This is a genomic window from Streptomyces sp. 8N706, from assembly GCF_052245415.1.
In the GTDB taxonomy this organism is placed as follows: domain Bacteria; phylum Actinomycetota; class Actinomycetes; order Streptomycetales; family Streptomycetaceae; genus Streptomyces.
The window spans coordinates 1-57671 of record NZ_JBQQBW010000023.1 but is presented as its reverse complement, the minus strand read 5'-3'; the positions used below and the strand labels follow the sequence as shown (position 1 = coordinate 57671).

49 protein-coding genes and 4 pseudogenes (1 of these 53 running past the window's edge) are annotated in these 57671 nt (G+C 68.4%); 30 read left to right on the top strand and 23 right to left on the bottom strand.

Annotation, left to right across the window (positions count from 1 at the left end; translation table 11 throughout):
- The 3 genes in view from ACTWQE_RS11760 to ACTWQE_RS11750 are tightly spaced (each overlapping or abutting the next) and all read left to right on the top strand, a layout consistent with a single transcriptional unit that may run on beyond the window.
- Nucleotides 1-972, top strand: partial view of a hypothetical protein gene (locus tag ACTWQE_RS11760; RefSeq protein ID WP_443328830.1) — the 3' portion only. The gene continues 444 nt to the left of window position 1, outside the view; only the last 972 of its 1416 coding nucleotides appear in the window; its start codon lies beyond the left edge, outside the window; the stop codon is at nt 970-972.
- On the top strand, nt 969-2789 hold the full coding sequence (locus ACTWQE_RS11755) for an IucA/IucC family protein (RefSeq protein ID WP_443328829.1): 1821 nt from the start codon (nt 969-971) through the stop codon (nt 2787-2789). The genes ACTWQE_RS11760 and ACTWQE_RS11755 overlap by 4 nt, the downstream gene beginning before the upstream one ends.
- Nucleotides 2786-4144, top strand: coding sequence for a glutamine synthetase family protein (locus ACTWQE_RS11750; protein WP_443328828.1), 1359 nt, complete (start codon nt 2786-2788; stop codon nt 4142-4144). The genes ACTWQE_RS11755 and ACTWQE_RS11750 overlap by 4 nt, the downstream gene beginning before the upstream one ends.
- An 83-nt stretch (nt 4145-4227) precedes the next feature.
- On the opposite strand, the gene ACTWQE_RS11745 is transcribed toward ACTWQE_RS11750, so the two are convergent.
- The 9 genes and pseudogenes from ACTWQE_RS11745 to ACTWQE_RS11705 all read right to left on the bottom strand — a co-directional run bounded on the left by ACTWQE_RS11745 (nt 4228) and on the right by ACTWQE_RS11705 (nt 12463).
- Entirely contained in the window at nt 4228-5184 is a 957-nt protein-coding gene (locus tag ACTWQE_RS11745; protein ID WP_443328827.1) for an ABC transporter substrate-binding protein, read from the bottom strand.
- A gap of 202 nt (nt 5185-5386) precedes the next feature.
- Nucleotides 5387-6238 (bottom strand): ABC transporter ATP-binding protein, encoded by an 852-nt coding sequence (locus ACTWQE_RS11740; RefSeq protein WP_443328826.1) that lies wholly within the window; start codon nt 6236-6238, stop codon nt 5387-5389.
- Nucleotides 6235-7323, bottom strand: coding sequence for a FecCD family ABC transporter permease (locus ACTWQE_RS11735; RefSeq protein ID WP_443328825.1), 1089 nt, complete (start codon nt 7321-7323; stop codon nt 6235-6237). The genes ACTWQE_RS11740 and ACTWQE_RS11735 overlap by 4 nt, the downstream gene beginning before the upstream one ends.
- Nucleotides 7320-8348 carry a FecCD family ABC transporter permease gene (locus ACTWQE_RS11730; protein ID WP_443328849.1) on the bottom strand — a complete coding sequence of 343 codons (1029 nt, stop codon included), beginning with the start codon at nt 8346-8348 and terminating at the stop codon, nt 7320-7322. The genes ACTWQE_RS11735 and ACTWQE_RS11730 overlap by 4 nt, the downstream gene beginning before the upstream one ends.
- A gap of 530 nt (nt 8349-8878) precedes the next feature.
- Nucleotides 8879-9079 carry a hypothetical protein gene (locus ACTWQE_RS11725; protein WP_443328824.1) on the bottom strand — a complete coding sequence of 67 codons (201 nt, stop codon included), beginning with the start codon at nt 9077-9079 and terminating at the stop codon, nt 8879-8881.
- A 44-nt stretch (nt 9080-9123) separates the two neighbouring features.
- Nucleotides 9124-10378: pseudogene (locus tag ACTWQE_RS11720) on the bottom strand (cation:proton antiporter).
- Between the two features lie 4 nt (nt 10379-10382).
- Complete coding sequence (locus tag ACTWQE_RS11715; protein WP_443328823.1) at nt 10383-10868, bottom strand: cation:proton antiporter regulatory subunit; 486 nt, start codon at nt 10866-10868, stop codon at nt 10383-10385.
- Nucleotides 10869-11409: 541 nt separating this feature from the next.
- The gene (locus ACTWQE_RS11710) at nt 11410-11832 is read right to left on the bottom strand and encodes a hypothetical protein (RefSeq protein WP_443328822.1); all 423 of its coding nucleotides are present in this window, start codon (nt 11830-11832) and stop codon (nt 11410-11412) included.
- Nucleotides 11833-11917: 85 nt separating this feature from the next.
- Complete coding sequence (locus tag ACTWQE_RS11705) at nt 11918-12463, bottom strand: DUF2231 domain-containing protein (RefSeq protein WP_443328821.1); 546 nt, start codon at nt 12461-12463, stop codon at nt 11918-11920.
- Nucleotides 12464-12591: 128 nt separating this feature from the next.
- Here ACTWQE_RS11705 and ACTWQE_RS11700 point away from each other — a divergent pair, with 128 nt between their 5' ends.
- The 7 genes from ACTWQE_RS11700 (at nt 12592) to ACTWQE_RS11670 (ending at nt 19438) form a co-directional block, all read left to right on the top strand.
- A complete protein-coding gene (locus ACTWQE_RS11700) occupies nt 12592-13407 on the top strand; it encodes a helix-turn-helix transcriptional regulator (protein WP_443328820.1) in 816 nt (271 codons plus the stop codon).
- A 35-nt stretch (nt 13408-13442) separates the two neighbouring features.
- Complete coding sequence (tal, locus tag ACTWQE_RS11695) at nt 13443-14558, top strand: transaldolase (RefSeq protein WP_443328819.1); 1116 nt, start codon at nt 13443-13445, stop codon at nt 14556-14558.
- Between the two features lie 218 nt (nt 14559-14776).
- Complete coding sequence (locus ACTWQE_RS11690; RefSeq protein ID WP_443328818.1) at nt 14777-16561, top strand: glycoside hydrolase family 15 protein; 1785 nt, start codon at nt 14777-14779, stop codon at nt 16559-16561.
- Nucleotides 16558-17040, top strand: coding sequence for a hypothetical protein (locus ACTWQE_RS11685; RefSeq protein WP_443328817.1), 483 nt, complete (start codon nt 16558-16560; stop codon nt 17038-17040). The genes ACTWQE_RS11690 and ACTWQE_RS11685 overlap by 4 nt, the downstream gene beginning before the upstream one ends.
- A gap of 243 nt (nt 17041-17283) precedes the next feature.
- Entirely contained in the window at nt 17284-17643 is a 360-nt protein-coding gene (locus ACTWQE_RS11680; RefSeq protein ID WP_443328816.1) for a DUF488 domain-containing protein, read from the top strand.
- A 192-nt stretch (nt 17644-17835) separates the two neighbouring features.
- Nucleotides 17836-18549, top strand: coding sequence for a GTP cyclohydrolase I (gene folE / locus ACTWQE_RS11675; RefSeq protein WP_443328815.1), 714 nt, complete (start codon nt 17836-17838; stop codon nt 18547-18549).
- Nucleotides 18542-19438 carry a dihydrofolate reductase family protein gene (locus ACTWQE_RS11670; RefSeq protein WP_443328814.1) on the top strand — a complete coding sequence of 299 codons (897 nt, stop codon included), beginning with the start codon at nt 18542-18544 and terminating at the stop codon, nt 19436-19438. Before folE ends, ACTWQE_RS11670 begins: the two co-directional genes overlap by 8 nt.
- 314 nt (nt 19439-19752) lie before the next feature.
- On the opposite strand, the gene ACTWQE_RS11665 is transcribed toward ACTWQE_RS11670, so the two are convergent.
- Nucleotides 19753-20238, bottom strand: coding sequence for a winged helix-turn-helix transcriptional regulator (locus ACTWQE_RS11665; protein WP_443328813.1), 486 nt, complete (start codon nt 20236-20238; stop codon nt 19753-19755).
- Nucleotides 20239-20499: 261 nt separating this feature from the next.
- On the opposite strand from ACTWQE_RS11665, the gene ACTWQE_RS11660 reads away from it, so the two are divergent.
- The 7 genes from ACTWQE_RS11660 to ACTWQE_RS11630 all read left to right on the top strand — a co-directional run bounded on the left by ACTWQE_RS11660 (nt 20500) and on the right by ACTWQE_RS11630 (nt 29401).
- A complete protein-coding gene (locus tag ACTWQE_RS11660; RefSeq protein WP_443328812.1) occupies nt 20500-22293 on the top strand; it encodes a LamG-like jellyroll fold domain-containing protein in 1794 nt (597 codons plus the stop codon).
- Nucleotides 22294-22419: 126 nt separating this feature from the next.
- Entirely contained in the window at nt 22420-24549 is a 2130-nt protein-coding gene (locus tag ACTWQE_RS11655) for a glycerophosphodiester phosphodiesterase family protein (protein ID WP_443328811.1), read from the top strand.
- Between the two features lie 100 nt (nt 24550-24649).
- Nucleotides 24650-24862, top strand: coding sequence for a DUF6188 family protein (locus ACTWQE_RS11650; protein WP_443328810.1), 213 nt, complete (start codon nt 24650-24652; stop codon nt 24860-24862).
- A complete protein-coding gene (locus ACTWQE_RS11645; protein WP_443328809.1) occupies nt 24840-25022 on the top strand; it encodes a DUF6188 family protein in 183 nt (60 codons plus the stop codon). The genes ACTWQE_RS11650 and ACTWQE_RS11645 overlap by 23 nt, the downstream gene beginning before the upstream one ends.
- Before the next feature lie 393 nt (nt 25023-25415).
- Complete coding sequence (locus ACTWQE_RS11640; RefSeq protein WP_443328808.1) at nt 25416-25811, top strand: hypothetical protein; 396 nt, start codon at nt 25416-25418, stop codon at nt 25809-25811.
- A gap of 469 nt (nt 25812-26280) precedes the next feature.
- Nucleotides 26281-28095, top strand: coding sequence for a stealth family protein (locus ACTWQE_RS11635; RefSeq protein ID WP_443328807.1), 1815 nt, complete (start codon nt 26281-26283; stop codon nt 28093-28095).
- Nucleotides 28096-28591: 496 nt separating this feature from the next.
- Nucleotides 28592-29401: a hypothetical protein gene (locus ACTWQE_RS11630; RefSeq protein ID WP_443328806.1), complete on the top strand. Its 810-nt coding sequence runs from the start codon at nt 28592-28594 to the stop codon at nt 29399-29401.
- Between the two features lie 232 nt (nt 29402-29633).
- On the opposite strand, the gene ACTWQE_RS11625 is transcribed toward ACTWQE_RS11630, so the two are convergent.
- The gene (locus ACTWQE_RS11625) at nt 29634-29783 is read right to left on the bottom strand and encodes a hypothetical protein (protein ID WP_443328805.1); all 150 of its coding nucleotides are present in this window, start codon (nt 29781-29783) and stop codon (nt 29634-29636) included.
- A 61-nt stretch (nt 29784-29844) separates the two neighbouring features.
- Between ACTWQE_RS11625 and ACTWQE_RS11620 the strand changes: the two are divergent.
- From ACTWQE_RS11620 to ACTWQE_RS11590, 7 genes and pseudogenes are all read left to right on the top strand, one after another.
- Nucleotides 29845-30294, top strand: a pseudogene (locus ACTWQE_RS11620) (FAD-dependent oxidoreductase); the annotation flags it as partial.
- 638 nt (nt 30295-30932) lie between these two features.
- Nucleotides 30933-32417: a Dyp-type peroxidase gene (locus ACTWQE_RS11615; protein ID WP_443328804.1), complete on the top strand. Its 1485-nt coding sequence runs from the start codon at nt 30933-30935 to the stop codon at nt 32415-32417.
- A gap of 347 nt (nt 32418-32764) precedes the next feature.
- A complete protein-coding gene (locus ACTWQE_RS11610; RefSeq protein ID WP_443328803.1) occupies nt 32765-33361 on the top strand; it encodes a hypothetical protein in 597 nt (198 codons plus the stop codon).
- Between the two features lie 334 nt (nt 33362-33695).
- Nucleotides 33696-34094, top strand: coding sequence for a PepSY domain-containing protein (locus ACTWQE_RS11605; RefSeq protein ID WP_443328802.1), 399 nt, complete (start codon nt 33696-33698; stop codon nt 34092-34094).
- Between the two features lie 144 nt (nt 34095-34238).
- Nucleotides 34239-35021, top strand: coding sequence for a response regulator transcription factor (locus ACTWQE_RS11600; RefSeq protein WP_443328801.1), 783 nt, complete (start codon nt 34239-34241; stop codon nt 35019-35021).
- Nucleotides 35018-36475: an ATP-binding protein gene (locus tag ACTWQE_RS11595; protein ID WP_443328800.1), complete on the top strand. Its 1458-nt coding sequence runs from the start codon at nt 35018-35020 to the stop codon at nt 36473-36475. The genes ACTWQE_RS11600 and ACTWQE_RS11595 overlap by 4 nt, the downstream gene beginning before the upstream one ends.
- Before the next feature lie 75 nt (nt 36476-36550).
- Nucleotides 36551-37003: pseudogene (locus tag ACTWQE_RS11590) on the top strand (LysR substrate-binding domain-containing protein); the annotation flags it as partial.
- Between the two features lie 46 nt (nt 37004-37049).
- Here the strand turns inward: ACTWQE_RS11590 and ACTWQE_RS11585 are convergent.
- Both ACTWQE_RS11585 and ACTWQE_RS11580 read right to left on the bottom strand, forming a co-directional pair.
- Entirely contained in the window at nt 37050-37817 is a 768-nt protein-coding gene (locus ACTWQE_RS11585) for an alpha/beta fold hydrolase (protein ID WP_443328799.1), read from the bottom strand.
- A complete protein-coding gene (locus tag ACTWQE_RS11580) occupies nt 37814-38182 on the bottom strand; it encodes a DUF1330 domain-containing protein (RefSeq protein WP_443328798.1) in 369 nt (122 codons plus the stop codon). The genes ACTWQE_RS11585 and ACTWQE_RS11580 overlap by 4 nt, the downstream gene beginning before the upstream one ends.
- An 84-nt stretch (nt 38183-38266) precedes the next feature.
- On the opposite strand from ACTWQE_RS11580, the gene ACTWQE_RS11575 reads away from it, so the two are divergent.
- Nucleotides 38267-38869 carry a TetR/AcrR family transcriptional regulator gene (locus ACTWQE_RS11575; RefSeq protein WP_443328797.1) on the top strand — a complete coding sequence of 201 codons (603 nt, stop codon included), beginning with the start codon at nt 38267-38269 and terminating at the stop codon, nt 38867-38869.
- A gap of 338 nt (nt 38870-39207) precedes the next feature.
- Here the strand turns inward: ACTWQE_RS11575 and ACTWQE_RS11570 are convergent, their stop codons facing one another.
- Entirely contained in the window at nt 39208-39618 is a 411-nt protein-coding gene (locus tag ACTWQE_RS11570) for a Fur family transcriptional regulator (RefSeq protein WP_443328796.1), read from the bottom strand.
- A gap of 182 nt (nt 39619-39800) precedes the next feature.
- Here ACTWQE_RS11570 and ACTWQE_RS11565 point away from each other — a divergent pair.
- A pseudogene (locus tag ACTWQE_RS11565) lies at nt 39801-40209 on the top strand (Fur family transcriptional regulator).
- 33 nt (nt 40210-40242) lie between these two features.
- Nucleotides 40243-42474 carry a catalase/peroxidase HPI gene (gene katG / locus ACTWQE_RS11560; RefSeq protein ID WP_443328795.1) on the top strand — a complete coding sequence of 744 codons (2232 nt, stop codon included), beginning with the start codon at nt 40243-40245 and terminating at the stop codon, nt 42472-42474.
- A 169-nt stretch (nt 42475-42643) separates the two neighbouring features.
- On the opposite strand, the gene ACTWQE_RS11555 is transcribed toward katG, so the two are convergent.
- The 5 genes from ACTWQE_RS11555 to ACTWQE_RS11535 all read right to left on the bottom strand — a co-directional run bounded on the left by ACTWQE_RS11555 (nt 42644) and on the right by ACTWQE_RS11535 (nt 49571).
- Nucleotides 42644-43816, bottom strand: coding sequence for an FAD-dependent monooxygenase (locus ACTWQE_RS11555; RefSeq protein WP_443328794.1), 1173 nt, complete (start codon nt 43814-43816; stop codon nt 42644-42646).
- Between the two features lie 78 nt (nt 43817-43894).
- Nucleotides 43895-45595, bottom strand: a complete 1701-nt coding sequence (locus ACTWQE_RS11550) for an acyl-CoA dehydrogenase family protein (protein WP_443328793.1) — start codon at nt 45593-45595, stop codon at nt 43895-43897.
- 117 nt (nt 45596-45712) lie between these two features.
- A complete protein-coding gene (locus tag ACTWQE_RS11545) occupies nt 45713-46936 on the bottom strand; it encodes an MFS transporter (RefSeq protein ID WP_443328792.1) in 1224 nt (407 codons plus the stop codon).
- A 35-nt stretch (nt 46937-46971) separates the two neighbouring features.
- Nucleotides 46972-47808 (bottom strand): thioesterase family protein, encoded by an 837-nt coding sequence (locus tag ACTWQE_RS11540; protein WP_443328791.1) that lies wholly within the window; start codon nt 47806-47808, stop codon nt 46972-46974.
- A 917-nt stretch (nt 47809-48725) separates the two neighbouring features.
- Nucleotides 48726-49571 carry a GNAT family N-acetyltransferase gene (locus ACTWQE_RS11535; protein WP_443328790.1) on the bottom strand — a complete coding sequence of 282 codons (846 nt, stop codon included), beginning with the start codon at nt 49569-49571 and terminating at the stop codon, nt 48726-48728.
- A 1175-nt stretch (nt 49572-50746) separates the two neighbouring features.
- Here ACTWQE_RS11535 and ACTWQE_RS11530 point away from each other — a divergent pair.
- Nucleotides 50747-51796, top strand: a complete 1050-nt coding sequence (locus ACTWQE_RS11530) for an LLM class flavin-dependent oxidoreductase (RefSeq protein ID WP_443328789.1) — start codon at nt 50747-50749, stop codon at nt 51794-51796.
- 421 nt (nt 51797-52217) lie between these two features.
- Here the strand turns inward: ACTWQE_RS11530 and ACTWQE_RS11525 are convergent, their stop codons facing one another.
- The 3 genes from ACTWQE_RS11525 to ACTWQE_RS11515 all read right to left on the bottom strand — a co-directional run bounded on the left by ACTWQE_RS11525 (nt 52218) and on the right by ACTWQE_RS11515 (nt 54640).
- A complete protein-coding gene (locus tag ACTWQE_RS11525; RefSeq protein ID WP_443328788.1) occupies nt 52218-52547 on the bottom strand; it encodes an SH3 domain-containing protein in 330 nt (109 codons plus the stop codon).
- 225 nt (nt 52548-52772) lie between these two features.
- Nucleotides 52773-53150, bottom strand: coding sequence for a LysR substrate-binding domain-containing protein (locus tag ACTWQE_RS11520; RefSeq protein WP_443328787.1), 378 nt, complete (start codon nt 53148-53150; stop codon nt 52773-52775).
- 770 nt (nt 53151-53920) lie between these two features.
- Nucleotides 53921-54640: a YqeB family protein gene (locus ACTWQE_RS11515; RefSeq protein WP_443328786.1), complete on the bottom strand. Its 720-nt coding sequence runs from the start codon at nt 54638-54640 to the stop codon at nt 53921-53923.
- A gap of 111 nt (nt 54641-54751) precedes the next feature.
- Here ACTWQE_RS11515 and ACTWQE_RS11510 point away from each other — a divergent pair, with 111 nt between their 5' ends.
- The gene (locus ACTWQE_RS11510) at nt 54752-55378 is read left to right on the top strand and encodes a TetR/AcrR family transcriptional regulator (protein WP_443328785.1); all 627 of its coding nucleotides are present in this window, start codon (nt 54752-54754) and stop codon (nt 55376-55378) included.
- A 384-nt stretch (nt 55379-55762) separates the two neighbouring features.
- The gene (locus ACTWQE_RS11505; protein WP_443328784.1) at nt 55763-56728 is read left to right on the top strand and encodes an SDR family NAD(P)-dependent oxidoreductase; all 966 of its coding nucleotides are present in this window, start codon (nt 55763-55765) and stop codon (nt 56726-56728) included.
- 491 nt (nt 56729-57219) lie between these two features.
- Here the strand turns inward: ACTWQE_RS11505 and ACTWQE_RS11500 are convergent.
- Nucleotides 57220-57671 (bottom strand): serine hydrolase (locus ACTWQE_RS11500; RefSeq protein WP_443328783.1); only part of this gene is annotated, 452 nt, incomplete at its 5' end.

Genomic DNA, 57671 nt, shown 5'->3' with positions numbered 1-57671 from the left:
GCCGCGGTCTGCACGCTGGTCGTCGTCTTCCATCTGTCCGTCGTCGTCTCGACGATGGTCGGCGCCGGAGTCCTCGCCCTGCCGGAACCCCGCATCGGCATCTCGGCGTTCGCGGTCCTGGACACCCTGCTGGCCGTGCTCACCTACCGGATCCTGGGCCGACGCCCGGACATGAAGACCGGCGGCTCCGCTGCCGACGGCGCATCGGAAGCGGCGCCTGCCCAGACCGGCGCGGCAGCCGCCCCCGGTGCGCGCTCTCCGAACCGTGGTTCGTGGTTCATGATGCTCGCCTACGCCGCCCTGATCGGGGTCGCGTTCGACTTCTCGGTCAATGTGGCGCGCCCCTTCTTCACCGAGTTCTCCGACAGCCTCGGCAGCGGCTCGGTCGGGTCCGCCGTGCTGTTCTTCCTGCCGAGTGTCTCCGCGCTGGCCGTGCTTCCCTTGGTACGCCGCTGCTACGACCTGCTCGGTGACCGGCTGCTGCCGCTGGCCCTGACCGTGGGGGCGACCGGGCTGGCCTGGACGTGGCTGGCCGACGCCCTGCCGGGGCTGGTCGGCAGCCGGCTGCTGTTCGGCGTCGGGCTCGGCCTCGGCCAAGTCGCCGTCGAGCTGCGGATGTTCCGTGCCACCGGAACGAAGGGCCCGGCGTTCACCGCCGTGGAGACCGCCCGCTCCGCCGGTCTTCTCGCCGCACCGCTGGCCGCCACCGCCGCGGTCTCCTACGATCTGGCGCTGCCGCTGGCAGTCGCCGCGGCGGTGCAGGTAGGCGCCGCCGCCCTGTCCATGAGGCGCACCCGAAGCGCAGCCACCCCGGCACCGGCCACGCCCGATTCCGCCGTGTCCGAGGCCGGGGCGACCAGGCCTGCCATCTCCGGGCAGGCCGGGCCGGTCCCGGCCGTCCCGGAATCCCAGGGTCCTCCGCCTGCCCTGACAGCCCCCTCCCCCGCGTACTCCGAGGAGAAGCACCGATGAACCGCACCACACGTGACGCCTGGGCCAAGGCGGGCCAACGGCTGCTCGTCAAAGCCGTAGAGGAGTTCGCCTACGAGGAACTGCTCGTCCCCGAGCCCGACCCGTCGGACGGCGCCCCGGACGCGTACCGGCTGGACCTCGCCGACGGAATCCACTGGACCTTCCAGGCAGCCCGCGGCACCTTCGGCACCTGGCGGGTCGTGCCCGGCACCCTGTGGCGGCACCCCGCGCCCACCGGCGGCACGGCCGGCCCTGAGCAGCTGATGCTCGACGCCCGCCCGGTCCTCGGCTGGGACGGGCCCACCACCGCAGAGGTGCTGCGCGAACTCACCGCCACCCGTCGGGCCGAGGCCGAGGTCATCTCCCGTGCCCTGCCCGCGGCCGAACTCGCCGATCTGGACCACCTCGACCTGGAGGCGCATCAGGACGGCCATCCGTGCATGCTGCTCAACAAGGGACGGCTGGGCTTCTCCGCCTCCGACGCCGCCTCTTACGCACCCGAGGCAGCCGGTTCCGTGCAGCTGTTCTGGGCCGGCGTCCACAGCAGTCTCGGCTCCTACTCCGGTGTGCCCGGTCTCGAGGCCGACACCCTGCTGGCCGAGGAGCTGGACGAGGTCACCCGCAAGCGGTTCGGGGCAACGCTCGAGCAGGCGTGCGCTGAAACCGGTCACCACGCAGCCGACTTCTGCTGGCTGCCGGTGCACCCCTTCCACTGGGACGAGGCCGTCGCGACGCTCTTCGCCCCGTATCTCGCCGACGGCCGGATCGTGCTTCTCGGTGTGGGCCCCGACCGCTACCGGCCGCTCCAGTCCATCCGCACCCTGGCGAATCTGGACCACCCGCACCGCCGCAATGTGAAGGTGCCGCTGTTCATCCGCAACACTCTCGTCTGGCGCGGCCTGTCCACGAAGCCGACCGAGGCCGCGCCCGATGTGAGCGCCTGGCTGCACGCCGTCCGCGACTCCGATCCCTATCTCCGCGACGAGCTGCGCTTCCACCCGCTGGGCGAGGTCGCGGGCGTAGCCGTGCACCATCCGCTGTACGAGTCGGTGAAGGACGCCCCGTACCGCTACCACGAACTCCTCGGCGCGGTCTGGCGGGAGCCGGTCGCTGCGCTGCTGGGCGACGGCGAGCGGGCCCGCACCATGGCCGCGCTGCTCAAGACCGGATCCGACGGCCGTGCCCTGGTCAGCGAACTGGTCGACAGGTCCGGGCTCGCCCCGCGCGCCTGGCTCGACCGCTTCTTCCGCGCCCTGCTGCCCGGACTGCTGCACTACCTCTACCGGTACGGCGTGGCGTACTGCCCGCACGGGGAGAACACCATCGTCCTCTACGACTCCTCCGACACCCCCATCGGCATCGCGGTCAAGGACTTCGCCGAGGACGTCAATCTGCTGCCCGGCAGCCACCCCGAGTACGCGGGCCTGTCCGAGCGCGCTGACGCGCTGCTGCTGCGCTGGCCCGCCGGCGAGCTGGCCCACTCGCTGCTCAGCGCGATCTTCGCCGGCCACTTCCGGTTCTTCGCCCCGCTGGCCGCCGAGCACCTCGGGGTGCCGGAGGAGGAATTCTGGGGCATGGTCCGCGCCGAGATCGAGCGCTACCACGCCCGCTTCCCCGAACTGGCCGACCGGTTCGAGGGCTTCGGTCTGCTCGCCCCGGAATTCGACCGGGTGGCACTCAACCGCGAGCAGCTGCTCGGCGGTGGCTTCCACGACCGCGCCGAGAAGGACGAGGGCTTCGACGTCGTCCACGGCACCCTCCCCAACCCCCTCGCCGTCGCAACCGGCGTACCTCAGGAACTTCAGGAGCAGATATGACCGCCTCGCCGTACGAGCGACTGCGCGCCGACGCCGAGGAGGGGCGCGTCGAGGAGGTGATCGTCAGCGTCCCGGACCTCCAGGGGAGGCTCCAGGGCAGCCGCCTGTCCGTGCCGTACTTCCTGGACGAGGCGGCCGAGCAGGGCTTCGGCGCCTGCGTCTATCTGCTCGCCTCCGACGTCGAGATGGACACCGGTCCCGGATACGCCATCGACGCCTGGCAGAGCGGCTTCGGTGACTTCGTCCTCCGTCCCGACCCGGCCACGCTGCGCACCCTTCCCTGGGACCCGGGTACCGCGCTCGTCCTGGCCGACGCCGTCTGGCCGGGCGGCGAGGCCGTCGAGATCGCCCCGCGCCAGGTACTGCGCACCCAGCTCGACCGGCTCGCCGAGCGCGGGCTGACCGCCTTCGCAGGCACCGAACTGGAATTCCTCGTCTTCCACGAGTCGTACCGTCAGGCATGGGACCGTCGTTACCACGGCCTTGAGACGGCCACCGCCTACAACGTGGACTACTCCCTCCAGGGACTGGCCGAGATCGAGCCCGTGGTGCGCCGCATCCGCCGGGAGATGGTGCGCGCCGGGCTCACCATGGAAACGGCCCGAGCAGAGGTCCATGCCGGCCAGTACGAGATCGTCTTCCGCTACGACCAGGCGATGACCACCTGCGACAACCACGTCGTCTTCAAGAACGGCGCCAAGCAGATCGCCGCGCAGGAGGGCGTCGCGCTCACCTTCATGCCCAAGTACGACGAGGGCGAGGGCAATTCCTGCCACATCCACCTGTCGCTGCGCGGCACGGACGGCTCTGCCGCCCTCGCCGACCCGACGGCGGAGGACGGCATGTCCGATCTGATGCACCACTTCGTCGCGGGTCAGCTCGCCTGTCTGGCCGACTTCGCGCTGCTGATGGCGCCGAACATCAACTCGTACAAGCGCCTTCAGCCGGGCGCTTTCGCCCCGACCGGCATCACCTGGGGCCGGGACAACCGCACCTGCCCGGTCCGTGTCGTGGGCTCCGGCCACTCGCTGCGGATCGAGCACCGGGTGCCCGGCGGGGACGCCAACCCCTATCTCGCCGTCGCCGCCGCGGTGGCCGCCGGCCTGTACGGCATCGAGAACCGTCTCGCCCTCCCGGCGCCGCACACCGCCAACGCCCTGGCCGATCCGTCGGTGCCACGGCTGCCCAGCACGCTCACCGAGGCCCTGCACCGGTGGGAGAACAGCGAGATCGCGGCCAAGGTGTTCGGCGAGGCGGTCGTCGGCCACTACGCACAGGCCGCCCGTACCGAGCTGGCCGCCTTCGAAACAGCGGTCACCGACTGGGAGCGGGTCCGTGGCTTCGAACGCCTGTGACGCCCTGTGCCTCCGCTACGACTGCGGCCCTGGCCCCGGAACACCCGTGGCCAGGGCCGCAGTCGTCGTGTCCTGTCCCGACGTTACGAGAGGCTCTTCTTCATCTCGTCCAGGATCTGGTCGGCGCCGGTGTAGCCGATGCCGAGCATCCACAGGCTGTCGTCGACCTTGAACGCCTTCTTGTTCTTCACGGCGTCCAGCTTCTTCCACAGCTTGCCGCCGGTGACGCTGGTCTCCTTGGCCTTCGCCGGGTCACCGTAGGTCGAGTAGAAGATGACGTCGGAGTTGCCCTCGCTGATCCGCTCGGGGCTGATGTCGAGAGAGAAACCGGTCTTGTCCACGTTGGCGGGCCGGCCGACCTTGAGGTCCTTGAGGATGCTGCCGACGAACGTGTCGTTCATGTACAGGCGGGTGTCCGCGCCTTCGATGAAGCGCACGAAGCCGACCTTGGACTTGGCTGCCTTGTCGGCCCCGCCGAGCGCGTCGGTCACCTCGGTGAGGTGCTTCTCGTACTCGGCGACGACCTTCTTCGCCTTGTCCTTCTTGCCCAGCACGTCGGCGTGCAGTTCGAAGTTCTTCCGCCAGTCGGGGCCGGTCGTCTTGGTGAAGACGGTCGGCGCGATCTTCGACAGCTCCTTGTAGCTCTTCTCGTCGCGCTCCTTGCTGCTGATGATCAGGTCCGGGTTGAGCCCGTCGATCGCCTCCAGGTTGGGCTCCATGATCAGGCCGACCTTCTTGATGCCCTTGATCTGGTCCTTGGGGAGGTAGGTGGACATCGGCGCGCCCGCCTCGGACGTGACGGCACCGACCGGCTTGACGCCGAGGGTGATGGCCGAGTCGAGGGCGTCGGTGTCCAGGACGACCACACGCTTGGGGCTGTCGGAAACCTCCACCTTGCCCATGGCGGTGGTCACGGTGTGCTTTCCGCCCTCGGCGGCCGACTTGGCGTCGTCCTTGCCGGAGCCGCATGCGGTGGCGGTGACGGCGAGCACGACAACGCCGGCGAGAGCGGCAGCACGGCGATTGAGGGATGGGACCATGAGGGAAGAGCCTTTCCTGACGGTTGTACTGTCGGCGCGGGGAATGAACTTAGGTAAAGCTAACCTTAGGCAAAGGGCTGGGCAAGGCCGCCCGGATCACAACTCGGACTACGCGGCAATACGCCCGACTTCGCCCCCACCTGCACACCAAACAGGTATCCGCTCGCGCGAACGGGTGCCCGGTTGAACAGCTCTGAAGAGTTCAGCCGGCCTCTGCCGAGACCGCTGCCGCGGCGGAGGCGTCTGCTGCGGCGGACGCTTCCTCATGCCAGGGGCTGCCAGGAACGACCAGCGGGCTGCCGGTCACCGGATCCGGCACGACAACCGATGCGAGACCGAAGACATCACGCACCAGATCCACCGTGACGATCTCCGAGGGGTGTCCCTGCGCGATGATGCGCCCGGCCTTCATCGCCACCAAGTGGTCCGCGTACCGCGCCGCCTGGTTGAGGTCGTGGAGCACCGCGACAACCGTCCTGCCACGCTCCCGGTTGAGCTGCCGGACCAGGTCCAGCACCTCCACCTGGTGCGAGATGTCCAGGTACGTGGTGGGCTCGTCGAGAAGCAGCAGATCGGTCTCCTGGGCAAGCGCCATGGCGATCCACACGCGCTGCCGCTGACCGCCCGACAGTTCATCGACGGGCCGCGCGGCGAGGGCGGTCACATCGGTGCGGTCCATGGCGTCGGTGACCGCCCGCTCGTCCTCCTGCGACCACTGCTGCCACCAGCGCTGGTGCGGCTGGCGGCCGCGCGCGACGAGATCGGCGACCGTGATCGCCTCCGGCGCTACCGGCGTCTGCGGAAGCAGCCCGATCGACTGCGCGATCGTACGGGTGGGCATCCGGTCCAGCGCCGTACCGTCCAGAAGCACCCTTCCTCGCCGGGGCTTGAGCAGCCGTCCGAGTGCGCGCAGCAGCGTGGACTTGCCGCAGGCGTTCGGGCCGACGATGACGGTGACCCGGCCGTGCGGGATGTCCAGGTCGAGGTCCTCGACGACCGTGCGTTCCTCGTAGGCCAGGGTCAGGTCACGGGCTGTCAGCCTGCTCTCGGTCACGCTCTTCCTCCAGTACGGCCGCGGATGCTGCGGTCTTTCACAATGAGCCAGATCAGATACGGCGCACCGACAGCTGCGGTCAGGACACCCACGGGCAGCTCAACGGGCGCGAACAGCAGGCGCGCCGGCAGGTCGGCGGCCACCACGATCAGCGCACCGAGCAGCGCCGAACTCAGCAGCGGGATCTGCGCCGTGCGGGTCAGTCGGCGGGCTGTCTGCGGAGCGAGCAGCGCCACGAAGTCCACCGGGCCGGCCGCACCCGTCGCCACCGACGCGAGGAAGACGCCCAGCAACGCCAGCCCGAACCGGGTCCGCTGCAATGGCACGCCCAGCGCCGTTGCGGTGTCGTCGTCGAAAGCCACGTTGCGCTGCGCCCGTGCGGCCCAGACCACACAGGGCACCAGGGCGAGCAGCGTCCAGCCGAGCGGTCCGGCCTCGTCCCAGCCGCGCCCGTTGAGTGAACCGGTGAGCCACACCTGCGCCTGATGGGCGACCAGATAGTCGCCCTTGGTGATGAAGAGATGGACGATGGACCGCAGCGCGATGGCGACGCCGATGCCGATGAGGACGAACCGTGCCGCCTGCAGACCACCGCGCCACGCGAAGAAGTAGACGAGCACCGCAGCGATCAACCCGCCCGCGACCGAGAAGTACGGCAGCACACCGAACGACCCGACACCGAACGTCAGGGCGCCGATGGTCAGGGCGCTGGCTCCTTGGGAGACGCCGATGATGTCGGGGCTGGCCAGTGGATTGCGGGCAACGGTCTGGATGAGGGCACCCCCGACCCCAAAGGCGGCACCGACCAGCAACCCCAGAACCATCCGCGGCAGCCGCAGCTCGCCGACCACGAAATCGGCCGTCGACGGCCGGCCGGCCAGCGCGTTGAGCACCTCGCCCGGCTCGACGTACCTCTCACCGAGGCAGAGATACGCGAGGCAGACAGCTGCCGTGAGCACGGCGAAGGCACCCGCGACGACCGCGGCACGCCTGTGGACGAGGAAGGAGGCGCGTCCGCGTCTCACGAGCCTGTACCCGTCAGGGCGGGCGCCCGCCGCCCGGCTCTCGATGAGAGAGGTCGTCATGCGCTCACCGCCTTGCGACGGCACATGACGATCAGGAACGGCACACCGATCAGGGCGGTCATCACACCCGCCGGCACCTCGCCCGGCGGGAAGACGATCCGTCCGATGACGTCCGACACGAGCAGCATGACCGGGCCGAGCAGGGCCGCCATCGGCAACACCCAGCGGTGGTCACTGCCTACGATCGCGCGGGCGATGTGCGGTACGGCAAGGCCGATGAAGGCGATCGGCCCGGCGGCCGAGACCCCGACGCCGGTCAGCACCGTTGCACCGATGCCGCCCACGATCCGGACGGCCGCCACGTTCTGTCCGAGCCCCTTGGCAACGTCGTCGCCCAGCGCCAGGGCGTCGAGCCCACGCGCCACCGATCCCACCAGTACCGCGCCCACCACCAGGAACGGCCAGATCTGACCGGCCACTTCCGCGCTCCGCCCGGCGATCGAGCCGACCTGCCAGAAGCGGAACTCGTCCAGGGAGGCGGCGTCCGTCGTCAGCATGCCCTGGATGACGGAAATGAGCAGTGCGTTGATGGCCGCGCCGGCCAGCGCCAGCTTCACAGGCGAGGCCCCGCCGCGTCCGCTGGAGGCAACGGCGTAGACGGCCACCGACGCGACTGCGGCACCGACGAACGCGAACCACACATAACCGGCGAGCGTGTGCACTCCGGCGAACGCGATCGCCAGCACCACACCCACCGCGGCTCCCTGACTGATCCCCAGCACGCCGGGGTCGCCGATGGGATTGCGTGTGATGCCCTGAATCACGGTGCCGGCCAGGGCCAGCCCCACACCGACCATCACGCCGACGAGGGTCCGGGGCACCCGCAGCGACCGTACGATTTCGGCGGCCTCGCTCGTACCGTCGTGCAGCAAGGCATCGAAGACCTCACTCGGGGCGATCTGGCGGGCTCCGACGGCAAGACTGAGCAGCACCGCCAGCAGCAGCGCGACAACGGCCGCCGTCGTCCAACCTATTCGGCGGCCGACGAGAGCGGCTCTCGGGCTGCTGATCGTGGCGGCGGTCATCGCATCCATTCCGATGTCATGGCATCCATTCCGGCGTGACGGGATCCTCGGGGGATCCCTACTTAGGCGACCCTAAGTGTACGGGTGACTCCGCGGGCGCGTAACTGGCCGGAAGGAAGTGCATCCGCGAGCTCGACCGACGACGAAACCTACGGCAACCCGCCCCATTTCGTCAGGTATGAGCCGGAGTTCCCCTGCCAGGCAAGATCGTCCACAAAAGGAGAGCACAGCGATAGCGCCACACGACGAACCGGCGCCTTCCGCCCATGACAACGCCGCAAGAGGAGCCCACCTCATACGACCTCGTGGCGGCCATCCTTCACGCGGCGCCGCTGGCCTCCTCTGCACACCTCCGAAACACGAGCCTCTCCACATTCCGGCCGTGTTGCGGTCATCCCTTCACCCAGCTGAAATTTCGTCCAATGCCAGTCCGCCCGGGAAGACCGAGGAACCAGTGCCAACCATCCGATGGGCCACTTGACATGGGGGCACCACACTCCAACTCTCCAGCCGCCGTTGCCCTCGCGGGGCTAGCCCTCACAGGGGAGAGGACGAACCAGCTGCGGGCCGACCGTCGGCCACATCACGATCAGTACGGTGAGCGTGAGAGCGCTGGAGGCGGGAGAGCGTTCGGTGTTCCGCCTCCAGCCGTCGTCGCGGTGCAGAACGCGCGGCAGGTGCTCGGCAAAGCCAACGACCCCGCCGAGATGGACGGTCAGGGCGGCGAGCACCAGGACAGTGTCCTGGTCCGTGATCGCCGCTCAACCGTCGTCGCTCATGCCCGGCCGGCCGTCCCGTTGTCCACCGGTTCCAGCGATTCCGCGGCCGCGGGCACCGCGGGCTGCTCGGACGGGGCCGCAGAACCCTTCTTGCCGCGTCTCGTGAGGCGCATCGCGACGGGCTCCGTGCAGCGGGCGGTCAGCGGGCCGACGATCACCAGTACCAGCACGTACGCGGTGGCCAGGGGGCCGAGCGAGGGCTCGATGCCGGCGGTGACAGCGAGTCCTGCGATGACGATGGAGAACTCACCGCGGGCGACCAGGGTGCCGCCCGCCCGCCACCGGCCCTTGGCGGAGATCCCGGCGCGCTTCGCCGCCCAGTAGCCGGTGGCGATCTTCGTGCAGGCGGTGACCACGGCGAGGGCGAGTGCCGGGAGGAGGACGGGCGGGATGCTGGCGGGGTCGGTGTGCAGGCCGAAGAAGACGAAGAACACCTGCGGCGAACAAGTCCCGCAATGGGCTGAGCAGGTTGTGCGCGCCCTCGGCGACCTCCCCGGACAGGGCGATGCCCACCAGGAACGCGCCCACGGCGGCGGACACCTGGAGCTGCTGGGCGATGCCGGCGACCAGCAGGGTCAGGCCGAGCACGACGAGCAGAAGTTTCTCCGGGTCGTCGCTGGAGACGAAGCGGGAGATGACCCGTCCGTAGCGCAGTGCGAGGAAGAGCACGAGTCCGGCGACGCCCAGCGCGATCGCGAGGGTGATGCTGCCAGCGGCCAGGCTCACTCCGGCCAGGAGGGCGGTGACGATGGGCAGGTAGACGGCCATGGCGAGGTCTTCGAGGACCAGGATGCTCAGGATGACCGGGGTTTCGCGGTTGCCGAGCCGCCCGAGGTCTCCCATGACCTTGGCGATGACGCCGGAGGAGGAGATCCAGGTGACCCCGGCCAGGACCACGGCGGCCACCGGGCCCCACCCCAGCAGCAGGGCCATCGCCGCGCCCGGCAGGGCGTTCAGGGCGGCGTCGACGAGCCCGGCCGGGTACTGGGTCTTGAGGTTGGAGACCAGGTCGCTGGCGGTGTACTCCAGGCCGAGCATCAGCAGGAGCAGGACGACGCCGATCTCGGCGCCGATGGCCACGAACTCCTCACTCGTACCGAGCGGCAGCAGACCGCCCTCACCGAAGGCGAGCCCGGCCAGCAGGTAGAGAGGGATCGGAGAGAAATGAAAACGCCCGGCGAAGCGGCCCAGGAGTCCCAAGCCGAGGATGATCGCGCCGAATTCGATCAGAAAGACCGCGGACGAATGCACCGGATCACTCCCGTCCCAGTATCGCGGCGGCAGCCTCCACGCCCTCGCGGGTACCGATCACAATGAGGATGTCCCCACCGGACAACCGGAATTCGGGCCCCGGAGACGGAATCGCCTCCGCCCGGCGCAGCACCGCCACGATGGACACTCCGGTCTCCGTTCGCATCCGGGTATCACCCAGCACCCGGCCGTTCCAGTACGAGACGGAGGACAGCTCAATGCGCTCGGCGACCAGGCCGAGATCGGTGGTCGACAGCAGATTAGGACTGTGGTGCGAAGGCATCAGCGCATCGATCAGCGCCTCCGTCTCACCGGTGGTGAGCCTCACCGACAGCGCGCACGCCTCCGGATCGTCCGTGCGGTAGGCGTTGACGGTCCGGGCGCCGTCGCGGTGGGCGACCACCGACAGACGGCGGTGCTCGCGGGTGGTGAGGTCGTAGCGGACCCCGATGCCCGGTAGCGGTGTACTGCTCAGACGTGGAGCGGGCATGGCACGTCCCCCTTGTGGGTGTTGTCGATGCGGCGGGCAGACGCACGCTCCGGTGCCGTCCGCCGCCACCCTATCGACTGGCGTATCGGCACTTTCACGATGAATCGGATGGCGGCGCCGCGGCCTCGATGGCACCCGGAGGACCGCCGCGTTCAGACGCGCCCTGGCGTGCGCGGCCAGTCCGGGGTCTACTTCGAGGCCGACGCTCTCCGGCTGGGCAAGCAGCTTGTAGCCTCCGCGCTCGGCGATGGCACTGTCGGCCCGAACTCCCGGTACAGCTGCTCCTGGTGCTTACGGCGCCGCACGGCGAACCCGCCGCGCAGGCTCCCGGATGCGGTGCTGATGCCGAGAGCCTGCAGGAGCTGCTCGGTGCGAGTTCGGCGGCCGTCGGTTCCGTCTCCTTCGAGTCGTGCACCACGCGGAGCACGGTGGCGCCGGTACCGGCGGCTGCGGGACGCCCGGGGCTCGCACAGTGGCGTGAGGCTGCCGACAGCGGCCCGGCGTGTTCGTGCGTGGCCCGGCACGCCGAGCGGGAGTCGTGTCACTCACCGATCCCGAGCGCGGTGAGCAGAACCAGGACCACGGTCACGACGGCGAACAGGCCATGCCCGGCGACTACGGGTACGGGGAAGTGCCGTTCGGCCGGTTCGGCCTGCTCCCCTCCGGCCGGTACGGCGGCGCGCTCCCGGTGGAGCGGAATCCAGCGGGCCAGCATCAGGAATCCGAGCAGGGCGACGGGCAGGAGGAGGCCGAAGGCGGTCCAGGCCAGCGCGTCCTGGTCGGCGATCACGTAGATGATCCACACGACGAGGCCGATGGCGGCGAGTGCGAAGTGGCCGAAGATGACCGGGACGGGCAGACGGCTGCTGCCGCCACGGACCCCGCCGTGTGCGATCCAGGTGCCGAGCATGTAGAAGCCGCCGAGGGCGGTGATCAGCCAGGTGACCAGTGCGGCGATGTCCATGGGGAACTCCTGGTGGTGGGTGCGGTAGGGGCGCGGATGCGCCGGACGCCGGGGAGAAGGCGGCTGTGGTCAGCGGCGCAGGTGGTCAGCCGGTGCGGTGACCTGGTGGCCGGCGGGCGGGCGCAAACCCCTCGGCCTGGGTCGCCTCGTCGGCGACCCGGACGCCGTAGTGGTAGGCGAGCTTGCCGCCCAGGAATCCCGAGACCCCGAGCACGGCCAGGGTCACGGCGTTGAGGGAGAGCTGTCCCGCCCCGACGCTGCCGGACGGCCCCTCCCCCGCGTGGCGCCACAGGAAGCTGCCCGCGTATGCGGCGGTCACCAGCAGGTTCAGCGTCATGTGGAGGAGACCGACGCGGAACGCCCGGGTACCGGTGGGGATGGCGAAAAGGTCCAGGAAGCCGACCATCGCGGCAGCCAGGGCGCCGATCACCCCCACGGCGATCAGCCACATGGCTCCACGGGCGAGGAAGTCCGGGTCGTCCACGAGGTGGGAGGCGATGTCGAAGACGAAACTGCCCACCCATGCTCCGATCGGCACGGTGACCAGGATCGGATGGAACGGATGCCCGTAGGGGCCCGCGAGCGTGGTGCTGACCGGCCGTTTCGCCTGCTGCTGCCATTCGCTGGTCACGGGGTGGCTCCTCTCCGCTTAATTTCACCAACCAGTATTGGACTTATTCGCCGGACTGGTCAAGTGGCGGTGGTGTCCGGCCCGCGCTGCGAAGTTACGCCTGCATCGATTGGCGTTACTGTGGAGGTATGACCTCTGACCCGACCCCGGCTTCGTCTCCGCCCTCCGCTGCTGCGGGCGTGGAAACGGTCTCGGTCCTCGCGGACGAGCTGCGCCGCAGGATGTACGGCTACATACGGCGCGCCCATCGTCCGGTGACCCGGGAGGAGGCGGCCGCCGCCGCCGGGATCTCGGCCAAGCTGGCCGCCTTCCACCTGGACAAACTCGTCTCGGTGGGGTTGCTGCGCTCCCGCTACGACAGCCCGGGCGGTATCCGCCGGGTGGGCCGTAAGCCCAAGGTGTACGAGCCGACCGACACCGACATCCGCGTCAGCATCCCCGAGCGACGTCCCGACGTACTCGCGGAGATCCTCATCGACGCGGTCCTTGATCAGGAGCCCGGGGAGGACGCGCAGTCCGCCGCACTGCGCACGGCCCGCCACCGGGGCGAGGAACTCGGAGCCGCGGCACGCGCCCGCAGCCGTCCGGGCCGTCTGGGACCCGAACGCTCTCTCACCCTCACCGAGGCCGTGATGGAGCAGCACGGATTCGAGCCCGACCGCCAGGCCCCGACCGAGCTACGGCTGCTCAATTGCCCCTTCCACCCCCTCGCGGCCCGCTCCCCCGAGCTGGTGTGCGGGATCAACCACGCTTTCCTCGACGGTTTCCTCACCGGACTGCAGGCTGCCGGGATCGACGCGGTCCTCGCTCCCCGCCCGGGACGGTGCTGTGTGGAGCTGCGCGCCGCATCCGCGGGCCGCAGCGCGTCCGGCCCCGCCGCCGGGACCTGTGGTGTGAAGGGGCACGGCGCCCCGCCCGCAGAGGAACCGGGCAGCACCCCGTAGACGACCTCGCATGAAGTGACGCAAGGGAGAAGATCATGAGTGAGAACCTGGACCGGCTGGCCGCCGAAGGCGTTGCGGTCTGGCTCGATGATCTGAGCCGGGAGCGGCTCGCCGGCGGCGGGCTGGCCGACCTGGTGCGCGAACAGCGGGTGGTAGGCATCACCACCAACCCGACGATCTTCGCCAAGGCGATCCGTTCCGGTGACCGCTACGACGAGCAGACCGGCGATCTGGCCCGCCGCGGGGTGCGGGTCGAGGAAGCCGTCAGACTCCTGACCGCATTCGACGTGCGCTGGGCCTGCGACGTGCTGCGCCCCCTGTACGAGGCCAGTAACGGGGTGGACGGAAGGGTTTCGATCGAAGTGGACCCGCGCGCCGCCAACGACACAGCGGCAACGATCGCCGAGGCACGCGCGCTGTGGTGGCTGGTGGACCGGCCGAACCTGTTCGTGAAGATCCCGGCCACAGAGAAGGGCCTGGAAGCCATCAGCACGGCCCTCGCGGAGGGCATCAGCATCAACGTGACACTGATCTTCTCCCTGGACCGCTACGACCAGGTGCTTCGTGCCTTCCTGGACGGTATGTCCAGAGCGCACGCGGAGGGACGCGACCTGGCGTCCATCGCGTCGGTCGCCTCCTTCTTCGTCAGCCGTGTGGACACGGAGGTCGACAGCCGACTGGACAAGATCGGCACGCCGGAGGCCCGGTCACTGCGCGGACTGGCCGCGGTCGCGAACGCACGCCTGGCCTACCGGCATTTCGAGCAGGCGTGCGCATCACGGGAGTGGAAGGACCTGGCCGCGGCCGGGCTGCGTCCGCAACGCCCACTGTGGGCCTCCACCGGAGTCAAGGACCCCTCCTACAGCGACACCCTCTACGTCGATGAACTCGTGGCGCCCGGCGTGGTCAACACCATGCCCGAGCAGACCCTGCGCGCGGTCGCGGACCACGGCCGTGTCCGAGGCGACACCATCCACGGCACCTACCCGGCATCCCAGCAGGTACTTGATGACCTGGAGGCAGTCGGAGTGTCCTACGGCCACGTCGTGCGTGTGCTGGAAGACGAGGGCATCACCAAGTTCGCGGCCTCCTGGGACGAACTGTTCAGGGAACTGGACACCGAACTGCAGACCAAGCGCGCCGCCGCCTGATTCACCGGATCGACCGGGCCGGGCTCGCCGGCCCCGACGCAGACTGACCGACCTCCTCGACCGCCCCGAGTCCATGGGGTGACACCGGAAAGGGCTCTCTTGAGGTGACAGCCACGCCCCCCGGACCGGGCCACACACCGCCACCGCCGGACGGCGGCCGCAGCACGCCGGCGCCCCCGCGTAGTACCGCCCCCGCGCCTGCCGCACAGCCGACACGAGTGGACGGGTATGCGGAGCTGCGGGACTACGCGGTGATCGGGGACGGCCGCTCCGTCGCGCTCATCGCCCGGGACGGCTCGGTGGACTGGCTGGCCTGGCCGGACCTGGACTCGCCGACCGTGTTCGCCGCCGTGCTGGACCCCTTCCGCGGGGGACGATTCCTCCTCCAGCCCGACGTGCCCTACGCCGCCGCCCGCCGCTACGTGCCGGGCACCAACGTGCTGGAGACGACCTTCACCACCGCAGGTGGCACGGTCCGGTTGACCGACGCGCTGACCCTCCCCGACAGCCACTCCCTGGCGCCCGGACGGGAGCTGGTCCGGCGGATCGAGGGCCTCGCGGGCAGTGTCCCCATGCGCTGGAGCGTCCAGCCGCGCTTCGGCTACGGCGCCCGCGCACCGAACCTGGCGCACCGTGCGGGTGTTCCGGTGGCCGTCTCCGGCCCCGATGCGGTCGCGGTCTGCGCCTGGAACGCCGGACAACCGCAGTGCACAGCCGACTCCGTCACCGCCCGTTTCCGGGCCGATGCCGGCACCTGGGCCCTGGTCGCGTTGCCGTACGCACACCAAGAACCGCTGGTACTCCCCGCCCGTGCCGAGTGCGAGACCCGCCTGGATCACACCATCGCCGCCTGGCGGCAGTGGACGGAGGAGCGCACCTACACCGGGCCATGGCGCGAAGCGGTGCTGCGCAGCGCCCTCGCACTCAAACTCCTGGTCTTCGCCCCCTCCGCCGCGGTCGCCGCCGCCGCGACCTGCTCGCTCCCCGAAGGGCTCGGCGGGGAGCGCAACTGGGACTACCGCTTCAGCTGGATCCGCGACTCCGCCTTCACCCTGGACGCCTTCCTCAAGCTGGGCTGCGCGCCGGAAGCCATCAGCTACTTCTGGTGGCTGATGCACGCCTCCCAACTCACCCACCCCCGCCTGCACGTCCTCTACCGGCTCAACGGCGGCACCCGCGCCCCCGAGCGGACCCTGCCCCTGTCGGGCTACCGGGACTCGGCACCCGTACGCATCGGCAACGCAGCCGCCGACCAGCTACAGCTCGACACCTACGGCGAACTGCTCCAGACCGCCTGGCTCCACACCACAGCAGGCCGCCCGCTCGACGCCGACATCGCCCGCAGACTGGCCGAGACCGCCGACTTCATCTGCACCATCTGGCAGCAGCCCGACGCGGGCATCTGGGAAGTGCGCAGCGGCCCCGAACACTTCACCCAGTCCAAGATGATGTGCTGGATCACCCTCGACCGCGCGCTCGACCTGGCCAGGCGGCAGCTGATCCCGGACCGGCACGCGGCCCGGTGGCGGCGCGAACGGCAGGCCGTCGCCGAGTTCGTGGACACCCGCTGCTTCAGTCCGCGGCTGAACAGTTACGTACGCTCCGCCGACAGCGACGGCCTGGACGCCGGTCTCCTGCTCGGGCTGCTCCACGGCTACCGCCCGCCCGACGATCCACGCATGCGCGGCACCGTCACCGCCATCCAGCGGACCCTGCAAGACGGCCCCTACGTCAACCGCTACCTCGGCCCCGACGGTCTCCCCGGCAGTGAGGGCGCCTTCCTCGCCTGCTCCTTCTGGCTCTCCGAAGCCCTCGCCCGATGCGGCCGTGTCGAAAAGGCCGTCCACCTCATGGAACAACTCGTGGCCCTCGCCAACGACGTCGGGCTCTACAGCGAAGAAATCGACCCCACCACTGGCGCCTTCCTCGGCAATCTGCCCCAGGCCCTGTCCCACCTGGCGCTGATCAGCGCCGCCTGCACGATCGGGGAGGCCACACGATGAGCATCTGGGCCGCACTGGCAGGCGGGTTCATCGGCACCCTTGTCCTGACCACCGGACTACGCGCAGCCAACGCCTTCAAGCTCACCCGCATCGACCTGCCGTTCCTGCTCGGCACAGCCTTCACCAGCAACCGGACCCGCGCCAAGGCCCTGGGCTACGGCGCCCACTTCCTCAACGGTGCGATCTTCGCCCTGCTCTACTACGCGGTCTTCACCGCCATCGGGTACGGCAGCTGGTGGCTGGGCACCGTCTTCGGCCTCGTCCACGGCCTGTTCGCCGCCACCGCGCTGGTCAACATCCTGCTGCCCCTCGTCCACCCGCGCATGGGCACACCTCAAACCAGCGCCCCCGGCGTCGCGCTGCTCGAACCACCCGGCTTCCTCATGCTCAACTACGGCCCGGGCACACCCGCCGTCACCCTCATCGCACATCTCGTCTACGGCACCATCGTCGGCGGTCTCACCACCTTGCCGGGCTGAGGAGCAGCATCGGCGAACAGCCACCGCCGGCGAAGGAACGCCGTCCCGGCGGCCGCACGGTAGCCACCACACGCGGCCCCCACCGGGTCCAGCCCGCACAGCCGATGCACGGCGGCGGCGAGGCCAGGTAGCGTGGGAGAAAGCCCCATGAACCGGAGCGCGAAGTCTTCGCACTGCACTGGGGCGGCAACCCCTCGGATGCCGAGAACAGCTCACGCAGTCAGCACACGAGGAGGACCGGCCATGACCCGCAAGCCTACGGTGCAGGTCCGTCGAGTCTACGATCCGTCGGAGGGCGACGAAACCAGAGTGCTGGTCGACCGGATCTGGCCCCGGGGACTGAGCAAGGACAAGGCTCACCTCGACGAGTGGTGCAAGCAGGTCGCACCCTCCACGGAGCTGCGCAAGTGGTACAGCCACGACCCCGAGCGCTTCGCGGAATTCGGCCGCCGCTACCGCACCGAGCTCAAAGATCCAGAACGCGCAGACGCGCTGGCGCACCTGCACGACCTGGCCGAGGACCGAACGCTGACGCTACTCACCGCCACCAAAAATCCCGAGATCAGCGAAGCGCAGGTGCTCGCCGAGCTGCTCCGGGGCTGACAGCGGGGGGTGAGTGGAGCTCCACTCTCCGGCTCTACGGCACCGGGCCGATGCGCTGACCGCCCCCACAGGGTGCTACCGCTGGAGGCATCGCAAGCTCGTGCGGCGCTCACGCGGGACCCGGTCGATAATGGAAGCGACGAACTGGAGCGAGACGCATTCGTCCCGTCTTGAGGCTGCGATGTGAACGATGTGAACGATCAATCACCGCAGGTGAACGGTCCCCCACCCGTCGCAGGGCTGGTCGGTGAAGGCCTCGTACCCATCACGGACGAGGTCGAGTGGGCGGCTGTGTCTCCGCGACAGATCACCCCCGGAGAGTGGCAACGTTTCGAGGGCTACCTGAAGGAGATCTTCGGGGCGCTGGGCCTGGCCGTCGGATCAGCGGCCACGGCTGATACGCCCCGCCGCTTCCTCCGGGCCCTCTTCGACGCCACCAGTGGGTACGAGGGCGACGAGAAGCTGGTCACCGCTTTCGAGACCGAGTGCCATGGCGGTTCGGACTGCCGGATCAGCCAGGTGGTCGAAGGGCCGATACCGTTCTTCTCGCTCTGTGAGCACCACAGCCTGCCCTTCTTCGGCAAGGCCTACGTCGGCTACATCGCGCACGAGCACATCCTCGGACTGTCCAAGCTGACCAGACTGGTGAGGCTGTTCGCCCGCCGGTTCTCGATGCAGGAGCGCATCGGCCGCCAGCTCGCGGAATCCTTGCAACAGATCCTGCAGCCACACGGCGTCGCGGTCCACTTGGAAGCTGTGCATCTGTGTACGCAGATGCGCGGGGTACGGGAGATCGAGTCCAGCACCCGTACCACCCACTGGCGGGGCACCTACGACGAGGATCCGCAACTGCGTGCCGAATTCTTCACCCTGTGTGGCCAGCGGGGTCTGGCCGGACATGGCTGAGGATGGCGCCGCGTATCCCGCCGGCGGAACACCGTCAGGCTCCTTGCAGCCCCTGGAACTGCTGCACGAGGAGGCGGGGCAGCCCCGCTTCGGCCTGCCCCCGGAGCTCGCTACGGCCTACGGCGGCGATCTGGGGTTCACCCCGCCGTGCGTGTACGCCAACTTCGTCACCTCCATCGACGGAGTGGTCGCCCTCGGCCCCGAATACCCCTCCTCCGGCTCGGCGATCAGTGGACGTGAACCGGCGGACCGATTCGTCATGGGACTGCTGCGCGCCTGTGCCGACGTTGTACTCATCGGGGCCGGCACGCTCCGGGCCACGCCCGGCCACCGGTGGACACCCGACCACGTGTGTCCGCAAGCAGCACCCGACTTCGCCGAGCTACGGCGCAGCCTGCGACGCGCTACCCGGCCGGAGTTGGTCGTGGTCACAGCGAGCGGCGACGTGCCCACCGAGCACGAGGCCCTGCAGTCGGGCGCCCTCATAGCCACCACAGTGGACGGCGCCCGCCGATTGGACGGACGCCTGCCACCGACATGCCACATACTCACCGCGGACGAAGGATCCACCCTCCGTATGGCCGACGTACTCGCGGCTCTCCACGCCCAGGGGCACACCGTGGTGCTCACCGAGGGCGGGCCGCACCTCATCGGTCACCTGCTGGGTGAGGGCCTGCTGGATGAACTGTTCCTGACGACATCGCCGGTACTCGCCGGCCGTGCCGACACGTCCCGACCCGGGCTGATCGCCGGGCTCGAACTTCTGCCGAACCGGCCGACGTGGACGGATCTGATCAGCGCACGGCGACGGGACTCGTACCTGTTCCTCCGCTACCGACTTCGAACCCCACGCGCACATGGAGGCCCGCGACCAGCGCTGGCCCATTGACGCGGGGAAGGATGCGGGATACCGGCTGCCCGCCCACAGGCCGGACATCTTCCCGGCCGAGATCACCAAGCCATGTTCGGCAAGGCTTCGCTGGAGTTCGGAGGCTTTCCAGATGCCCTTGTTCGCGGCGGTCAGCCGCAGTTCCACTTCATCGAAGGACCTTCCAGCCGCTTCGCGGCCCGCTGCTGCCCGACCATCCAGGCGTCCTCGATCCCGGTCTGCTGGACGTGTAATGGTGGAGTCGGGGATGGGAACTCTTTGAATGCCTCTCCCTCGGGCCGTCCTCGTGGCTCGGTTGACGGGATCCCGTCAGGTCAGGACCGTGGCTGTGGTGGATGAGCGTCGTCGTAGCGGCGCCGGTTGTATCCGATTTCCTTTCGGTGGGCGGTAGCCCATTCGCCCAGGGCGGTGGCGGCGCCCAGCAGTGTCGAGCCGAGTTCGGTCAGCGTGTACTCCACGCGGGGAGGAACGCTGGCATGGACGGTGCGGGTCAGCAGACCGTCGCGTTCGAGTTGCCGCAGCGTCAGTGTGAGCATCCGCTGCGAGATGCCGGTGACGGCACGGTGAAGCTCACCGAAGCGCAGAGTGCGGTCGCGGAGCTGTCCGATGACCAGGATGCTCCACTTGTCGCCGATCACGCCAAGGATCTGCAGCACCTGCCGGCACACGTCCTCTTCCTGGCCCCCGGCGCGGGCGTAGGTGCACCGATAGGCGGTGCGGGAGGGCCACCAGGTGGCGGGGTCCTGGTCGCCCTTGGACTGGTTGACGTTGTCGGTGACAACTTCGCGTCGGTTTGTCATGTCCGCGAACGCCAGTGATCTCACTCCTGAGGCGCTGCTTTCGGCCAGTATGTGACTGACCTTGACTATGAAGCATCTGTGAAACTTGTACTCTCCAGGTAAAGATACGTCGAGTTGGTTACGCCAGGGTTCATTCGAAGCGCGGCCAGCTTGGGTGCTGACCGGCCTGACCTGCCGCAACGCGCACCCGACCAAGCATGCTCGCGCGCTTTGATGCGCGGCATGCCTGATTGTTGAGAGTTCATGTATGGGGGGCCTTGTATGGGATGGCGTAGCGCGCTCGGGCGGCCGACGGCCGTGCTGCTGGCGGCGTTAGTCGTAGCGAGCGCTTGGGGCTCCGGGCCGATGGTCGGTGTTGCGCGGGCTGAGCCCGGTGATGAGCTGGACTCCCTGACAGAGGATTTCGCTTACCCGGACCGGGACAAGCTGTTGGCCGAGAAGGGCCTGAAGCTCATCTCCGGTGACGGGAACATCACAGTGGCCGACTGCGCATCCGGGGGCAGTGATCTGGTGCGGATCAACAGCCGTACCGGCGGCAATGTATGTTTTGCGGTCTCCGGGCCTGTGGGCTATCTGGCTCTGGAGATCGAGCGGAGCTATCTGGCGAAGTCCGATACCCGGAACGACGTCACGGCCACGGTGCGCACAGAGGATCCCAGGACCAACGAGAGCAAGGTCGAAGAGATCGGCCTCGAGCCTGGGAACTGGAAGTCGCTGGGCGAGGGGATCGACCCCAACCTCGCGTCCACGGTGCTGGAGCTCAGTGTCGGCGAGGACAAGCCGGGGGCGGTGTTGTCCGGCGATGCGGCCCGTCCGTGGCTGGGCCGTGTCGTTGTGGGCCGGCCCGGCCAGAATGGCAGCCGGGGCTGTAGTGGTGCTCTGGTCGACAGGACTTGGGTGCTGACCGCGGCCAGCTGCTTCTCCGACCATCCGGCCAATCCTGTGCAGGCGGGCGCGCCGGCGCGCGAGGCGACGGCCGTCTTCGCGGGCAAGGCCCCGGTAAGGATCAACTACGTGGTGCCGCGTGCTGACCGTGACGTGCTGCTCGCCCGGTTGGCCGCTCCGCTCACCGATATCGCTCCTGCCACGCTCGCCGGAAACGCCTCCACCGACGGAGCGGCGCTGGTCGCCGCCGGATACGGCCGTACCGGCACAGCTTGGGTGCCTGATGCCCCCCACAACAGCAACGTCGCCCAGAGCAGCACCACCGCGACCACCGTGGGGCTGACGGGCGGCCGGATCTGCAAGGGCGATGCCGGCGGTCCGGTCCTCGACGGGAACGGGCGTATCACAGCAGTGCAGAGTCTCGCTGACCACGCACAATGCCTGGGCCAGTCCGGACAGGGCAGCAGCGCCACTGCGGCCCGCACCGACAACATCGCCGCATGGCTCAACAGCAGCGCCTTCACCGGCAAAGCGGCTTTCGGTCTGGATGAGAGTGCCGGGTCGCGGCGTGTGCTGGGAGGCGCGGCGCAGGAGTTCACCGCGGCACTGGCTGGTGGCGCCGAGCCGGGTGCTGTCGGCAAGGTCGGTACCGGGCTGAAGCTGAACGGAACCTCGGCATACGCGGCCACGGCCGGCCCGGTCGTCGACACCACCAAGTCGTTCTCGGTATCGGCATGGGTCAAGCTGGACAACAAGAACGTCAATCACACGTTCCTGTCGCAGGCAGGGACACGGGCCAGCGGGTTCCAGCTGTACTACTCCAAGCACTACGACAAGTGGGTGTTCAACCGGCACACCACGGACACCGACGACACGGAGATCGCGCGGTCGATGAGCTCCGAGACGGCGCAGACCGGGGTCTGGACGCATCTGGCCGGCGTGTACGACGCGTCGGCCAAAAAGGTACAGCTGTTCGTCAACGGCAAGCCGCAGACGGCGGCCGACTTCACCACCCCCTGGCGGGCCACCGGCGGCCTCCAGATCGGACGGCTGCTCTACCAGACCACCTTCCAGGAGAACTTCGCCGGAACCATCGACAACGTCCGCGTCTGGGCCAAGGCCGTCGGAGTCGACGAGATCTTCAACGACGGCATCCAGGTCAAAAACTAGCAGTCGCTGAATCGATTCCTTACCGGGGCCCGGTCCTGCAGGTCCTGCCGGACCGGGCCCCGGTCTTCGCCAGCACCGGAGACCCGCTCTCCGCATGCTCGATCGCTTGATGAGCGAGGATCAGAAATGAAACCCCAGGGCAGATTCGTGCTGCCATTAATCCTGACAACGGCAATAGCCACGGCCCTGCCGACGGCCGCGTCGAGTGACCTCCTCGCGGCATCGCCCGCAGGGCGGGCCTTCCCCCTCCAGTCCACCGCACTCACCGAAAAGGCTGCTTTCGATCTGGATGAGCGTGCAGACTCGCGGCGTGTGCTGGGAGGCGCGGCGCAGGAGTTCACCGCGGCGTTGGCCGGTGGCGCCGAGCCAGGTGCTGTCGGCAAGGTCGGCACCGCGTTGAAGCTGAACGGAACCTCGGCATACGCGGCCACGGCCGGTCCGGTCGTGGACACCACCAAGTCGTTCTCGGTATCGGCATGGGTCAAGCTCGACAACAAGGACAGGAACCACACCTTCCTTTCCCAGGCCGGGGATCGCGCCAGCGCGTTCCAGCTGTACTACTCCAAGGCCTACGACAAGTGGGTGTTCAACCGGCACTCCACGGACACCGACGGTCCGGACCTTGTCCGCGCACTGAGCAAGGATGCCGCGCAGCTGGGTGTGTGGGCCCATCTGACCGGCTCCTATGACGCGGACAAGCAGACGCTGTCGTTGTTCGTGAACGGTCGGCTCCAGCAGTCGGTGCAGGTGACCACTGCGTGGCGGGCCACTGATGGACTGCAGATCGGCAGGCTGCGCTCGCATGGCGCCTGGAAGGAGTACGCGTCCGGCGTCATCGATGACGTGCGGACCGTGCAATCGGCGGCCACGCAGGCCGACGCGAATGCGCTCTTCGAGGGCGGGCTCCCCACACACCTGCAGGAGCTGGCCTCCTTCCCGTTGGATGAGGCCGCGGGTGCCACGCGCGTCAGCGGAGGCATGGGCGCCGGTCCGGTCGCGACGGTGGCCGGAGGCGGTGCCCGGCTCGGTGCCGCGGGCAAGGTCGGTTCGGCGTTGAAGCTCAACGGAACCTCGGCATACGCGGCCACGACCGGCCCGCTGGTGGACACGACGAAGTCATTCTCCGTGTCGGCATGGGTCAAGCTCGACAACAAGGACAGGAACCACACCTTCCTCTCCCAGGCCGGCAATCGCGCCAGCGGGTTCCAGCTGTACTACTCCAAGGCCTACGACAGGTGGGTGTTCAACCGGCACACCGCAGACGCCGACGACACGACGATCGTCCGGTCACTGAGCACGGACGTGGCCCAGACCGGAGTCTGGACGCACCTGACCGGGGTGTACGACGCCTCGGCCAAGAAGGTCCAGCTCTTGGTGAACGGCAAGCCCCAGGCAGCGGCCGACTTCACCACCCCGTGGCGCGCCGCGGGTGGCCTCCAGATCGGACGGCTCCTCTATCAGGGCACCTTCCAGGAGCACTTCGCCGGAACCATCGACGACATCCGTATCTGGGACCAGGCCGTCGTGATCGGCTGCTCCCGTACGTATGCCATCGGGCATCGCGGCGCACCCGAGATCGCCCCGGAGAACACGATTGCCTCCCTCGAGGCGGCGGCTGACCGCGGCGCGGACTGGGTCGAGACCGACGTGCAGCTCACGAAAGACGGTCAGCCGGTCATCATGCACGACGCGACCGTGGACCGGACGACCGACGGGACCGGACGCGTCGATGAACTCACCGCCGAGGAGATATCCCGGCTGACGGTCAAGGGCGGAGGCCGCGTTCCCACTCTGGAACAGGCGTTGTCCTCGCTCAAGGGCAGGTCCGCCCGGCTCCTTCTGGAGATCAAGGGACCGCAGCCCTCCGCAGAGGTCAACCACGTCCTCAGGCTCGTCTCCGAGGCCGGAATGACCGAGCGCACGGTGCTCCAGTCCTTCGACGAGAACGTGGTGCGGGATGCGGCCGCCTCCCCACACAGGACCAAGGTCGCGCTGCTCCGGTCGACCCTCGATTCGGACCCCGTGGCCACCGCCCGGAAGTTCTCCCTCAGCGCGTACGCGGTCAAGTTCAACGGCCTCTCGGCCCGTCCCGCGGCGGTGGACCAGCTCAAGGCGGCCGGTGTCGAGGTGTTCGTCTGGACGGTCGACACCGAAAGCCAGTGGCAGACCGCGACGTCGTGGGGCGTCGCCGGCGTCATCACCGACCGCCCGGATCAGTTCCTTCACTGGCGGGAATCGCACTGCGCAGAAAAATGACTACCCGATCGAACCCGACGGAAAACCCGGCTCGAAAGCGACCACGCACATTCCCGATGAATCCTGATGGCACCTATCCGCTTCCGGCGGGGTGGTAGGAATGGACCTGAACCTTCGAGGTCAAGCAGTTACCCGGGTCTGCTTCGACGCAACTTTCACGCTCCTGACCAGCGGAGAATGCGAACTGCGCGTTGAGACGGAGGCGGTTCTCCAAGTCTCGGCCGAGGGTCAGGTGTCTTTCGATCCGGAATCCCCGGAGGTTGTGGCCGCCCATCTCACCCGACTGGCTCGTGAACGTGATCACTCTGACTGAGGTGGGGAGAGCCGGGGATCTCGTGATCGAGTTCGAAAGCGGCATGAAACTGACTGTCCAGCCGGATGACGATTACGAGGCCTGGGGGCTTGTCGGGCCGAAGGGAAGGCTAGTGACCTGCATGCCCGGAGGGGAGATCGCGGTGTGGGGTGCGGAGTAATAGTCGGCGGCAACCTGGAGGCCTGACCTTCACCTCACATCTCCTGGCGCATGCAAGAGCAGTCTGTGGCCCCGCCGGAAGCTGGCGGATTCCAACGGTCGTCGCAACACGTGATCGGTGTTAGGCGGTCGTGAGCAATTTGGAAATCGTCTCAATTGGCGAGTCGGCGGTAGCAGATGAGGGTGCAGGCGAGGAAGTGATCGGCCTTGCGTTTTCGTAGCGGCGGTGGAGTCGGCGGGATCCGACCAGGCCATGCGCGCAGAGGGTCCCAGGACCAACGAGAGCAAGGTCGAGGAGATCGGCCTCGAGCCTGGTCCGGCCACTACCGGCCTTATGGTCCGTACGCTGAGAAGGCGGCGGTCGACACATTCAACAGGAACGGAATGAAAGCCGATGGCAAGTACATCGCCGCATGGGAATGCCCCTGATGCTGTCCAGGATTTCCGTCGGTGCGTCCACGAGGTGCTGCGTATCGCGGATTCCTCGTGCGGAGTCGAGTCGCTGGAAACCGCGCTGGAGACCACGCTCCGGATTGTTCGGGACAATCTCCATCTGAAGGCACAGTTCGAGACGGAAATCGTGTCCTTGATGGACACATTGGACGAGGGAGTCGTCGAGCTGGTCTCCTTCGTGATGCATGAGCTCCGCTGGTCACCGGTCAAAGAGGAGATCGAGCGGCGGCTCGCGAATCCGACGGGCGATGTCAGTGAGCGTCGTCATGACGAGGCCATGCTCGACGCCTTTTACGACACATGGAGGGACAGAGATCTCTACAAGAGATTCGGGTGATCGCGGCTTCAAGGTAACTCGTCGGTGTGCGTCGCTCAGGGCACGGCCGCCCACCCGGCCCGCACCCGGCTCCGCAGCCGTGGGGCCGGGTGCGGCCAGGCCGCGCAGAAGGCCAGCGGATGACGGGCGCGATACGGTCCCGGCACCGGGTGGCCGTCATGGGGTGACAGGCGGCCGAGCCGGCCAAGAAGGCCGAAGCGCCGTCGCAGCCGCCCGTAAGGACGCACAAGCGGCGAACCGCTCGGCAGAACAGGCCCAGCACACCGCGGCCATCGCGGACGGTCGGCATACCAGGGGTCGGCAGGTTCGACGCGCTGCATTGTGCTGCGTGGATCGAGACCGTATCCGGCCGATGTGCCGCTGAAGGCCTCACACTCCACTTCGTTCCATCCTCTGTCGCCGTTCCACCGGCGCTCACAGACTCAGCCCGGCGCAGGGATGCGCTAGAGAAAGAATCGGAGACACCGCCATGCCCTCGCGCCTGAAGACCGCAGGAGAACGCCTGCTTCCCGCCCATGTCCGCGAACGGCGCCAGCGCCAACGGCAGGAGCTGCCCCGTCAAGCAGCGACGGAGGCGGCCGAGCGGGAGCGACGGAAGGCCGAGCTCGAGAGAGCCGAGAAGATTGCCGCCCGTCGCAAGGCACTGCTGAAGGGCGACGCAGACCTGGCCCAGGTGACCGTCGGCGGGCAGCCCTTCTTCGGCCGGCGGGTGGGGCCGTTCACGGCCGCCGACGCAGCAGCCCGGAACCTGACGCTGGTCGCCGATGCCCTGCAGCACGCAGACGTCGAGTACTTCCTGGTCCCCGGCCGCTCACCACTCCGGCACGTGGTCGGCGTTCGCCTGCAGGACCGCAAGGCAATGCTGGAGGCACTGCGCGAGCTGTATGCGTCCACGGCGTTGTACGCGATGAAGCCGGGCAAGGAAGCATGGCCGGCCAAGGCCGCGCTATACGCGGACGGTGCCCTGCCCACCACCCTCAAACAACAGGACACCATCCGCTTCGGCGAGATCCTGCTCGGCCCCGCAGGCCAGGTGCTCGCCGACCTCTCCCAGGGCTGCGACGTGGAGTTCTGGCGCGCGGGAGACCGGCTTCTCGCCGACAGCGACACCGGCAACGATCGCGCCGCCGAGCTGATCACCACGCTGCGCACCCAGGCCCCGCCGGCCATGCTCTCCGGAGCCCTGGTCGCTCCCCGCCCCAACGCCGTCTCCGACATCCTGCCCGCCGAGGCCCTTATACCGGCCACCCGGACGATATCCGGCCGCGCGCACCCCACCTGGGCCGACTTTCTCCAGCCCCGCATCGACACCGTCGACTTCCCGATCGATGTCGTCTACACCTGGGTCGACGGAAGCGATCCCGTCCTCACCGCCCAACGCGAGGCCTGCCGAAGCGGCGGCCAGTCGCCCCGTATCCATGCTCGCGAGACCAGTGCCTCCCGCTACACCAGCCACGACGAACTCAAATACTCCCTGCGCTCACTGCAGATGTACGCTCCATTCGTCCGCAACGTCTACATCGTGACCGACCGCCAGAGCCCCGACTGGCTCGACACCAGCGCCGCGGGCATCGAGGTCATCGACCACAAGGACATCTTCAGCGACCCCTCCGCCTTACCGGTCTTCAACTCCCATGCCATCGGCACCCAACTCCACCACATCGACGGCCTTTCCGAGCACTACCTCTACTTCAACGACGATGTCTTCCTCGGCCGTCCCATCACCGCCGGCCACTTCTTCCACGGCAACGGCGTCGCCAAGCTGCCCTTCTCACCGTTCCAGTTGGGGCTCGGGGCCCCGCACCCGGACGAGCCCGCACCCAACGCGGCCGGCAAGAACGTACGCCGCCTCCTTCTGGACGCACACGGCCGGTTCACCGTCAACAAGTTCATGCATACCCCGCACCCGCAGATCCGGGCCGTCATGAGGGACATCGAGGAGCTGTTTGCCGAGGACGTCGAGCGCACCAGTCGCTCCCGTTTCCGCGCCACCACCGATATCGCCATGGGCGCCTCGCTGCACCATCACCATGCTTACCTGACCGGCCGCGCCGTGCCCGGAACCTTCAAACTGCGCTACGTCGACGTCGCCCAGCCCGACGCAGCCGACCGCATGGCCGACCTTCTGGCCACCCGCCGCTTCGATTTCTTCTGCCTCAACGACGTCAACACCCCAGCCGAGCTGCAGGAACGCATCACAGGCGAGATGCACAGCTTCCTGGAGACGTACTTCCCCTTCCCCAGCCGCTATGAGCGTCCGGCTGTGCAACCGCTCGCAGCCTGAGCCCGCAGCTGGTGAGGTGCCACCTGAAATCCAAGCATCTGACTTACCCCGGCGACCCGTTGTGTTCTTCGCGGTCCTGCAAGAGGCCGCTGACCTCCGGGCCCGGCATGACGGTGTCCCTGTTGAGCGATGACCTGGGAGGTGGGGTCACCGGGCCCGAGGGGTGCCGTTGGAGACGCTGATGAGAGGTCCGACTACCGCCCGGCCGGGCGCAACGACCGGCCGCTTGCGGGCGGCAGGTCTGCACTGCCGGGTCATCCCCACGTGCGCGGGGATGGCTTCGTCCTGAGAGCGGACAGCACTTCGACACAGGTTCGGGAGGCACGAGGCCCCGAGGGCCGGGACGGGACGTTCATGAGTTTCGACTGCACCCTGCCTTCGTCGCGGGCCGACTGAGGCACGGTACTCGGTGCTCCTTCAGGACCCTCGCCCATGGAGAGCTTGCCGATCACGCCTGGTCCGGCATGAGCCGAACGGGACGGCGTAGAGTGACGCAATGTCCCTGCCTGCCGACCGGCCCGCCCTCGACCTGCTCGACGCCCACCTGGAGGCCCTCTGGGATGGAACGGACCTCCCGCTCCCGGAGGTTCCCGACGGGCTTGCCGCAGGCGAGGCGGGCGAGCTCGTCGACTGGGTCCTCGACCGGCTCCGGAGCATCCCCCGCGAGCCGAAGGACGTCTTCGCCCGCCGCGTCGGCAGCCTGTTGACGGAATTCCGCAGCCGCAGCTGTCCCTGGAACGCGGCGGCCCTGCGGCTGCTCGACGACGCCTACACCTTCGCGGCCACGGGCCCCCGCCGGCACGAGGACTGGGCGCACGACGTCCTCGCCGTGCTGCACCGCGCGGTCCGCGACCCCCGCGGCTCGGTCCGACTGGACTGGGACCGTACCAACACCGCCCGCGACACGGTGCCCGCGTACCCCTTCGCCCCGCCGGCCGCATCGCAGTTCCCCGACCGCCTGTACCCCGTGGAGGCGGAGTCGGCGGTCACCGCGCTCGCCGTCATGACCGAGCAATGGCAGTCGGAACCCGCCCCCGTCCGCTCCCGCCCGGACCGGGACGCCGTCCTGGCGGACGCCCGAATCCTCCTCGACCGGTACGGACCCACCGCGAGCTACTGGACCAACGCGACGGCCGCCGCCTCCGACCCGGCCCCGGACTTCCTCGCGCCGGGCCTCCAGGGCACCCGCTCCCATCTCTTCGTCACCTCCGAATACCTCAACGGCCTCGACCTGTTCGAGGACCTGGGCCTGATCGCGGTGACCGACGACGAGGTGGGCGTCTTCTGGTCGTTCGGCGCGTACTGACGTACGGTCGGCCCATGACGCACGCCCTCCTTTGTACGAGGTGGTGGAAGCGGCGTTCGACGATGCCGTGGCGCCGGTAGACGGCTTTGTCGAAACGACAGGGCTGCTCCCGACAGGAACACTTCTGCCATGGACCAGGCGAACAGATCGTTGTGCCGCTCGAGGGGCAGGAGCGCCGCGGTCTCGACCAGGGCGGCAGCCGCGAACCAGTCGGAGCCGTAGACATCTCTGCTCATGTAGTGGGCGCGCGGCCGTCGGCGAGGATGGCGACCGAGCCGGATCTGCAAGCCACCGCGCGGCGGCTCTCCGGGACGGGCGCGACCTGATGATCCTCGACGAGCCGTCCGCCGGCCTGGACGCCGAGGCCGAACACGAGATCCACGCCTCGCTGCGGTCGCACCGCGAGGGGAGGACCAGCCTGCTCATCTCGCACCGGCTCAGCACGGTGCGCGATGCCGATCAACGTGGAGTTCTGGAACGAGCTGCTGACGCGGCCAAACCGCCTTGCCCCGGTGGCGGTGACCCGGCCGCCGCGGCCGATGGACGCGGCGGCGCCAGGGACGCTGGTCGACGAGGCGCAGCGCCAGCTGCGCGAGCTGCACGGCGCCGACGCCCGCATCCCCGACCCGACGGCGGCCTACTTCCAGGATTGGGTGCAGGACCCGTACGGAGCGGCCTACCACTTCTGGCAGGTGGGGGCGAAGAGTTGGGAGATCATGCCGCGGATGCGCCACCCGTTCCCCGACGCCAACCTGTACGTCTGCGGATCGGCGTGGTCGACCGGTCAGGGCTGGGTCTACGGCGCACTCACCCAGGCCGAGCTGATGCTCGAGGAGCACTTCGGCCTGCCCCGTCCGACGTGGCTCTCGCCAAGCGCCTACCTCGGCCCATAGGCCGCCAGGGCGGCACGTCGGCCGACCGGACCACGGCCAGCCGGCGCGCACTTTGTGCCGTAGTCGCGTGCCAGGCGCCGGGATCTCCCGGGAGCTGTCGCTGTTGGCGTGGACGCGGCGGTGCACCGGTGGTGGGCAGACCGCACGGCCACCTTGGGCGGCGCGACCGGTCAGAAGCTGTCCGCCCGCCGTGGCCCCCTGAACCCGACTACGCCACGAGACGAAGCCGCCCATCCAACCAATCGCGGCCACCTCCTCGGAGGCACGAACCCTGTTTCTCGTTCGCCGGATACGCCGCGTCGCGGCTGTCTCATCGACTTCGTGACTGGGCCCCGACGGAACCCGCGGTGCGTTGGTGCGCGCCACTTCGACGCGGCCGTCGGGGCGGGCACGCCCTCCCTCCACGGCGACGCCCGCCCTCGTCGGCTCATCCGGCCGGGCAATGCCGACGGGCTACGGGGAGCGGCCCGCTTCCCAAGAGCGCCATCCTGTCAAGCGACAAAGGCCATGCGTGGGGTTGCCCCGGGCGCCCGGAGTAATCGCACACCTGCCCCGTTAGCCGTCGCGAGCCTCATGGGAACAGATCAGTGCCCGCTGTGCCCATGCCCCCTGTTCTCTCGCGAACGGAGTAGGACGCCATGCCGCTCGACCTCGCAAACACCTCGCCCATCGGTCCGAAGGCCCCCTTCGCCGACCTCCCGTCCGACCTCGACAAGTACCTGAAGGACATCCAGGGCAATATCCTCAAGAGCCATGGCCGCGACCACAGCCAGCACCTGTTCGTCCAGTTCACCGACCCGGCCAAGGCCAAGAAGTGGCTCGTCTCAATGGCGGGCCGTGTGACCTCGGCCTCGAAGCAGTGGAACGACTCGCTGCAACGGCGCAAGATCTTCGCCGAAGCGGAGAAGCAGCCCAATCCGGCCGCCTGGCGCGAGGCACAACTTGCCCAGCAGGCGAGTGGCATCTTCATCAACGTGCTGCTGTCCAAGAAGGGGTACGACAAGCTGGGCATGCCCGCGGGGCAGATTCCGCAGGACGCGGCGTTCGTGCGCGGCGCGCAGAACGAGGAGACGATCAGCAGGCTCGGCGATCCTCCGGTAACGGCACCCGCCGGGCACGACCAGTGGGAGGCCGAGTTCCAGCAGGACATGCACGCCCTCGTCATCGTCGCGGACGACAGCCCGGGCAAGGTCGCGGAGGAGGCCGAGCGGATCGGCAACGAGGTCGGGAAGAGCGGCGGAAAGATCGCGCACAGAGAGATCGGAACCGTTCTGCGCTACGGAGAGAACGGCCCGGTCAGGGAACACTTCGGATTCGTCGACGGGGTCAGCAACCCCTTGTTCTACGCCGCGGACGTCGAGAAGGTGAAGCCCGTGGGCGGGATCCGGTACGACCCCTCAGCCCCGCTGGGGCTCGTCCTCGTCAAGGACCCGGGCGGGGACAAGGAGACCGGATACGGCTCGTACTTCGTCTACCGCAAGCTCGAACAGAACGTCGCACAGTTCAACCACGACAGGTTCGTCCTGGCCACCGCGATCGCCCAGGCCGACGGCCGGGAAGCGGCCAACGAGGCCGACAAGGAGCTGGCCGGCGCCTACATGGTGGGACGTTTCCGCGACGGTGCCCCGGTGGTGAAGTTCGCCTCGGAGAACGGGGGCGGCGAGGAAATCCCCAACAACTTCGACTACGAGACGGATCCGAACGGCGACAAGTGTCCGTTCCAGGCGCACATCCGCAAGACCAACCCTCGTAACGAAACCGGCAGCCCGCGTGAACGAGACGCCCGCATCATCCGCCGGGCCATCAGCTTCGAAAGGGGCGGAAAGGTCGGCCTGCTGTTCCTGTGTGCGCAGAGCAGCATCCAGAGCCAGTTCGAGTTCATGCAGAAGTCCTGGTGCAACGATCCCAAATTCTTGCGTCCCGAGGTGAAACCGACGCCGACAGGTATGGACACCGGACTCGACCCGGTCGTCGGCCAGGGGGAGGCGGCAGAACAGGAATGGCCGAAGAAGCACGGCGAGGATGAGCGGATCAAGGCCACTCTGAAGCAGCCGGTCATGATGAAGGGCGGCGAGTACTTCTTCATGCCCAGCCTGAGTTTCCTCAAGAAGGCCGGTGCGTAGCGCGCTGCACGCCCGCCCCGCTGCCGCAGCAGCGGCGTTGGCAGCAGGCGAAGCGAGGCTCCACCCGAGGGTTCCGGGTGGAGCCTCCCACGGTCTTGCCGTCCCATCGCCGACCCGCCTCGATGGCGGGTGACCTCGGCAAGTTCCAGGCACGACCGGAGACATACGAGCAGGCCGCCGACCCGCACACGTTCATTCTGCCGGAGAGCTGACCGGAAGGAAGCCACGGAGCCGGCCCCCCACGGAAGACCGCCAACCGGGCGGCTCCCGGGCCGGTCCGTCATCGTGGCAGGCCGAAGGGGCGATACGCGCGGACCCAGGTGGCCTCGGACGAGGGAGGAGAGACCGTGGACGACCTTGACGCTCAAGAGGCCCGGAAACCCACATCGGTCGGCACAGGCGTCCATGGCCCCCCTGCCCAGGCAGGGGTCATTGGCGTCGGGCTCGCCGCCGTGCTGACGTTCGCACTCGCGCAGGGCTCCTGGGAATGGTTCGCTGCATACATCGGAGTGACGCTTCTCGCGGTGATCTTCTCCTTCTATCGCCTGCCGCCATGGATGCCCGGCCTCCGCTCTGCGTACGTGCAGAATCTGGTCGCATACTCGATGGTGGTGGGCCTGTGCGTCGCGATCGCGCTGGCACCGGTGCTGCAGCGCTCGGCGTGGCTCTTTCCCATGCCAGGCACCCGCAGCGACTGTCGGGAGCTGGGCAAGTACGAGCGCCTCCGCACGGAGTCCTCGCTGGCGAACCTCGCCGGTCGCGACAGTGCCGCCCTGGCCTACGCCCAGGACAGCCAGAGCCATGACGCCGTTGCCGACTGCCTCGCACACACCACGACCCGGTGGCTGCCACTGTATGGACTCGGGGCGGCCGTGCTGGTGGGTCTGGGCGCGTGGTCCTTCGACCGTGCCCGGGCGCGGAGGGAAGCGGACCTGGCCACCTGAAGCCCTTGTCGTCGGTGCTGGGGTGGGGACGGCTCCCCCGTACCGCTCGGCACGTGCGGCCCCAGCCCGGCCCATTCCTCGTTCGGCGCATCACCGCGCCCCACGCCGCCGGAAGGATCAGAACGTACGGCAGTCACACGACCCGCCGGACAGGCCCTGGCGCGGCGTCCGGCGCGGGAGAAGAGTTATCCGCTTCCTGGCGGTTTGCTGGCCGTGCGCTGGCCGGCCCTTAGCCGGCCTGTTTCTAGGGTCGTTGACGTTTCCCAGGCCCGGGTCGCGGACCGCTCACCGGATGCGTCTCGGGCCAAGGGTGTCCCCGATCGACGGAGTTGTTATGAACGTGAAGACCCGCGCCCTGACTGCCCTGTCCACCGGCCTTCTGCTCTTCGGCCTGGTGGCCTGCGGCGGATCCGACTCCGGTGACACCGCCTCCGACGGCGGCAACGCGCAGGCGTCGCACGGCGCTGCCGCCGGGGACGGGTCCGCGGAGGCGGAAGGCGGCGATGCGGTGGAGACGCCGCTGACCGGCGAGGCGAAGCAGAAGGCCGAGGCGGCGGCGCTGAAGGCGTTCCCGGGCACGGTGATCAAGTCCGAGGAGGACGAGGAGAACCCCGGGACCTACGCGGTGGAGATCAAGAAGTCGGACGGCAGTGAGATCGAGGTCTACCTCGACCCGAAGACGTACAAGGTCGTCAAGACCAAGAACGAGGACGGCGACGAGGACGGCAGCTGACCCGCGGCGCCGCAGGGGCGGTCCGGCGCCCCGCCCCTGCGGTACGCCGGTCACCCGATTGGGGCGGCAGGGTGCGCCCCGGAGGGCACGGCGGTTTGTGTGACCACGGCACGTGTGACGGGTGAACTGTGTGAGTCTGGCGCGATGCAGGTGTTGCTCATTGAGGACGACGAACGCATCGCCGGTCCGCTGGCCGAGGGCCTTGGCCGGTACGGGTTCACCGTGGAGCGGGCCCGGACCGGGGCCGCCGCGCTGGCGGCGGCCGAGCCGGAGATGGTGCTGCTCGATCTGGGACTGCCCGACATGGACGGCATCGACGTCTGCCGCGTGTTGCGGCAGCGTTCCGACGTACCCATCATCATGATCACCGCGAGGGGTGAGGAGATCGACCGCGTCCTCGGCCTGGAGCTCGGCGCGGACGACTACATGGCCAAACCGTTCGGCGTACGCGAACTGGTGGCCCGCATCCGGGCAGTGACCCGCCGCGCCCGGCCCGCCGCAGCGACCGGCATGGGTGGCACCGGAATCGCCGGGCAGCCCAGAGCAGTGGCCCCAGCCATCGGCGGCCCGCCGACCGCGGACGGCGTGCAGCAGGTGGGGCCGCTGGGCATCGACCGCCGTACTCGGCAGGTGCATCTCGCCGATCGCGCCGTCGCGTTGGCGCCGAAGGAGTTCGACCTGCTCGCCTACCTCGCTCAGGACCCCGGTGCTGTCTACTCGCGCCAGCAGATCGTGGACCAGGTCTGGGATCCGCACTTCTTCGGCCCCACCAAGACGCTGGATGTGCACGTGGCTGCGCTACGGCGCAAGTTGGGCGACGCGGCGTGGATCGAGACCATCCGCCGGGTCGGCTTCCGCCTGCGCGTCCCCGACGCCTCCGGCCCCGCGGCGGGCGCCGCGCCCGGGTATGGGCTGGATGACCGGTGATCCGGCGGCTGCTGGCCAGCTATCTCGGCCTGGTACTGCTGGTCCTCCTGGGCCTGGAGATCCCTTTCGGTCTCGTCTACGCCCGCGGCGAACTATCCCGCTTCTCCAACAGCCTCGAGCGCGACGCCGGGATGCTGGCTGAGCTCGCCGAGGAGCGCATCGAGGAAGGCGAGCGTGCCGAACTGCCCCGGCTGGCAGGCGACTACGCCAGGGAGACCGGTGCCCGCGTCGTCATCGTCGACAAGACCGGCACCATCCTGACCGACACCGCCGGCCCCACCGGCGCGGACCTGTCAGCCCAGCCGGACATCGCCGCCGCCCTGCGCAACCGGCCCACCGTGGGCGCCGCCCGCGACGCGGCCACCGGCACCGAGACCCGGTACGCCACCATGCCCGGCTCCTCCGGCGCCACCATCCGCGGCGCGCTGCGGCTCAGCCAGCCCACCACCGTGCTCGACGGCCGCGTCCGCGACATCTGGCTCACCCTCGCCGCCACCGGCCTGGGCGTCCTGGCCGCCGTGGCCCTGATCGCCTCGGCGCTGGCCCGCTGGATCGTCCGCCCCGTCCACGCCCTCGAACGCGCCACCGCCCAACTCGCCGACGGCACCCTCACCACCCCGCCCGCCACCGACGTCGGGCCGCCCGAACTGCGCCACCTGGCCGCCTCCTTCACCCAGACCGCCACCCGCCTGCAGCACCTCCTCAAAGCCCAGCGCGCCTTCGCCGCCGAAGCCTCCCACCAGCTCAAAACCCCACTGACCGCCCTGCGGATACGCCTGGAGAACTTCGAGCCCTACCTCGACCCCTCCGCCCACGACAGCCTCGACGAAGCCATCGATGAGACCGAACGACTCGGCCGCATGATCCAAGGACTGCTCTCCCTGGCCCGCCTCGAGAACAGCGCCCTCACCCCTGAACCGGCCGACCTCGACGCCATGGTCGCCGACCGCGCCGCGACCTGGGAGCCGTTCGCCGCCGAACAGCACATCCGCATCGCCGTCACCGGCCGCCCTGTCGGCCAGGTCTGGGCCATCCCCGGAGCCCTGGAACAGATCATCGACAACCTGCTCGCCAACGCCCTTCGCCACTCGCCCCCCGCCACCACCATCACCCTCGCAACCACCGTCACGCACCAAGCCGTCGAACTCCACGTCATCGACCAAGGCCCCGGCATGAGCGAAGCCGAACGCCGACGCGCCTTCGACCGCTTCTGGCGCGCCTCCGACACCCACCACGACGGCACCGGCCTCGGCCTGCCCATCGTCGAACAACTCACCCGCGCCAGCGGTGGCCACATCACCCTGGAGTCCGCCCCCGGCGGCGGGCTCGACGCCGTGATCCGCCTCCGGCCCGCCACCATCAGTGCCCCGCCCCATCCCCCGGCCCCTGCCTCCCCACCGGCCCCGCAGGCCCTGAACAGCATGTTTGATCCTCGACGAACCAACGTGTCCTGAAGATCGCACGATTGAGACAGAACGGCCCCCAGGGCCTTCACATACCAGGAGAGGACGTGTGCCGGCCGGGTCCCCCTACGGGAACTTGCCTCCGAGCCGTGGATCGTCGGGGACGTGCGCAACTGCTGCGGCGCGGTGACCCGCTCCGTCTGCGCGGCCGGCGGCTTCACGCCCGAGGTCCGCCACGCGGTGAACGACTGGCAGTCGCTCGCAGCTCTCGTCGAGGCAGGGGCAGGCGTGGCTCTCGTACCGCGTCCGGTCCAGCCGCTGCACCGCCCTGCCCTGGTACTACGCGCTCCCGAAGGACAACCGCCCACCCGCCATGTCTTCGCGGCAGTCCGGGCGGGCGTCGAGAACGACCCCGTGCTGACCGCTGTCCTGGAACGGCTGACCGCGGCAGGCAAGTCGGCTGTCCGGCCCCCCACCAACTCCGGCACTGCCCGTGATCCGCATTTTTTTAGCCCTCACGTGAGCGGCACACCGACCCGGTCCCAGGCGTCGAGCACCGCCCGGTACTCGACGCGCTAGGGGTCCGTTGGTTCGCCGTTCGTCAACGGCACCCGCCTCCGGTCCATCAACCCTGCGCCCAGAACGTGGTCAGGGCACGGGCTCCACGCGCCGGGTCCTGGGTCATCCACCAGTGGCCGAGTCCGTCCAGGGTCTCGACGCGGGCGCCTGCGCGACGGGCCGCCCGCCGACGTTGCCGGTCGGTGCCGACCATATGGTCCTCGGTGGCAAGGAGCGCCAAGCCGGGCCGCTGCGCCGCATGCTCCAGGTCCCGGCCGAGCTCGGCCATCACCGGCTGCGCGGCGGAGCGGTAGAGCGCGAGCACGGCCCGGCCCATCGTCTCGTCCTGCGCCGCGGCGATCTGCTCGGCCACCGGCTCGCTCATGCCGCGCTCGACGAGCGACGCGGTGCGCGTGTCGACGGCTGCACCGAACCGCTCGGCGACGTCGGCTTCTCCCTCTCCAGGGGTCTGCCACCGTTGGGCGAGCTCATGCCAGACGTAGTCGCGGTCGAACAGCCCGACGACGTCGCTCGCCCAGCTGCTCAGCAGCTCTGGGCGGCTGATGGCGACATTCAGAACGTGGGCGCCGCCCCAGTCGTGGCCGACCAGGTCGACAGGTTCCCCGAAGTCCTCCAATGCGCCGATCAGCCAGTCACGGTATTCGCCGACAGCCGCGCCGAACCCGGCCGGCAGGGGTGCGCCGAAACCAGGCGGCGAGAGGCAGATCAGCCCCGCACGCGGCGAACCGGCGCGGTCGAGCTCAGCGAGCAACGGGTCCCATACCGCCTCCGTCTCGGGATTGCCATGTACGAATACTGCCGGCACCGCGCTCACGCCCCGGTCGGCGCGGTCGGCTGCAGCACCGTTTCCACGAGCGCCTCACTGCGCAGGGGGGCCACCGCGCGGTACTCGGGATCGCGACACACGTCCACGAACGCCTGCCGGTTCGGGTAGCGCACCAGCACGACCGTGTCCCAGGCCTGCCCGTCCTCGGCGGCCAGTGCACGCCCATCGCAGCCCGGGTACTCCCCCTGCAGCCCGTACCGCGCGTTGACCGCTACGCCGAGCGCATCGGCGTAGCGCTGCCAGCTCTCACGGCCACCGTCCGGACGGAAACGCAGGAGGTTCGGCATCACCACGGGACCACCCGGGTCCTCTGCGAGCAGCACATCCAGGTCGCGGTCATCGATCTCGATCATTCACGCCTCCAAGCCGGCCTGTTCGGAGACGTCACCCTCACATACTTGTCAGTCAACACGCAAGTTTCTTGTTAGGGTGCCTGCATGGTCACCACTCGCCGTACCCAGCAGGAGCGCCGGGCCCGGGCCGAAGCCGCACTGCTCAACGCGGCTGCCGAACTGGTCGTCCAACACGGGGTGCGGTCCCTGACGCTGGCGCGGGTCGGCGAACAAGCGGGTTACAGCCGCGGGATCGTCACCCATCACTTCGGGTCCAAGCAGGCCCTCCTCGAGCGACTGGCCCGCGCGACGCAAACCGGCTTCGTGCCCGGGCTCGCAGACCTCCCGCCCGGACTGGACCGGCTGCTGCGACTCATCGACGGCTACGTCGGCGCCCTCGGGGACGTCGGAATGATGAACCGGGCCTTCCTGCTGCTGTGGGCCGAAGCGGCCACCGCGTCCGAACTGGCCCCGATCTTCCGCGAGCGCGACGAGACATTCCGCTCCGACCTGCGCTCCGACGTCGCCGCCGGAATCGCCGACGGCGACGTGCGTCCGGACGCCGACCCCGGCGACGTCGCCATCGCGGTCGTCGGACAGCTGCGCGGGATCGGACTGCAGCGCCTCCTCGACCCACATACCGTCGACACCGCACGGCTGCGCCACACCGTCACCGATTACTGGCGCCAGGCATTGCGCGTCCCCTAGGGATCGGATCGCCTCGATCGCCACTGGCGGGCGCATGCACATGTGCTGTCCGCCATCCGAGTCGCAGCCCGCGCCCGCGCCTGGAGTGGTCGTACGTGATCAGTCAAGCAGTCGGACCGTCACCCTCGGGCGCACGCCGGCGGGCTGGGGCACCGCCGGCCCCCGCGACACCGGGCCGTTCGGTCGCCGGCTGACGCCGGCGAGGACGAGGACGGCGAAATCCCCATGACAGCCCGTCAACACCCCGGAAGGCACACCTGGAAGCCCGCAGACCAGCTTGTGGGAGCAGGTGGGTCCATCGGCCGACGCGGCCTGGGGCGTTCCAGGGCAAACATTCCCTACGCGCAGGATGGGCACAGCCCGCGGTAGGTGACCTCGACCTCGGACACCGTGAAACCGAACCGTCCCTCCGCCGGGAGGTCGGCCAGCGGATTGCCGGTCGGGTGGACATCGCGGATGGTGCCGCAGTCGGAGCACACCAGGTGCTGGTGCGGGTGGTGTGCGTTGGGGTCGTAGCGCTTGGCGCGGCCGTCGGTGGAGACCTCTATGACCTCACCGAGGGAGACCAGCTCACCCAGGGCGTTGTAGACGGTCGCCCGGGAGATCTCGGGCAGCCGCTGTGCCGCGCGGGCGTGCACCTCGTCGGCCGTGAGATGCACGTGGTCGCCGTCGAGGACCTCCGCAACGACACGCCGCTGGGAGGTCATCCGCCAGCCACGCCCACGCAGTCGCTCCAGCAGGTCACTCATATCGGCGCACCTATTCAGGTTGGTCGGGATACACGAAGTTTACCCGTGGGCGTCAAAGTCCCGAAGGGATGCAGGCTTGACGCGCTTCTTGACTTAGATCCTGTCCATCGTAGGATCGGTTCCGGCTATCGCCAAGGGGCAGGAAGACTCCAGTACGGCAGGAGACGGAGACGTGACGGGACATCGCCGAGGAGCTGCGCGGTGCCGACCTGCGGGGTGACGGCCGTCCGCGGCGCGCTGCTCGAGACGTCCGGGACGGTGGTCACCTCGACGTCGAGGCAATCGTCTCCGCGGTGTGCCATCCCGTGGCCCATATCTCCCTGTACGTCGTGGGTGAGTCCCTCCACGCGCTCACCGCGGCGGGGCGTACGCCGCAGAGAACCGGTCGGCAGCCCGGCCCGGTTCGAGGGGCGCGTCGGGGACAACCACCACCCCGTCGTGTGCCGGTCGTGCGGTGTCGCCGACGTCGACTGCGAGGTCGGCGAGGCCCCCTGCCTGACCCCGTCCGACGACCACGGCTTCTCGAGCGACGAGACCGAGGTCAACTACTGGGGCCTGTCCCCCGACTGTTCCACTGCCCGCAGTTCCTGAGCACCGTGATCCGCCTGGTCCGGAAGGATTCCCATGTCTGAGAACCATGATGCAATCGTCACAGACGCAAAAACGGAGGGCGGAGGTGGCTGCCCGGTCGCGCACGGGCGCGCCCCGCACCCGACTCAGGGCGGCGGAAACCGCCAGTGGTGGCCGGATCGGCTCAACCTGAAGATCCTCGCCAAGAACCCCGCCGTGGCCAACCCCCTCGGCGAGGAGTTCGACTACGCCGAGGCGTTCAAGACCCTCGACCTCCCGGCAGTGAAGCGGGACATCGCGGAGGTGCTGACGACCTCGCAGGACTGGTGGCCCGCGGACTTCGGGCACTACGGCCCGTTCATGATCCGGATGGCGTGGCACAGCGCGGGCACCTACCGGATCAGTGACGGCCGCGGCGGCGGCGGGGCCGGCCAGCAGCGCTTCGCCCCCCTCAACAGCTGGCCGGACAACGGGAACCTGGACAAGGCTCGCCGTCTGCTGTGGCCGGTCAAGAAGAAGTACGGCCAGAGCCTCTCGTGGGCCGACCTCATGATCCTCGCCGGCAACGTCGCCCTGGAGTCGATGGGCTTCAAGACCTTCGGCTTCGGCGGCGGTCGTGCGGACGTCTGGGAGCCCGACGAGGACGTCTACTGGGGTCCCGAGACCACCTGGCTCGGCGACGAGCGCTACACCGGCGACCGGGAGCTGGAGAACCCCCTCGGCGCGGTCCAGATGGGCCTCATCTACGTCAACCCGGAGGGCCCCAACGGCAACCCGGACCCGCTCGCCGCTGCCCGCGACATCCGTGAGACGTTCCGTCGGATGGCGATGAACGACGAGGAGACGGTCGCCCTGATCGCGGGCGGCCACACCTTCGGCAAGACCCACGGCGCGGGCCCGGCGGATCACGTCGGCCCCGACCCCGAGGCCGCCTCGCTCGAGGAGCAGGGCCTCGGCTGGAGGAACTCCTTCGGCACCGGCAAGGGCGGCGACACGATCACCAGCGGCCTCGAGGGTACGTGGACGAACACCCCGGTGACCTGGGACAACAGCTTCTTCGAGATCCTGTTCGGCTACGAGTGGGAGCTGTTCAAGAGCCCCGCCGGCGCGCACCAGTGGAGGCCGAAGGACGGCGCCGGGGCAGGCACCGTCCCCGACGCCCACGACCCGTCGAAGAGCCACGCCCCGACGATGCTGACGACCGACCTCTCGCTCCGGTTCGACCCGGCCTACGAGCAGATCTCGCGACGCTTCCTCGAGAACCCCGACGAGTTCGCGGACGCCTTCGCCCGGGCGTGGTTCAAGCTGACCCACCGCGACATGGGCCCGGTCGTGCGCTACCTCGGCCCGGAGGTTCCGGCCGAGACGCTGCTGTGGCAGGACCCCCTCCCCGAGAGGACGCACGAGCTCATCGACGCCCAGGACGTCGCCTCCCTCAAGGGCCGGATCCTCGCCTCGGACCTGTCGGTGTCCCAGCTGGTGTCCACCGCGTGGGCGTCGGCCTCCTCCTTCCGTGGCAGTGACAAGCGCGGCGGCGCCAACGGTGCGCGCATCCGCCTCCAGCCGCAGAGCGGGTGGGAGGTCAACAACCCCGACCAGCTGGCGACGGTGCTGCGCACCCTGGAGGGCATCCAGGAGACCTTCAACGCCGCCCAGACCGGCGGCAAGCAGGTCTCGCTCGCCGACTTGATCGTGCTCGCCGGTGGTGCGGCCGTCGAGCAGGCCGCCAAGGACGCCGGCTTCGACGTCGAGGTCCCCTTCACGCCGGGGCGCGTGGACGCGTCGCAGGAGCAGACCGACATGGAGTCGTTCGCCGCGCTCGAGCCGACCGCCGACGGGTTCCGCAACTACCTCGGGAAGGGCAACCGACTGCCGGCCGAGTACCTGCTGATCGACCGGGCGAACCTGCTGACCCTGAGCGCCCCCGAGCTGACAGCCCTCGTCGGTGGCCTCCGCGTCCTGGACGCGAACTACCAGCAGTCCCCGCTCGGCGTCTTCACCACGACCCCCGGGTCCCTGACCAACGACTTCTTCGTCAACCTGCTCGACCTGGGCACGACGTGGAAGGCGACGTCCGAGGACGCGCACACGTTCGAGGGCCGCGACGCCGTCACGGGCGAGGTCAAGTGGACCGGCAGCCGTGCCGACCTCCTCTTCGGGTCGAACTCCGAGCTGCGCGCGCTCGCGGAGGTCTACGCGAGCGATGACGCGAAGGAGAAGTTCGTGAACGACTTCGTCGCGGCGTGGAACAAGGTGATGAACCTCGACCGGTTCGACCTCGTCTGATCATGACGTCCAGGTCGGCCCGCGCCGGCCGGCCTGGACGTCCTCGGTCCGAACTGTGAGGGGCCTCGGTCGGCGTGGGCCGCGGGGACCCGTACGCCTCAGGCTGGCCTACCAGTCCCCAGGCCCGCTCACTGCTGCCCGGTCACGCCGGGTCCCGCCTTGCCAGCGCCTACTGCTGGGCGAGGGCTCGCTTCGCCTCCGCGATCGCGTCGTAGCCCGCGATGTGGTTGGCGGCGATGAGGTCCGAGATCGCCTCGGCCTTCTTCGTCAAATCGTCGTTGGAGAAGTCGCGGTAGAGGTGGCCGGCCTCCCGGGAGACGCGCTGCACGAGTGAGGTGCGCTCGATGCGCACGCTCTCGTAGCTCTTGAGAAGTCGCGCGAGCGAGCCCTTGTCCGCACCTTCCAGGATGGTCGCCAGCGCGAAGGCGTCCTCCATGGCCTGGTTCGCGCCCTGGCCCAGGTGCGGGACCATCGCGTGAGCGGCGTCGCCGAGCAGCGTGATGGATCTCGTGGACCAGGTGGGAAGGGGAGGCCGGTCGAAGATTCCCCACTTGAAGGTGGATTCGGCCGCATTGATCGTCTCCTGGACGCGGGGTTCCCAGCCCGCGAATTCGGCGCGCAGGTCGTCGAGTTCGGCGGGTGCGGACCAGGATTCGGCCGCGTCGCGGTCGCTGGGGACGTAGCCGACCACGTTCATGATCTTGCCGGAGGAGACCAGGTAGCACAGGAAGGTGCGCTGCGGCCCGAACCAGATGGCGAGGCGCTGGTCCTCCAGCGCCCAGCTGAGCTTCTCGACCGGGACGAGGGCTCGGTAGGCCATGACGCCCTCGCCGGTGGCGGGGGCCTTCACGCCGACGGCTTCCTGGACCACGGTGCGGATGCCTTCGGCACCGATGACCAGGTCGGCCGTGACGCCCGTAGCGTCCGCAAAGTCGATCCTGGCGTGGTCGTCGTGCTGGTGGACTCTGACGGCCCGCTTGCCCAGGTGCACCACTTCCGCGGGGAGTTCGGAGACGAGCAGCTGCTGGAATTCGCCGCGGTGCACAGCGTAGGTACTGCCCAGTGGGCTGGGCTTCTGCGGCCAGTTCTCCACGGGGAGCTTATTGCCGTCCAGGTCCCGGACGATCGAGGCGCCGGCCGAGTGGCCGATCCGCTTGATGTCGTCGTCGAGGCCGACGGTGGCCAGCAGGTGCATGGCGTTGGGCAGGACGCCGAAACCCGCGCCGATGGCTTTCAGTTCGGCGGTCTGCTCGTAGACGTTGACTTGGTGGCCCTTGTCACGCAGGGCTATGGCAGCGGTGAGACCGCCAACGCCCGCGCCGATAATGGCGATGTTCAGCATGGATCTATCCCCGGTGTGGTCCAGATGGTGGAGGGTGTGACGGGGGTGATCCGCCCGGAGCGGATCACCCCCGTCGCGTCAGAGCAGGCCGCTCGAGCGGTTGACCGCTGCCTGGAGGTGGTCGATGATCCGGTCCCCGGGCCACTCGGTGTGGGTGGACTGGACGGCGGTGAGGATCGAGTCTGCCACCTCACGCTGGTCGGCCAGGTCCTGCCTCGTACGTACGAGGGTGAGGGCCAGGTCCTCAAGGATCAGGCTGAAGACCGACTCCCACACCTCGTCGTCGGGCCGCTGCCGCGCGTACTCGCCGACGACGGTGCCGTAGACCGCGATGGCGAAGATCTCGCCCAAGGCCTGCACCTTGCGCTGGTCCTTCTGGTCCAGCGGCTGGTTGAAGAGAGCCTTGCCCAGGCGCTCGACCACGGTGAAGAAGAGCGCGACGGACGGCAGATGCTCCAGGGCTTCCTTCGACGGGGTGTGGTCGCTGAAGGACAGCTTCTCCAGCCCGCCCAGCTTGCGCTGTGTCATCAGGTAGCGCGGCGCCTCCGTGGAGTCGGTGGCCGCGTCCGGTGCCTGCCGGGTATTGCGCGCGAAGTCGAAGAAGGCCGGGGCCGAGCGGACCGCCTGCATCAGGTTGACGTACTTCGTGCCCTCCAGGCGGGGCAGGTACTCGGCGTATTTCAGGATCGGGCGGAATGCCGAATCCCTCTCGAAGCCCTTCGCCGAGATGACGTCAGTCAGCGAGTGGAGAACATCGGTGGCGTCGTGGGTGACCTTGGCCTTGGCGACGGCGTTCAGAATGACGTAGCGGTCATCGCCCTCGTCGGCCGCGTGCATGTGATCCACGCACCGTGAGGTGAACGCCTTCATGCCGATGAGCCGCAGCGTCGCCCGGCACAGCGCGTCCTGGTTCTGGCCGAACGAGGCGGCGGACTGCCCGAATATGGTGCGGTTCGAGGTGTGGTGGAAGGCCTCCACCAGCGCACGGGAAACCAGCCCGGTGGCCGCTGTCGCCAGGTTGAATTTGCCGACGTTGATGGTGTTGACCGCGTCGGCGAACGCCTGGGGACCTGTCGAGATGACGTCGTCCTCGTCGAACTCGTAGTGGGACAGACGGAATTCACTGACGTACATCTGCTCAGGGACCACATTGCCGACCAGCTCGAATCCGGCCTTGCGCGAGTCGGCGCGGAAGAGGATGTAGTCCCGGTCGCCGCCGTCCGCCCGCTGCGCGAAGGTTGTGATCAGGCTCGATACGTTGCCGTTGCCGGTGTAGTCCTTGCCGCCACTGGCGACGTAGCGCTCGGCGAGACGCTTTACCGAGGTGGCGGTGTGCCGCCAGTCCGCTCCGGCCCCCCGCTCCGACATGCCGAACGAGCCAACCATTCCAGCCTTGAACTGCTCGGCGTACGTCTTCTGAACCGCGGCGTTCTCCGACATCCACACCGGGGTGCCCGACAGCGAACTCACGTGCCACATCAGCCAGTGCGTGAAGCTGTGGAATGCCAGGTGCTCACTCAGCCCCGTGACGCGGTACGGCGTCCAACCGTCCTCGTGGGTACCGATCCACTCCGGAACCAGGGACCGCTCCAGCAGCCCGGTCGACTTCAGAAAGTACAGGTACTCGGCCGGAAATTCCCGGTCGATTTCCTGCCGCAGAACCTTCTCCCGCCCGACGTGCCGGAACCAGTCGGATACTTCCGATGCCAACGTACGGCCGGGCTGCACGAGAACACTGGTGCCTCCAAGAAGGCGGTCCGCACTCTTCACATGCGACATGCGTTTCTCCCAAGTTGTGTTGCGGCGCTTCAATGCGCCGTATGGTGATGCACCGGCCCTGGTGGGGCACGGATTCCGTCACCTGCCGCCGGCTGCGCGGGCCTCTCCGGCCGCGGCTCAGGTCCTGACGGCTTCCAGGTGGTCCACAGCCGGCTCCTTGCGCCATATGCCGGCCCTGCCCAGCTGAAGGACTCCGATGACAGCGAATGCCAGCGCGAAGAGGCAGAACGCGAAACCGGCCGTGGTCAGGCCAAAAGATTTCTCGATAAAGGCCAGAGCGATGACGGGCACCGCTGCACCTGTGTAGAGCGCCACGTAGTAGAGATTTACCGCGCTTACCCGCTCGGAGAGGGACGTCTTCAGAGAGATCTCCTGAACGGACCGGGCGATCGACAGGCCCTGTCCAAGACCGGTGAGCAGTGCCGCGGAGGTGTACAGGACTCCGCTGCCGAAGACCATCGCGCCGATCAGAACCAGCAGGCCCAGGCTCATCACACAGACTCCGGCCGCCAGGCCGCGGGTGATGGTGAGCCGACGGAAGGCGAACTGCGCCAGCGCGGATCCGCCGAAGCCGCAGCCGACGACCAGCCCAGCGGCGAGACCGCTCGCGTCCGGATAGAAACTGCTCAAGAAGTGCGGAGTCAGACCCGCGAGCATGCCGAGCGTGGCCATCCCGGAAACACCGATCATCGTAAGCCCGGCGTATGTGAGCCGGTTCTCGGAAGGCGGCTTCGGCTCCTTCCAGGAGAACGGCACGCGATCGGACCTGCCCAGCGGCTCCCGGGTCGTCAGCAGGAGGACAACGAGGACGGCTATCAGGGCAAGGTGGCCGAGGAAAAGATCATCCTGCGGCTTGTCGAGGAACTTTGTGCCGAGCCCCCCGATCACAGGCCCGAGCCCCAGGCCGAGGATGTTCGCCGCAGTGGCCCACACGGCGGAATGCTTCGCGAATCTGTGCGGCGCCACCTCCACTGCTGCGACGGTGGCGGTTCCCATGAACACTCCCGCCGCGAGTCCGGTCAGCAGCCGGGCGGCGAAGAGGTAGGCGATCGAACTGGCATTGAGGAAGACGAGGTTGGAAGCGACGCTGCAGATCAGCCCGATCATCAGCAGCGGCCGCCGGCCGAGGGTGTTGGAGAGGGAGTTGAATGCCACCAGCGCCGCGATCACGCCTAAAGCGTAGATCGCGTACACCTCGGTCACCTGGAGCGTGGTGAGCCCGAACTCCTTGCTGTAGATCGCATAGATCGGGGTGGGCATCGCGGTGTGCGCCATGATGGCCACGAAACTCACCAGGATCACGAAAAAGGAAAAGCTGCGAACTCTGCTGTCTGCGGGCATAGCGTGTTCCCTCTCTCGGCACATGAACGTCACCGCTAGGAGATAAACATCGACTGGAGTACGTAGGCACACTCGTCTTCGCGGTCACTCATCGTCGAGTGACTCACTCCCGCCCCGCCCGGCGTCGTCACCGTCGAGCCGTCGAGGCGGAGCCAATCACCCTCCGGCAGCCGGTGGCAGTGCACGGTAATTTCCGTGTTGATCGCCAGATGTTTCGGCATCTCGACCCGGCGCCCCATGGACCAGCAGCTGTCGGCTATCGTCATCAGCCGACCGAAGGGCGTATCGATTTCGCCGAGCACGAGCGGAATCCGCGGCCGGGCCCACACCTGCCCTGGCCCGTACCTCCCGAAGGGCTTCTCGCTGGCGAATCGCCATTCGACGGCGGACATGTATCCATCCGTATGGTTCGTCATCTCCAGCGGCACTGCAGGCGTGACCGAATAGTCGTAGGCCAGCACCAGAGGCTCCGCCGGCGCTACGGAATCCTCGAGAGCCAGCGGCAGGTGCCGGATACCCGGTTTCCGCACGGAGGCAAGCGAAGAGGGCGCGGACTGGTATCTCCACATCCGGGCCAGCGCCACGGGCTTGCCGCCACACAGTAGCGTCCCCGACAGCAGGTCGGTCCGCTTCGTCGAATGCAGCACGGACGTCTCAACCGTCAGCTCTGCCACCGGAATCTGCCCGAGCAGCTCGAACGTCACCCGCGCCGGGTGCAAGCCCTCGCGCGGATAGGCATTCATCATCTGCATCGCCAGCAACGCCGAGGGAGGCCCAGCATGCTGCATTTCCGGGCCCCATGGCCCCGCCGTGGATAAACTGCTGGTGAACTTCGCCTTGTCCAGGCGCTCATAGAAAGATTCACAGAGCACAGGTGTGCCCCACTCTTTTTCCGCTCATCATCCCCCGCATATCTTTAAGAGCCCCGGATGGTGACGCTTCCCGCAGCCCTGAATTGCAGGGCCAGGCAATCGATTGCACCCACCAGGAACCGAGCATAATGCTCGGCCACAACCGTGATCACTGTAGTCGAACACGCAACCACCACACTGTGCCCTAACTCACGGTAGTAATGCGAAGGCTCGATTCTACCCATGCTTTGTCTCAATTCGGCAGTGTGGGCCAGCCGTTGATCGGTTCGACATGACGGCTATAGAGAGAAAGCATGAACACGGGGTACCGGGCGGTCGTTGTTCCGCCCTGACCCTCACCGTTGGCGTTCACGTGGCGACGACCGATTGACGAGCAAGTTCGGAACTCGCGGGCTCACGGCTCGATAGACGACGGACCATGCACGTAAAACGATGTCAGAAGCTCGATGTGGTGCTGGGATCCCCGACATCGCCGACCTCAGACCTGCCCGCCAGGACAGGAACGCCACCCTCACCGCCGCCAACCACTTCGGCGTCTGGCCCCTGTCATCTCTCCTGCATCGAACGCGGCACCCGCCGCGACGACGACCTCGAACAACGCCTACCAGGACTGGCCCAACACCGCTTGACCCGCCAGCAGCGCTGGGCTCAGTCCGTTCAAGCCAGAAACGCCGGCCACGTCGACGAGATACTCGTGTGCGTGCCCGTCAATCCGGGAAGCCGCACGCCTGGCCGCCGGCGACCGGTACGCCGTCAGGTCTCGAGGGAGCTCGTCCCCGTCCATAGCGGCAAGGGGTGCGGGCCACTTCAGCCACGGCTGCAGAAGCGAGGACAGCGGGAGAGCCCGTCGAACCGGGCGACCTTGAGAAGGTCGCCCTCGAAAGTCTGGCCGTATCGGGTGGCCGACCGCACGTCTGCTATCCGAGCTCGATGGTGGTCGCGGCGAAAATACCGGCCATATCGACATCGGGGTCGGGACCCGTGTACATACGGGCACACTCAAAGGTCGGTTCGAGCCCAAGACGTTCCATGAGCTTGACTGACGCGGAGTTGACGTCAGGCACGTCAATGACTATCGGGAATCCTGGCGTGGTCGCCGACAGCCCGTTCACCAAGGCGAGGGCAACGTCCTCGGAGGCCGCATAGAGCGGGCCGATTCGCGAACCCGTCTTGGCGGGGCGCAGCACAGCGAGTCCCTGCAATTCGCCATCACGCACGGCCGCGAGGGACCTGTGTGCAGGCAGGCTCACCCAGAGTGACAGGAAGGCGCCCCGATCCGCGGGAAAGAACCGACGGTCGTAGGCCGCCAGCTGACTGAAGGGAATCGAACGGCCGTCGACCAGGGTGATGTCGCCCGAAGCCTTGTCCCCTGTCGGCACGCCTTGGAATCGCACATGGTTCCAGGCCCGGCGGAAGCCGGACTTGCGATAGTTCTCCTGCTGTTCGACGACGCCGTCGAGCCCCACGTTCCTGCCGTCGAGGTGCTCCATGGCCGCCCGCCAGAGCTGAATTCCGTAGCCTTGGCCTCGTACCGAGGGGCGAGTGATGTAGAAGCCCAGGAATCCGAAGTCGGCACCGTAGCGCACGGCAGAGATCGAGGCTACGGGCTCCCCGTTCAACTTGCCCAAGAAGAAGCCCTGCGGGTCGGCTGCGCAAAAGGGGAGGATATCCGACTCACCCGGGTTCCACTGCTCATCGTCAGCCCACTCACGGAATGTGGCCATCTCTCCTGCACCCGCAGTAGAGATCTTGAAATTTTCCATGCCTTCTCCAGGTTCCAGGAATTGGATCAGTGGTTCCGCGCAAACACAGTGTCCTGACGCCACTATCCTCCGCACTTGCCTTCACGCACCTGCTGGCACGACGCCTGGCCCCATATTGGGTCTACCCTAGTAGTACAGATGGGTTTTACAACTGGTTCGCTGCAGATGTGGCCACAAAGGCCCACTTCCATGGCCTGTGCCACACCCACCCTTTGCCCCAACGGTCATCGGCTGCTGCCCGCATGGGCCGACGAACGCTGTCCCTGGAGATGAACGCGAATCCACCCGGACGGCGAATAGGGTACGCGCGGCACTCCGCTGATGTGTGTGAGGTCACAGCGCCACAGGAACACCAGCCGCAGCGGCACGAGCACCAGGAAGGGTGACAGCGTAGGGCTCGGGGGACACAAGCAGTACCAGTCGCCGTGGCCACCGAACGGGTCCTACCCGCCCAGCCCCTTCCGCACATCCCGTTCCAGCCGGTCCCCTATCTGTGGCAGCAACTGCGCGAGGACGAATTGGCCATCGCGTAACGTCGCCAACGCCCCCGCCGGCACCTTCACCAGGCCCGCCACGAAGTCCACCGCGGCGTGCGGATCTCCCCGACGAACTCGGGGAACTCGGGGAACCCGCCCTCCAGCTCGAAGAACTTCAGGGTCAGCGAGAAAGCCGAACCGCGTGGTGCCGGTCTTGCTGGCCACCAGATCCCAGTCGCTGTCTTCTACCAGGTCCAGGACGCCACCACGTCTTCCGGCGCCTACGTCTCCCGCACTCCCGCCCGTTCTCGCCGAGCCCCTTCAGCTCACCCTGTCCGGCACTGCGAACTCGAGAGCGGTCAGGGCCACGTCAGGCGCACCCGCACGTGATGCATTCTTGCTTCCTCCTGCGGCGGAGCGTGCTGAAATGTACTCAACCCGCGTGCGACGTACGGGGTGGTCCCTTCCTCATCGTCCACGTGTGGCGGCTGATCGTGACGGTGATGGCGGCGCGGCCTTGTCTCATCCCGGCCCCCCGACAGCCTGGCGCGCCTCCGCCGACGGGACGCGGCCCCAGGCTCAACTGCCCGAGAACCCTGGACAGATGAGGCCCCTGTGCACACCCTCGTAGGGGCCCCCACAGGAGGACACAGACTCGTCGACCGGTACCGCCCCCGTTCAACTCGGAAGGTGACGCCCGTGAAGTTCAGCTACGCCTTGCTCCCGGACTACCCGCTCCAGGAGTCACTGGCCTCCATCAGGCTCGCCGACGAACTCGGCTTCCACGCTTGTTATGCCGCCGACGAGACATGGCACAAGGATCTGTGGCTGCTCTTCGCCGCAGCCGCGGGCCAAACCCGCCGGATCCGGCTGGGTCCGAGCGTGTCCCCCGTGACCCTCCGCGAACCCACCTTGATCGCTCAGGCCCTGGCCACCCTCGACGAGCTGTGCGACGGGCGCGCGGAAGCGGTCCTGTCGAGCGGAAACTTCGGGCTGCTGGCGCAGTACGGCATGGACTGGGCTCGTACCCGGCCGCTGTCCCGCACCAAAGAGGCCCTGCACGTGGTCCGCACCCTGCTCGATGACGGCACCATCACACACGACGGCGAATTCTTCACCTACCGCGGGCTGTTCACCTTCGCCCGCCCGGTCCAGGCTCGTGTGCCGCTCAAACTCGGGGCGATGCGCGGCCCCAGGTCCTTCCAGGCGGCGGGGGAACTGTCCGACGGCTGCCACCACGCGCTGAGCTACACCCGTGAGGCGTACGACTACGCCGTACACCACATCAGGGCCGGAGCCGAGCGGGCGGGCAAGGACTGGCAGTCACTGGACATCGGCGCCTGGGTCGTTTTCGCCACCGGTCCCGACTCCGCGACCGCCAAGGACGCGGCACGCAGCATGGTCGGGATCTACGCCTCGTCGATGCCCGAGGAGCAGTTACGCCGCAACGGAGTGGAACCCGCCGCACTCAAGCCGATCATCGACGCCATCGCCGCCGGTGACCTCGCCCGCGGTATCGAGCTGACCACACCCGAGATCGCCGAACGCCTCTCCATCGCGGGCACCCCGCAGGAGTGTCTGGAGAAGATCCGGCGCGAGATCGCCCCCAGTGGAGTCAACCACGTGATCTGCGCCATCACCGACCGCAGCCTCGTCAAGGCCTTCACCGGCCGCGACATCGAGGGCATGGCCGACGTGAACCATCAACTCCGCCTGATCCACGAGACGGTCATGCCCGCATTCGCATGACCTCGCCCGGCACGGGGCGGTCACCGTGACCGACCGGACGGTAATCCGCTCCGGTTCCTGCAGGTCGGCTCCCCGATCACTCCGACGACCCGGCGGTGCGGTGCGGCAGCGGGCCATGAGGAGATCAGCCCGCCACCGGCCGCACCGTCAGCGCCGACCAGTCCGGGCCGACCAGGCTGGGCCGTCCGCGGGTGGTCAACGGGTCGATGGCGTTTCTCCGCCTTCCTCATCGACGCCGGGAAGTCCAGGCAGGAAGGCCGACGAGGGCTGCCTCGATGGTCTGCACGGCAACCCTCGCCGCGGCGGCGAGCCTTCAGGGCGGTTGCGCCTCAGAACTCCGCCCCCTCACCAGCCGTGTCGGTGGACAGCCGTCGCCTTCAGCCGGGGGTCGGGAGTTGGCGACCCCCACCGCTCATGCGTCTCAGTGCTGCACGCACGGCTCGAAGACCCATCCCTTGCGCCCGTTGCCCGCTGTGATCTGCAGCCAGGTACGCGAAGTCTCACCGCACGCGGTGGCCTTTCCGCCGCCGGACTCCGCCTTCCAGATGCACCCGAGCGCAGCCCCTTGCCCGAACGTCCCTAGGACCTGGGACTGGGTCGTGGGGATTGCGCGCACCTTCACTGCCGCCCTCGCGAAGGCGCGCTCGCAGGCAGGTGCTTGCGGAGCGGCCGACGCGACGGACGCGCCGGTCACTGTCGCGGTGGCGGCGACGAGCGTGCTGCCGATAAGGGTGGCGATGGTCCTGCGCATGGTCGATCAACCCCGTTTCCGATGTTCCGTAGGGCGCCTCGGCGCCCATACGCTGCCGTATGGAGTTGAACCTACGCATGCGTATGGTCGGTCCGCAACGTCGATTACCGGCCAGCCCGTTTCGGAGTGACCTGGGGCAGCCCGTGGGTCCTCCGGAGGGCGTCCGACAGTGAACCGACGACACCGACAACTGTCTTTCCCTCAGGGCAAGCCGCAGACCACGCCTCACAGATGGTTTCGGTGGTCAACGTGTGCGTCGACGTCACGTGCGGCCCGGGAGGCGAGCAGTGTGCCGTGCAGGGCGAGTGCCGCTTCGGAGGGCGGGTGGTTGCGTGAGGCGGCGAGGCCGAGCCCGGTCGGCGGGGGCGGGGTGGCCAGGTCGACCCGGGTGAGGCCAGGCCTGGTGGTGATCGCCCCTTCGGGGACGAAGGCGAGCCCGAGGCGCTGCTGCACCATGGTCAGGGCGGTGGCGATGTCCACGACTTCCAGGGCCACCATGCGCTCGGCGCCCGCACTGCTGAACATGCTGTCGATGATGGTGCGGTTGCCCCATCCTTCGGGAAAGTCGATGAAGCGGCGGTCGGCGAGGTCGGAGCAGGTCACGCGGTCGGCGTCGGGCGAGGGAGTCGTCCGCACGGCAGGCCAGGCCCAGGCGCATGCGGGCGAGTTCGTGCCTGGCACTACCGAGAAGCTCGCCACCCGGCGCCCGTCGCAGAAGTTCCTGCGCTGGTGCATGAAGACCGGTCGGATGACCCCCGCCTCACGCTGCCGCCTCAGGTCATCAACCGGGCACCAGACGCCGCTGCACCAGCACGGGCGACTCGCCATGCTCCGGCGGACCCTCAACGACGGCTCATTGCCCCTGCGGAGCCGGGCTGCGAGCCGCGCTCGTTCTCCTCTACGCCCAACCCATCACCCGTATCGGCCGCCTCACGGTCGACGACGCCACCGACGACGGGACCACCGTCACCATCTGCCTGGGAGACCCGCCCTCCCCACTCCCGGCCCTGTCGCCGACCTGATGCGGGCCTACGTCCGCTCCCGCCAGCATCTGCCCTACGCCAGCAGCAGAAGCTCACAGGCGCTCTTCTCCGGCCGCCAGCCAGGGCAGCCGATGAACCCTGCCAGCCCGCAAGACCATCTACGCGAGATCGGCATCCCACCCCAGCGCGGCAAGGCTTCCACGATCCGCCACCTCGGATGCCAGGCCCGGCCCCCGTCATCGCGAAGGCGTTCGGTTACCACGACAAGACGGCCACCCGCCTGGTCACCGAAGCAGGCGGAACCTGGAGCCGATACGCCCCGGCGTCCACACACGGTGACACCAGGTTCGGCTTCACCGAGGGACACGGTCCAGCCAGGCTCACCGCCATTCATTCCACGGCTGGACCTGCCTCCCGGAACTTCCTCCAGTACTGACGTCGCTTCTCGTCCCTCACGACGACGCCGAGACGGGCCAGTTCCTCACGGAGTTCCCGAACGTCGTCGTCGGAGGGACTCTTCTTTTCCAACGACTCCTGGCGGGCCTTGAGAATGGCGTTCGCACCCATCGGGAGGCCTGGAGTATCCGGGACCCAGCGGCGGAACTCGTCCTTGTGCGGATCGTCGTCCGCCCACACATAGCCGTGCTCGGTGAAGGCGTCGGCAACGCGGCCGACGTCCAGGTCGCACTCCTGGCGAGTGAGTTCGCCACCCTCGTGGCCGAGCAGGACGAGTTGCTTGCCGTCCCGGAACACTGTGGCGATGACGTCGTGCGAGAACTCCTGCTCACGGCCCTTGCGTGTGAGCACAACACGATCACTCGACAGTCGAAGCACCAACTGCTCGTGCTGGGCGACAAGTCCGAGGGCCAGCCCTGCCACCGAACCCGCGGCGGGCAGCCCCGGAGCCGGGATTGACGCAACAAGCCGGGCCGGTCCCTGCAGCGGTGCCCAGGGCAGCGTCACGAGCCAGTCCGCCAGGAAGCCGACGAGCCAGCCGACACCCGCCCCCGCCAGCACGAGAACGACATAGACGCACACGGTCCTCCAAGCCGGCTCGCCGAGCACGGTGAGTCGGCCGCCCTGCGGATCCCGCTCGGGTCTCTTGCGCATGCCCATGTTCCCCCTCACTCCTGCCGTTCCCTTAATAATAGACCGAGTACTCGGTCTATTATTGGTCATTGAAGACCTGAGGAGCCGAGAGCCCACCAGAAGGAGGCCACGATGAGGACAGTCGACCCGACCAGACACCGCGCACGGCGCCGGCACATCGTCAACGTCGCAGCCGAACTCTTCGCCGCCAAAGGCTTCGAGCGCACCACCACCGCAGAAATCTGCAAGGCCGCCGGCATGAGCGCGGGCAACCTGTTCCACTACTTCCCCAACAAACGCGCGATCTTCCAGGCCGTCTTCGAGGACGACGAGCACGACGGCACCACCAAAGCCAAGCGTCTCGCCGCCGCCCGCACAGCTGACGACCCGTGGACCGCCCTCCTCGACACCGTGGACCTTCTCGCCGCCCCCTCCACGGAGCCGCTGGTGCCCGCCCTCGTCATGGAGGCGATGATCCAGTCTTACCGCGACCCCGATCTCGAAGCGCTGCTGAGCCGTGACAACGACGAGGAGCGGTCCACCATCACCACCCTGCTGCGGAACGCCGCCGCAGCAGGCCGGATCGACCCCGCCCTGGACCCGGACGACACCGCGGCATGGGTCATGACTCTCATCGCCGCTCTCTACACCAGCGCCGCCACCGATCCATCTTTCAGCCCGGCCGATCAGCTCCCCACCCTGCGCCTGATTCTCCAACGCTTTCTACGGCCCAACGCCATCTCGGATCCGGAGCGATGAACAGGCGCCCCCAAAGGACCCGAGGGCGATACAGCGGCAAGCACACAGTGGTGATACCTTCCGGCCGTGTCGGCGATGAATACGCGACACCTCAACATGCGGGCCTACCAGTCCCAACCCCGTCCCGGGCGGTGTGGCTCTGTCGAACCCGGCGCCCCCCGCCTCCGGGTTGTCGGCCGCAGGCTCGCTGCCGTTGACGCCGAGATCGAAGGGCTGGCCGGACTGCGCGAGAGCCTCGCGCGGGCGCACCTCCGGAGACGACTGACCCGACCGCTTCAGCCTCCCGTCACCCGAGGAGAGCCGTGGGCAGAGGCGCCGCGGCCACTGAGTGGTTTGCCCTGTCGCCTTGCCATAGAGCGCACTCCAATTCGTAGCGTGCGGTTCATGAGCACACCTCAGCACAAGATCGGATCGGGTTTCGGTGCCCGAAGCACCACGGACGATGTCCTGCGCGGGATCGACCTCTCCGGAGATCTCGCGATCGTCACTGGCGGCTACTCAGGCATAGGCCTGGAGACGACACGCGCGCTCGCCCGCGCCGGTGCCCACGTCATCGTTCCCGCCCGGCGGCGAGCGACCGCTCTTGAAGCGGTCAGCGGCATCGACAACGTCGAGGTCGACGAACTCGACCTCGCCGACCTGTCGAGCGTCCGGGGATTTGCCGAGCGCTTCGTCGCTTCGGAGCGCAGCGCCGACATCGTCATCAACAACGCCGCGATCATGGCCTGCCCGGAAACGCGGGTCGGCCCCGGTTGGGAGGCGCAGTTCGCGATCAACCATCTCGGTCACTACGCGCTCGTCAACCTGCTCTGGCCGGCGATCGCGCGTGGCGGGGCCCGCGTCGTCGCCGTTTCCTCCGCCGGCCACCACCGCTCGGGCATCCACTGGGACGACGTGCAGTTCGAGCACGGCTACGACAAGGTGGAGGCCTACGCGCAGGCGAAAACAGCCAACGCACTCTTCGCGGTGCACCTCGACGCGTTCGGCCGCGGCGCCGGAGTGCGGACGTTTTCCGTGCATCCTGGCAAGATCCTCACCCCGCTGCAGCGCCACCTCTCCGACGACGAGATGGTCGCCGCCGGCTGGATCGACGAGGACGGCAACCTGGTCGACCCCACGTTCAAGACGCCTGAACAAGGTGCGGCAACGCAGGTGTGGGCGGCAACCTCCCCGCAGCTGGCGGATATGGGCGGCGTCTACTGCGAGGACTGCGACATCTCCGAGCCTGCCGCGGGCCACGACGCGTTGGCCGGCGTGCGTGATTACGCCTCCGATCCCGAGCAGGCTGCGCGACTGTGGGCGCTCTCAGCTGAGCTCACCGGCATCGATGCGTTTGCAGCGACCGCCTGACGTCCGGCTCCGATGGAACCCTCGTTGACGCGCTGGGTGCCATCGAACTCGTCGTGCCGTCGTCCCAGTGGTAACCGGTGCGGTGAGCGAGGTCGACGACGTGCGCCGTGTCATGGTCGAGGAACGTGTCCATGAACGCACCGACCCAGGTGCTGGCCGTCAGCGGCGATCAGAGGCACGGCCGGCCAACCGCGCATCGGACGATGGGCAATTACTGGGCGCCGTAGCACCGTTGTGTCGCATTCCTGCTGCTTACCCGCCGTGAGCAGAAGGCCGGGCCGGCAGCGCGCGGTCGCTCGGTGCGGTAGTGCCCGGGGCGGTCAAGTCCGCCGTGACCGCAACCGCCACAGCGAAGCGGCAAGCGGCTCCACGGGTCGCCGTGGGGTTTGTCGGACTGGGTCCAGGGGCGGCGGGCTCGTCTCGTTCCGAGGCACTCTCACAGCTGCTGCCCGTTGGGGAGAGGTCGGCGTCGCTGATGAAGAAGCCCGAGGCTAGAACTGTCGAAGGTGGTCACGCAGTCTTCGGGCGACCTGTGCCATGAGGGCGTCGGCGCCGGGCTGGGTGCTGGCCGGAACGAGTGACTCGGTCAGGACGGCAATGGCGAAGGCCTGACCGTCGGAGTGCTCCACGACGCCGATCTCGTGGCGGAGATTGAGGAGGGTGCCGGTCTTGGAGGACCAGGTGGTGGCGTCGGAGCTGAAGTCCGGGGCGAGCCGGTGCCGGAGCAGGTTGTGGGCCATGAGGCCGCGGACGCGCTCGGCCACTTCAGGGTGGATCGTCGATGGTGTCCACAGGGCTTGGAGCAGTTCGACGTAGGTGCGTGCGCTGCCGGTGTTGGCGCGGGTGGTGTCGAGCTGCGGCACCCGATGTCCGCGGCCGCTGGTGCCGGCGTCGATGGCGAGGGCGTGGGCGAGATGGGCCTGTGCGGCGTCGAAGCGTTCCA

Bases quoted from the DNA above. Each gene is read 5' to 3' on its own strand.
- ACTWQE_RS11655 (WP_443328811.1), top strand. From the start codon at position 22,420: ATGAAACCCCAGGGCAGATTCGTGCTGCCATTAATCCTGACAACGGCA.
- ACTWQE_RS11665 (WP_443328813.1), bottom strand. From the start codon at position 20,238: ATGACAAACCGACGCGAAGTTGTCACCGACAACGTCAACCAGTCCAAG.
- ACTWQE_RS11635 (WP_443328807.1), top strand. From the start codon at position 26,281: ATGCCCTCGCGCCTGAAGACCGCAGGAGAACGCCTGCTTCCCGCCCAT.
- ACTWQE_RS11730 (WP_443328849.1), bottom strand. From the start codon at position 8,348: ATGACCGCCGCCACGATCAGCAGCCCGAGAGCCGCTCTCGTCGGCCGC.
- ACTWQE_RS11525 (WP_443328788.1), bottom strand. From the start codon at position 52,547: ATGCGCAGGACCATCGCCACCCTTATCGGCAGCACGCTCGTCGCCGCC.
- ACTWQE_RS11505 (WP_443328784.1), top strand. From the start codon at position 55,763: ATGAGCACACCTCAGCACAAGATCGGATCGGGTTTCGGTGCCCGAAGC.
- ACTWQE_RS11555 (WP_443328794.1), bottom strand. From the start codon at position 43,816: ATGCTGAACATCGCCATTATCGGCGCGGGCGTTGGCGGTCTCACCGCT.
- ACTWQE_RS11600 (WP_443328801.1), top strand. From the start codon at position 34,239: ATGCAGGTGTTGCTCATTGAGGACGACGAACGCATCGCCGGTCCGCTG.
- ACTWQE_RS11670 (WP_443328814.1), top strand. From the start codon at position 18,542: ATGGCTGAGGATGGCGCCGCGTATCCCGCCGGCGGAACACCGTCAGGC.
- ACTWQE_RS11580 (WP_443328798.1), bottom strand. From the start codon at position 38,182: ATGATCGAGATCGATGACCGCGACCTGGATGTGCTGCTCGCAGAGGAC.
- ACTWQE_RS11640 (WP_443328808.1), top strand. From the start codon at position 25,416: ATGGCAAGTACATCGCCGCATGGGAATGCCCCTGATGCTGTCCAGGAT.
- ACTWQE_RS11745 (WP_443328827.1), bottom strand. From the start codon at position 5,184: ATGGTCCCATCCCTCAATCGCCGTGCTGCCGCTCTCGCCGGCGTTGTC.
- ACTWQE_RS11575 (WP_443328797.1), top strand. From the start codon at position 38,267: ATGGTCACCACTCGCCGTACCCAGCAGGAGCGCCGGGCCCGGGCCGAA.
- ACTWQE_RS11700 (WP_443328820.1), top strand. From the start codon at position 12,592: ATGACCTCTGACCCGACCCCGGCTTCGTCTCCGCCCTCCGCTGCTGCG.
- ACTWQE_RS11630 (WP_443328806.1), top strand. From the start codon at position 28,592: ATGTCCCTGCCTGCCGACCGGCCCGCCCTCGACCTGCTCGACGCCCAC.
- ACTWQE_RS11570 (WP_443328796.1), bottom strand. From the start codon at position 39,618: ATGAGTGACCTGCTGGAGCGACTGCGTGGGCGTGGCTGGCGGATGACC.
- ACTWQE_RS11710 (WP_443328822.1), bottom strand. From the start codon at position 11,832: ATGGACATCGCCGCACTGGTCACCTGGCTGATCACCGCCCTCGGCGGC.
- ACTWQE_RS11605 (WP_443328802.1), top strand. From the start codon at position 33,696: ATGAACGTGAAGACCCGCGCCCTGACTGCCCTGTCCACCGGCCTTCTG.
- ACTWQE_RS11545 (WP_443328792.1), bottom strand. From the start codon at position 46,936: ATGCCCGCAGACAGCAGAGTTCGCAGCTTTTCCTTTTTCGTGATCCTG.
- katG (WP_443328795.1), top strand. From the start codon at position 40,243: ATGTCTGAGAACCATGATGCAATCGTCACAGACGCAAAAACGGAGGGC.
- tal (WP_443328819.1), top strand. From the start codon at position 13,443: ATGAGTGAGAACCTGGACCGGCTGGCCGCCGAAGGCGTTGCGGTCTGG.
- ACTWQE_RS11550 (WP_443328793.1), bottom strand. From the start codon at position 45,595: ATGTCGCATGTGAAGAGTGCGGACCGCCTTCTTGGAGGCACCAGTGTT.
- ACTWQE_RS11750 (WP_443328828.1), top strand. From the start codon at position 2,786: ATGACCGCCTCGCCGTACGAGCGACTGCGCGCCGACGCCGAGGAGGGG.
- ACTWQE_RS11680 (WP_443328816.1), top strand. From the start codon at position 17,284: ATGACCCGCAAGCCTACGGTGCAGGTCCGTCGAGTCTACGATCCGTCG.
- ACTWQE_RS11515 (WP_443328786.1), bottom strand. From the start codon at position 54,640: ATGCGCAAGAGACCCGAGCGGGATCCGCAGGGCGGCCGACTCACCGTG.
- ACTWQE_RS11735 (WP_443328825.1), bottom strand. From the start codon at position 7,323: ATGACGACCTCTCTCATCGAGAGCCGGGCGGCGGGCGCCCGCCCTGAC.
- ACTWQE_RS11755 (WP_443328829.1), top strand. From the start codon at position 969: ATGAACCGCACCACACGTGACGCCTGGGCCAAGGCGGGCCAACGGCTG.
- ACTWQE_RS11650 (WP_443328810.1), top strand. From the start codon at position 24,650: ATGGACCTGAACCTTCGAGGTCAAGCAGTTACCCGGGTCTGCTTCGAC.
- ACTWQE_RS11660 (WP_443328812.1), top strand. From the start codon at position 20,500: ATGGGATGGCGTAGCGCGCTCGGGCGGCCGACGGCCGTGCTGCTGGCG.
- ACTWQE_RS11510 (WP_443328785.1), top strand. From the start codon at position 54,752: ATGAGGACAGTCGACCCGACCAGACACCGCGCACGGCGCCGGCACATC.
- ACTWQE_RS11535 (WP_443328790.1), bottom strand. From the start codon at position 49,571: ATGGAAAATTTCAAGATCTCTACTGCGGGTGCAGGAGAGATGGCCACA.
- ACTWQE_RS11615 (WP_443328804.1), top strand. From the start codon at position 30,933: ATGCCGCTCGACCTCGCAAACACCTCGCCCATCGGTCCGAAGGCCCCC.
- ACTWQE_RS11685 (WP_443328817.1), top strand. From the start codon at position 16,558: ATGAGCATCTGGGCCGCACTGGCAGGCGGGTTCATCGGCACCCTTGTC.
- ACTWQE_RS11715 (WP_443328823.1), bottom strand. From the start codon at position 10,868: ATGCCCGCTCCACGTCTGAGCAGTACACCGCTACCGGGCATCGGGGTC.